The sequence below is a fragment of the Arthrobacter sp. H35-D1 genome, from assembly GCF_030063185.1.
GTDB lineage: Bacteria > Actinomycetota > Actinomycetes > Actinomycetales > Micrococcaceae > Specibacter.
The window spans coordinates 1-52,091 of record NZ_JASISP010000027.1; the positions used below are offsets into that span (position 1 = coordinate 1).

General features: G+C 63.1%; 47 protein-coding genes and 1 pseudogene. 18 read left to right on the plus strand and 30 right to left on the minus strand.

The window, feature by feature from the left end; translation table 11 throughout:
* Window positions 1–215: 215 nt before the first annotated feature.
* The gene (locus QMG25_RS18110) at window positions 216–1,082 is read right to left on the minus strand and encodes a pentapeptide repeat-containing protein (RefSeq protein WP_283462466.1); all 867 of its coding nucleotides are present in this window, start codon (window positions 1,080–1,082) and stop codon (window positions 216–218) included.
* Window positions 1,083–1,471: 389 nt separating this feature from the next.
* Between QMG25_RS18110 and QMG25_RS18115 the strand changes: the two genes are divergently transcribed.
* The gene (locus tag QMG25_RS18115; protein ID WP_283462467.1) at window positions 1,472–2,350 is read left to right on the plus strand and encodes a hypothetical protein; all 879 of its coding nucleotides are present in this window, start codon (window positions 1,472–1,474) and stop codon (window positions 2,348–2,350) included.
* A 456-nt stretch (window positions 2,351–2,806) separates the two neighbouring features.
* On the opposite strand, the gene QMG25_RS18120 is transcribed toward QMG25_RS18115, so the two are convergent.
* From QMG25_RS18120 to QMG25_RS18135, 4 genes are all read right to left on the minus strand, one after another.
* The gene (locus tag QMG25_RS18120) at window positions 2,807–3,562 is read right to left on the minus strand and encodes an iron ABC transporter ATP-binding protein (RefSeq protein WP_283462468.1); all 756 of its coding nucleotides are present in this window, start codon (window positions 3,560–3,562) and stop codon (window positions 2,807–2,809) included.
* Complete coding sequence (locus tag QMG25_RS18125; protein ID WP_283462469.1) at window positions 3,559–4,647, minus strand: iron chelate uptake ABC transporter family permease subunit; 1,089 nt, start codon at window positions 4,645–4,647, stop codon at window positions 3,559–3,561. The genes QMG25_RS18120 and QMG25_RS18125 overlap by 4 nt, the downstream gene beginning before the upstream one ends.
* On the minus strand, window positions 4,640–5,617 hold the full coding sequence (locus tag QMG25_RS18130) for an ABC transporter permease (protein ID WP_283462470.1): 978 nt from the start codon (window positions 5,615–5,617) through the stop codon (window positions 4,640–4,642). Before QMG25_RS18130 ends, QMG25_RS18125 begins: the two co-directional genes overlap by 8 nt.
* Window positions 5,618–5,720: 103 nt before the next feature.
* Window positions 5,721–6,707: a siderophore ABC transporter substrate-binding protein gene (locus QMG25_RS18135; protein ID WP_283462471.1), complete on the minus strand. Its 987-nt coding sequence runs from the start codon at window positions 6,705–6,707 to the stop codon at window positions 5,721–5,723.
* 148 nt (window positions 6,708–6,855) lie between these two features.
* Between QMG25_RS18135 and QMG25_RS18140 the strand changes: the two genes are divergently transcribed.
* A complete protein-coding gene (locus tag QMG25_RS18140; RefSeq protein WP_283462472.1) occupies window positions 6,856–8,091 on the plus strand; it encodes a THUMP-like domain-containing protein in 1,236 nt (411 codons plus the stop codon).
* A gap of 28 nt (window positions 8,092–8,119) precedes the next feature.
* On the opposite strand, the gene QMG25_RS18145 is transcribed toward QMG25_RS18140, so the two are convergent.
* On the minus strand, window positions 8,120–8,962 hold the full coding sequence (locus QMG25_RS18145; protein ID WP_283462473.1) for a shikimate 5-dehydrogenase: 843 nt from the start codon (window positions 8,960–8,962) through the stop codon (window positions 8,120–8,122).
* Window positions 8,963–9,061: 99 nt separating this feature from the next.
* Between QMG25_RS18145 and QMG25_RS18150 the strand changes: the two genes are divergently transcribed.
* The 5 genes from QMG25_RS18150 (at window position 9,062) to QMG25_RS18170 (ending at window position 13,959) form a co-directional block, all read left to right on the plus strand.
* On the plus strand, window positions 9,062–10,204 hold the full coding sequence (locus QMG25_RS18150) for a glutamate--cysteine ligase (RefSeq protein ID WP_283462474.1): 1,143 nt from the start codon (window positions 9,062–9,064) through the stop codon (window positions 10,202–10,204).
* Window positions 10,205–10,542: 338 nt separating this feature from the next.
* Window positions 10,543–11,415 (plus strand): phosphatase PAP2 family protein, encoded by an 873-nt coding sequence (locus QMG25_RS18155; RefSeq protein ID WP_283462475.1) that lies wholly within the window; start codon window positions 10,543–10,545, stop codon window positions 11,413–11,415.
* A 72-nt stretch (window positions 11,416–11,487) separates the two neighbouring features.
* Window positions 11,488–12,282: a DedA family protein gene (locus QMG25_RS18160; RefSeq protein WP_283462476.1), complete on the plus strand. Its 795-nt coding sequence runs from the start codon at window positions 11,488–11,490 to the stop codon at window positions 12,280–12,282.
* Entirely contained in the window at window positions 12,269–12,940 is a 672-nt protein-coding gene (locus QMG25_RS18165) for a response regulator transcription factor (RefSeq protein WP_283462477.1), read from the plus strand. The genes QMG25_RS18160 and QMG25_RS18165 overlap by 14 nt, the downstream gene beginning before the upstream one ends.
* Window positions 12,937–13,959 (plus strand): sensor histidine kinase, encoded by a 1,023-nt coding sequence (locus tag QMG25_RS18170; protein WP_283462478.1) that lies wholly within the window; start codon window positions 12,937–12,939, stop codon window positions 13,957–13,959. The genes QMG25_RS18165 and QMG25_RS18170 overlap by 4 nt, the downstream gene beginning before the upstream one ends.
* Before the next feature lie 63 nt (window positions 13,960–14,022).
* Here the strand turns inward: QMG25_RS18170 and tsaD are convergent, their stop codons facing one another.
* The 5 genes from tsaD to alr are packed head-to-tail and all read right to left on the minus strand — an operon-like array spanning window position 14,023 to window position 18,302.
* A complete protein-coding gene (gene tsaD, locus QMG25_RS18175; protein WP_283462479.1) occupies window positions 14,023–15,114 on the minus strand; it encodes a tRNA (adenosine(37)-N6)-threonylcarbamoyltransferase complex transferase subunit TsaD in 1,092 nt (363 codons plus the stop codon).
* The gene (gene rimI, locus QMG25_RS18180; RefSeq protein ID WP_283462510.1) at window positions 15,111–15,659 is read right to left on the minus strand and encodes a ribosomal protein S18-alanine N-acetyltransferase; all 549 of its coding nucleotides are present in this window, start codon (window positions 15,657–15,659) and stop codon (window positions 15,111–15,113) included. Before rimI ends, tsaD begins: the two co-directional genes overlap by 4 nt.
* Window positions 15,659–16,393, minus strand: a complete 735-nt coding sequence (gene tsaB / locus QMG25_RS18185) for a tRNA (adenosine(37)-N6)-threonylcarbamoyltransferase complex dimerization subunit type 1 TsaB (protein WP_283462480.1) — start codon at window positions 16,391–16,393, stop codon at window positions 15,659–15,661. Before tsaB ends, rimI begins: the two co-directional genes overlap by 1 nt.
* Window positions 16,381–17,067, minus strand: coding sequence for a tRNA (adenosine(37)-N6)-threonylcarbamoyltransferase complex ATPase subunit type 1 TsaE (gene tsaE, locus QMG25_RS18190; RefSeq protein WP_283462481.1), 687 nt, complete (start codon window positions 17,065–17,067; stop codon window positions 16,381–16,383). The genes tsaB and tsaE overlap by 13 nt, the downstream gene beginning before the upstream one ends.
* Window positions 17,067–18,302 (minus strand): alanine racemase, encoded by a 1,236-nt coding sequence (alr, locus tag QMG25_RS18195; protein WP_283462482.1) that lies wholly within the window; start codon window positions 18,300–18,302, stop codon window positions 17,067–17,069. The genes tsaE and alr overlap by 1 nt, the downstream gene beginning before the upstream one ends.
* A 223-nt stretch (window positions 18,303–18,525) precedes the next feature.
* Here alr and mshA point away from each other — a divergent pair, with 223 nt between their 5' ends.
* Both mshA and QMG25_RS18205 read left to right on the plus strand, forming a co-directional pair.
* The gene (mshA, locus tag QMG25_RS18200) at window positions 18,526–19,752 is read left to right on the plus strand and encodes a D-inositol-3-phosphate glycosyltransferase (RefSeq protein ID WP_502866446.1); all 1,227 of its coding nucleotides are present in this window, start codon (window positions 18,526–18,528) and stop codon (window positions 19,750–19,752) included.
* Window positions 19,753–19,911: 159 nt separating this feature from the next.
* On the plus strand, window positions 19,912–23,106 hold the full coding sequence (locus QMG25_RS18205) for a S8 family serine peptidase (protein ID WP_283462484.1): 3,195 nt from the start codon (window positions 19,912–19,914) through the stop codon (window positions 23,104–23,106).
* A gap of 177 nt (window positions 23,107–23,283) precedes the next feature.
* On the opposite strand, the gene QMG25_RS18210 is transcribed toward QMG25_RS18205, so the two are convergent.
* Window positions 23,284–23,757, minus strand: a complete 474-nt coding sequence (locus QMG25_RS18210) for a serine protease inhibitor (protein ID WP_349307157.1) — start codon at window positions 23,755–23,757, stop codon at window positions 23,284–23,286.
* A gap of 318 nt (window positions 23,758–24,075) precedes the next feature.
* Between QMG25_RS18210 and QMG25_RS18215 the strand changes: the two genes are divergently transcribed.
* Entirely contained in the window at window positions 24,076–25,761 is a 1,686-nt protein-coding gene (locus tag QMG25_RS18215; protein ID WP_283462485.1) for a glycoside hydrolase family 13 protein, read from the plus strand.
* Window positions 25,762–25,952: 191 nt separating this feature from the next.
* Entirely contained in the window at window positions 25,953–26,903 is a 951-nt protein-coding gene (locus QMG25_RS18220) for a PDDEXK family nuclease (protein WP_283462486.1), read from the plus strand.
* A 152-nt stretch (window positions 26,904–27,055) separates the two neighbouring features.
* Here the strand turns inward: QMG25_RS18220 and QMG25_RS18225 are convergent, their stop codons facing one another.
* The 5 genes from QMG25_RS18225 to QMG25_RS18245 all read right to left on the minus strand — a co-directional run bounded on the left by QMG25_RS18225 (window position 27,056) and on the right by QMG25_RS18245 (window position 31,046).
* The gene (locus QMG25_RS18225) at window positions 27,056–28,135 is read right to left on the minus strand and encodes an inositol-3-phosphate synthase (RefSeq protein ID WP_283462487.1); all 1,080 of its coding nucleotides are present in this window, start codon (window positions 28,133–28,135) and stop codon (window positions 27,056–27,058) included.
* A gap of 241 nt (window positions 28,136–28,376) precedes the next feature.
* Window positions 28,377–29,414: an L-glyceraldehyde 3-phosphate reductase gene (mgrA, locus tag QMG25_RS18230; RefSeq protein ID WP_283462488.1), complete on the minus strand. Its 1,038-nt coding sequence runs from the start codon at window positions 29,412–29,414 to the stop codon at window positions 28,377–28,379.
* Window positions 29,415–29,557: 143 nt separating this feature from the next.
* Window positions 29,558–30,388: a family 1 encapsulin nanocompartment shell protein gene (locus QMG25_RS18235; protein ID WP_283462489.1), complete on the minus strand. Its 831-nt coding sequence runs from the start codon at window positions 30,386–30,388 to the stop codon at window positions 29,558–29,560.
* Window positions 30,385–30,777, minus strand: a complete 393-nt coding sequence (locus tag QMG25_RS18240) for a ferritin family protein (protein ID WP_502866444.1) — start codon at window positions 30,775–30,777, stop codon at window positions 30,385–30,387. The genes QMG25_RS18235 and QMG25_RS18240 overlap by 4 nt, the downstream gene beginning before the upstream one ends.
* A gap of 95 nt (window positions 30,778–30,872) precedes the next feature.
* Window positions 30,873–31,046, minus strand: coding sequence for a hypothetical protein (locus tag QMG25_RS18245; RefSeq protein WP_283462491.1), 174 nt, complete (start codon window positions 31,044–31,046; stop codon window positions 30,873–30,875).
* A gap of 496 nt (window positions 31,047–31,542) precedes the next feature.
* Here QMG25_RS18245 and QMG25_RS18250 point away from each other — a divergent pair, with 496 nt between their 5' ends.
* The 3 genes from QMG25_RS18250 (at window position 31,543) to QMG25_RS18260 (ending at window position 36,651) form a co-directional block, all read left to right on the plus strand.
* Window positions 31,543–33,384, plus strand: coding sequence for a thiamine pyrophosphate-requiring protein (locus QMG25_RS18250; protein WP_283462492.1), 1,842 nt, complete (start codon window positions 31,543–31,545; stop codon window positions 33,382–33,384).
* A gap of 192 nt (window positions 33,385–33,576) precedes the next feature.
* Window positions 33,577–34,812, plus strand: a complete 1,236-nt coding sequence (locus QMG25_RS18255; protein WP_283462493.1) for a molybdopterin-dependent oxidoreductase — start codon at window positions 33,577–33,579, stop codon at window positions 34,810–34,812.
* A 66-nt stretch (window positions 34,813–34,878) separates the two neighbouring features.
* Window positions 34,879–36,651, plus strand: a complete 1,773-nt coding sequence (locus QMG25_RS18260; protein ID WP_283462494.1) for a glycoside hydrolase family 15 protein — start codon at window positions 34,879–34,881, stop codon at window positions 36,649–36,651.
* 59 nt (window positions 36,652–36,710) lie between these two features.
* Here the strand turns inward: QMG25_RS18260 and QMG25_RS18265 are convergent, their stop codons facing one another.
* The 9 genes and pseudogenes from QMG25_RS18265 to QMG25_RS18300 form a co-directional block, all read right to left on the minus strand.
* Window positions 36,711–36,848, minus strand: a complete 138-nt coding sequence (locus QMG25_RS18265) for a hypothetical protein (protein WP_283462495.1) — start codon at window positions 36,846–36,848, stop codon at window positions 36,711–36,713.
* A 338-nt stretch (window positions 36,849–37,186) separates the two neighbouring features.
* Complete coding sequence (locus QMG25_RS18270; protein ID WP_283462496.1) at window positions 37,187–38,536, minus strand: DUF2254 domain-containing protein; 1,350 nt, start codon at window positions 38,534–38,536, stop codon at window positions 37,187–37,189.
* On the minus strand, window positions 38,440–39,357 hold the full coding sequence (locus QMG25_RS18275) for an aldose 1-epimerase family protein (protein ID WP_283462497.1): 918 nt from the start codon (window positions 39,355–39,357) through the stop codon (window positions 38,440–38,442). Before QMG25_RS18275 ends, QMG25_RS18270 begins: the two co-directional genes overlap by 97 nt.
* Before the next feature lie 26 nt (window positions 39,358–39,383).
* Window positions 39,384–39,617 carry an enolase C-terminal domain-like protein gene (locus QMG25_RS18280; RefSeq protein WP_283462498.1) on the minus strand — a complete coding sequence of 78 codons (234 nt, stop codon included), beginning with the start codon at window positions 39,615–39,617 and terminating at the stop codon, window positions 39,384–39,386.
* 23 nt (window positions 39,618–39,640) lie between these two features.
* Window positions 39,641–39,934, minus strand: a pseudogene (locus tag QMG25_RS20645) (enolase C-terminal domain-like protein); the annotation flags it as partial.
* Window positions 39,931–41,577, minus strand: a complete 1,647-nt coding sequence (locus QMG25_RS18285) for a GMC family oxidoreductase (RefSeq protein WP_283462499.1) — start codon at window positions 41,575–41,577, stop codon at window positions 39,931–39,933. The gene QMG25_RS18285 and the pseudogene QMG25_RS20645, both read right to left, overlap by 4 nt.
* The gene (locus QMG25_RS18290) at window positions 41,574–42,215 is read right to left on the minus strand and encodes a gluconate 2-dehydrogenase subunit 3 family protein (RefSeq protein WP_283462501.1); all 642 of its coding nucleotides are present in this window, start codon (window positions 42,213–42,215) and stop codon (window positions 41,574–41,576) included. Before QMG25_RS18290 ends, QMG25_RS18285 begins: the two co-directional genes overlap by 4 nt.
* Window positions 42,212–42,688, minus strand: coding sequence for a hypothetical protein (locus QMG25_RS18295; protein WP_283462502.1), 477 nt, complete (start codon window positions 42,686–42,688; stop codon window positions 42,212–42,214). The genes QMG25_RS18290 and QMG25_RS18295 overlap by 4 nt, the downstream gene beginning before the upstream one ends.
* A gap of 548 nt (window positions 42,689–43,236) precedes the next feature.
* On the minus strand, window positions 43,237–43,755 hold the full coding sequence (locus QMG25_RS18300) for a hypothetical protein (RefSeq protein WP_283462503.1): 519 nt from the start codon (window positions 43,753–43,755) through the stop codon (window positions 43,237–43,239).
* Window positions 43,756–44,252: 497 nt separating this feature from the next.
* Between QMG25_RS18300 and QMG25_RS18305 the strand changes: the two genes are divergently transcribed.
* Window positions 44,253–44,423, plus strand: a complete 171-nt coding sequence (locus QMG25_RS18305) for a hypothetical protein (protein ID WP_283462504.1) — start codon at window positions 44,253–44,255, stop codon at window positions 44,421–44,423.
* 648 nt (window positions 44,424–45,071) lie between these two features.
* Here QMG25_RS18305 and QMG25_RS18310 read toward each other — a convergent pair.
* Complete coding sequence (locus tag QMG25_RS18310; RefSeq protein WP_283462505.1) at window positions 45,072–45,341, minus strand: hypothetical protein; 270 nt, start codon at window positions 45,339–45,341, stop codon at window positions 45,072–45,074.
* A 9-nt stretch (window positions 45,342–45,350) separates the two neighbouring features.
* On the opposite strand from QMG25_RS18310, the gene QMG25_RS20650 reads away from it, so the two are divergent.
* Complete coding sequence (locus tag QMG25_RS20650) at window positions 45,351–45,485, plus strand: hypothetical protein (RefSeq protein ID WP_502866445.1); 135 nt, start codon at window positions 45,351–45,353, stop codon at window positions 45,483–45,485.
* Between the two features lie 308 nt (window positions 45,486–45,793).
* Here QMG25_RS20650 and QMG25_RS18315 read toward each other — a convergent pair whose 3' ends face one another.
* From QMG25_RS18315 to glmS, 3 genes are all read right to left on the minus strand, one after another.
* Complete coding sequence (locus QMG25_RS18315; protein WP_283462506.1) at window positions 45,794–47,323, minus strand: NAD(P)H-hydrate dehydratase; 1,530 nt, start codon at window positions 47,321–47,323, stop codon at window positions 45,794–45,796.
* A 1-nt stretch (window position 47,324) separates the two neighbouring features.
* On the minus strand, window positions 47,325–47,672 hold the full coding sequence (locus QMG25_RS18320; RefSeq protein ID WP_283462507.1) for a holo-ACP synthase: 348 nt from the start codon (window positions 47,670–47,672) through the stop codon (window positions 47,325–47,327).
* Between the two features lie 154 nt (window positions 47,673–47,826).
* The gene (gene glmS, locus QMG25_RS18325) at window positions 47,827–49,752 is read right to left on the minus strand and encodes a glutamine--fructose-6-phosphate transaminase (isomerizing) (protein WP_283462508.1); all 1,926 of its coding nucleotides are present in this window, start codon (window positions 49,750–49,752) and stop codon (window positions 47,827–47,829) included.
* Window positions 49,753–49,885: 133 nt separating this feature from the next.
* Here glmS and coaA point away from each other — a divergent pair, with 133 nt between their 5' ends.
* Both coaA and QMG25_RS18335 read left to right on the plus strand, forming a co-directional pair.
* Complete coding sequence (gene coaA / locus QMG25_RS18330) at window positions 49,886–50,863, plus strand: type I pantothenate kinase (protein WP_283462512.1); 978 nt, start codon at window positions 49,886–49,888, stop codon at window positions 50,861–50,863.
* A complete protein-coding gene (locus QMG25_RS18335; protein ID WP_283462509.1) occupies window positions 50,863–51,936 on the plus strand; it encodes a M15 family metallopeptidase in 1,074 nt (357 codons plus the stop codon). Before coaA ends, QMG25_RS18335 begins: the two co-directional genes overlap by 1 nt.
* Window positions 51,937–52,091 lie beyond the last annotated feature (155 nt).

Sequence of the window (52,091 nt, forward strand, 5' to 3'; positions counted from 1 at the left end):
AGCCCAGAGACCAGCGGACACACCCACCCCACCCCGCCCCCCCTCCCGGCACCACCACACGGCGACGCCGTTCCGTGTTGACCTGCTCCTCTTTAATCTCACGCCCCCTTCAGGGCCAGCCCCCCCCGAGCGCAACACAACGACGTCGCGGGCGGGGCGCCTCGCCCGCCCCCCCACCCCCCCGACCCCTGTTGCCCTGTCTTGTGACAGGGTTGTTATCCGTTATGCCAGTGAGAGGGCACATCCAGATCCGCAGGAACACGTGTCGCTTGATTGCCATGAGCAGCATTGAGCTGTGGCTGAGTCAGGTAAAGCGCGCTTGATAAATCGGCTCCTTCGAGCCGTGCATCCCGCAAATCTGCACCGAGCAGATCCACACCGGACAAATCGCTTCCCCGCAAGTCCGCTGCAATGAGGTACGCGCCTCTAAGATCTGCCCCACACAGCCGACGGGAGCGGAAATTCCGGCTCATCAGATCCGCCCCTGGCTTCAACGCCGCATCCAGATGCTCACCCCCTGCCGCGAAGTAGGAAGCACGCACTTCCTCGCTGACCTCCATCAGAATGCACCTGACGTGAGAGTGAAGATCCTGTGCATCCGTTGAAAGAAGCTTCGTCAAGTCGCCCCCGAGTGCTTGTTCAATCGTGTTCCGGAGCCGTTCTGCTTGTCCTGCGATTTCAGGATCGAATGTCCGCCGTCCGGCTTCGACCAGATACCAGAGCATCTCATGTAGCTGCCGCGCGGCTTTGAATGCAGCAAACATGTCGTCTTTGGTATCGGGTTCCGCGAGCCAACTCTTTCCAGCGAAGAACTGCTGGGATACGTTTTGGCCGGCTCCGAAGCAGTCAAAGGCTGTACATCCACGAAAGCCTCTCGGACGCAGGCTGTCGTGGATGGTGCAGGAGAAGTCCTGGTCCAGGTTTTGGCATGGTGTCCCCGCTGGTTTGTCGAGGGCAAAGTCCGCCGAGCGAGAGAACCCGAATGCCGTACAGCACAGGGCAAAGCAATTGCCACAATCAGGGCGCAGGGATTGCCGGTCAAAGGCAGAGGAAATGGGGTCAGAAGTGTTCGCTGATGTCATGGTTCCGTGATCTTTCAATGGTGATTTCGGTGAGCCGGTGAGTAGGGGAACTCCAAATGGAGATCCCCTAAAGGGCGCACATCATCACCACTCCGTTAAGGAGCGCTTTGGAACCGCTGAAAGGACTCTGGGTCACAGAGAAAAATTAAGTATCACTGTCAACAGCGTACCGCGGCCAGCCTCAATCACCTGGCACAGACCCCTCGACCAGCTTCCCCATCCGCTGCTCACGAACTACAGGCCAAGCTCAGAGCTACAGAATGCCGGCAGATAGTGTCCGGGCAGCGTTCCGCTTGCGGATCGGTCATACGCCGAACTTCATGCGTACACCACCTCCGTGGACTTGACCGCTATCGGATCCACTGACAGAGTCCTTGGCATCATATTTGATGAACTCTTGGGGGTACTCCGTGGTGATCGATCTTCGTGATGTGGCCGCACCACCGTGGGAAGAGGACTTGCTGGTCACCGCCCAGCCCAAGGGAGTCGTGGACGTGTGGTCGTTGGTGCGTGGTGCGCGTTGTGCCACGTTCGAGTCGGTGTGGGGCTCCGGTGGCGTCTGGCGGGGGGCACTGGTGCCCGGTGAGCGCTCCGTGGTGGTGGCTGGCGCGTGGGAGCGCCACGGCGTGTGCGGGTACGACCTAACGGGACAGCGGCTGTGGCAGGACCGCAGCCGCACGAACGTAGAGGCCGTGACTGCCTTGGCTGGAGGTCGTGTGGTTGTCACTTACCTCCGCAGGGCCACCCGCGTGCTGGAGGCAGCGACCGGGGCGGAGGTGCGTTCCCTGCGCGGGGTGTTGAGGGTGATCGCGCTGACTTCGGACCTCTCGCTTGCAGTGGGTGGCGGTTGGTGCCGCCTGCTGGATCGTTCGCTGGATCCGCTGGGGTCCCGGATTGCGACCGGGCTGGGTCCAGTTTGGTTTGCAGCTAGCGACGGGGAGCACCTAGCGGTCACAGACAACGGGTTCTTACGAATCCTCGACTCCGACGGGCAGGAACGAGCGAGGGTGGCTGAGGACTTCATCCGTCACGTCCTCCACGACCCGGTGACGGGGACCTGGGTCGCGGTCCACGAGACTTCCGAGGGGAAGAACTCCCTGCTCCGGTTCAGCAACCACGGGGAGGTTCTAGAGCGACGTCCCTGGGACCTCCGCGTCAGCGGTACGGCGACGATGCGCGGAGGTAGGACGTTGATCCTGATCACGGCTGAAGGCGGGCAGGTCGTGAACTGCGCGGACTGGAGCGTGCGCGGGCTTCAGGCGACGTAAGCCTGGGCACCGAGTAGCCCGTGGCATTGCCACGGGCTGACGGCTGTGCCTGCCATCACCAGCGGCCAGCTCGCCACCAGCGCATCGCTCGCTTTTCGATATGACCGAGCGTTCCTGCCCGACAGCGGCAGCATCGGGTACACATCCAACTATCGTGTCTAGATCTGCGTTTTTCGCTGTCGTATGGAGATCATAGATAAAGTCTCACACAGAGCCTCAAGCGCCCGTAAAGCGTTCCCCTTATGGACACGGAGCCGCAGTGCATACGCCTTCTGGCATTCCGTGCAGTCGACTCCTGAAGATGACACCATGTTGTAGGACAGCGTGCGCAAAAGACGCACCATTGCTGGGACAGGGTCCGGCAAAAAGCAACCATCGCTGCGAGAGCGTTGGGGATTTTCGCCCCGGATCTAACCGAGCGTCCAGATAAAACGGCCCGAAGGTGAGGGAGCGTTTTTAGTAGTAAACCGCCAGCGGGCCGCGGGGGCCTTCAATGACCTGCACGGGGGTGTCAAAGACACGGCTGAGGACCTCCTCGGTCATGATGGTTTCCGCCGTGCCAAATTCAATGACTTTCCCGCCCTTGACCGCGCAAATGTGGTCGGAATAATGTCCTGCGAAGTTGATGTCATGCAGCACAATGACAATGGTGCGGCCCAGTTCCACCGCTGCCCTTTGCAACAGCTGCATCATTTGCGCCGAGTGCTTCATGTCAAGGTTGTTCAGCGGCTCGTCAAGCAGCACGTAGTCGGTGTCCTGTGCCAACACCATCGCCACGTAGGCGCGCTGACGCTGCCCGCCGGAGAGCTGGTCCAGGTAGCGGTTTTCCAGGTCGCCCAGGGACAAAAAGTCGATGGAACGGCTGACGACCTCTTCATCGGCTGCGGTTAGCCGGCCCCTGGAGTGCGGAAAGCGGCCAAAACCCACCAGCTGGCGCACGGTCAGGCGGGTGACGAAGTGGTTTTCCTGGCGCAGAATGGAAACGATCTTGGCCAGGTCCTTGGATGCCGTGCTGGAGATGTTGTAGCCGGCAATCACGATGGCGCCTTCGTCCACACCCAGCAAGCGTCCGATCATTGTCAACAGCGTGGACTTCCCGGCACCGTTGGGCCCCACGAGCGCGGTGACGCCGCCACGCGGAATTTCCAAGGTGACGGGGCCGATCGCCACTTCGCTGCTGTAGCTTTTCTTGACGTCGGTCAGTGTGATCACAGGCGACCCTTTCGCAGAATGAAGAACAAGAAGACGGAACCGCCCACAACCTCGATGATGATCGAGACAACACCTTGGGCATAAAAGACGTTCTTCATGACGAAGTACGCCCCCGCCAGGACCACGAAACCTATGAGCACGGCAACGGGGAAAACGTAGCGGTGGTCGTAGCTGTCAGCCAGCTGGTAGGCAAGAGTTGCCACGAGGAAGCCAAGGAATGTCATGGGCCCCACAAGTGCTGTTGAGGTGGCCATGAGGATGGAGACAAGGAACAGCACCCGCATCACCTCAAAGCGGTGGTTCAGGCCCAGGTTCGTGGTGGTGTCACTACCCAGGGCAATGATGTTCAGCCGCTTGGAGTTGCGCAGCAGCAGGATCCCGGCCCCCAGGCACAGCGGGATGGCGATGGGCAGGTAGCTGAGTTCGGCGTTGGAGATGGAGCCAAAGAGGCGTGCCGTGAGCACGTCGAATTCGCTGGGCGTCAACAACCGCTGCATGAAGACCGAGATGGAGCCGAGGCCGCCGCCGATGATGATGCCGATGAGCAGCATGATATGAAGGTTGCCGTATTTCCCGGAGAGCAGCCATCCGTAAAGGGCCATGGACAGCCCCACCATGAGCAGGATTTGAATGATGAACTGGGCGTTGCCTTGGATGGCGCCCACACCGGCTATGCCAAGGAAGAACACGGCCCCGGTCTGCACGGCGATGTACAGGGATTCAAAGCCCATGATCGACGGCGTGATGATGCGGTTGTTGGTGGCGGTCTGAAAGCTCACAGTGGCCATGGCCTGGCAGATGGCCACCACCATCATGACCACAATGCTTGTGCCACGCATCTGCGCGATGCGCCAGAAGCCGGCGCTTCCCACGGGCATCGGGTTGTCCCATGCCAGCAGGCCAAAGCCGAATCCAACGGCCAAGGTGATGAGCACGCCCAGCACCACCCAGTAGCGCTTGCGTGAGCGGGCCGTGGGCAGGGCCCCGGACTCGCGGCCGGAGTGGTGCAGGCCCGTGCGCGTCTTGTTCCCGAGGTTTTTGTTCGTGAGACGCGGGGTTCGCCGGAGTATGGAGGTCTCAGCCATTGCGGCGCTGCTTAAGCAACAGGGCAATGAAGACCACAGCACCCACGACGCCCAGGATCAGGGAGACGGGGACTTCAAAGGGCATGATGATGGTTCGCCCCACCAGGTCGCACACCGTCACAATGCCAATGCCCAGCAGGCACACCCACGGCAGGTTCCCGCGCAGGTCGTCGCCGCGGAACATGGAAACAATGTTCGGCACAATCAACCCCAGGAACGGCAGGTTGCCCACCACCACCGTGACAATGCCGGTGGAGATGGCGATGAGCCCCGTCCCCAGCAGCATGATCTGGTTGTAGTTCAACCCCACATTGGTGGCGATTTCCTCGCCAAGCCCGGCCACCGTGAAACGGTCGGCAACCAAGAAAACGGCAATGCCCACCAGTGCCACAATCCACAGCACCTCGTACTGCCCCCGCAACACCGACGTGAAGCTGCCGGCAAACCAGATCCCCAGGCTTTGGAGCATGTTGGTTTGCAGGGCGATGAAACTGGCGACGGCGCCCACCACGGCTCCCAGCATGATGCCAACGATCGGCACTGTCAGGGATGCCTTGAGCGAGACGCGGCGCAAGAACAGAAAAAAGACCATGGTGCCGATGAAGGCGGCAATGACTGCGCCGCTCATCTTGAGCAGGATGCTGGCGCCGGGGTTGATGATCATGACCGTCAAAAGGCCCAGCCCGGCCCATTCGGTGGTCCCCGTGGTGGTGGGTTCAACAAAACGGTTTTGTGTCAGCATCTGCATGACAAGACCGGACATGGCCATCGCTGCCCCCGACAGGACCAGGGCGATGGTGCGCGGGACTCGGGTGACGGCAAACATCTCACCGCCGTCTTCGCCGCCGAAAATGTCATAGACACCCGTGAACAGCGAGAACACCAATAGAAGCCCCACAACGGCAACGCCGATGAGCAGCTTGGGTTCAAACAGCCGGCCCTTGGACGGGACCCGCGTGGTGGTGGTCATGTTCAGCCGTCCCTTCAGACTGGCTTGGCTGCGAAACAGCTTGGATGCAACGCAGGGGCAGACCGCCGATTGGGGCCTGCCACTGCGCTAGTGCCGGGTGCTTCTACTTCTTGCTTTCGAGCGCATCCGCAAAGCTGTTCAGGAACTCGGTGTACGTCTGAATACTCTCGTTCGTGTACGTGTCCGCCGGCATGTAGACAATGTTGCCGTCCTTGGTGGCCGTCACGTTCTTCAAGGCTTCGGAGCTTTCCAGCAGGCTGCTGGCCGGCTTGTAGTCGGCCTCGTCGGCAGCGGAGATGGCGGCGTCGCGGTCCATGACAAGGATCCAGTCGGGGTTGGACTTGGCAATGGCTTCAACGGAAATGTCGTCGCCCTGGTGGTCTGTGCTGGCGTCCTTGACTTCAAGAGCCGGAGTCAGGCCCAGAATGTCAAACAGCGGGCCAAGTGTGCGGCCGTTGCCCGGTGCGGAGTAGTTGATGTTGCCGCCGGAGGTGATGACGCCCATGACGGTGGAGTCCTGGGCGTAGGACTTTTTCACGCGGGCAATTGCCGCGTCAAAGTCGTCGTTGACCTTCTTGGCTTCGGCCTGCTTGCCGAACACCTCGCCCAGGACCGAGATCTGGCGCTTCAGTTCGGCATCGAAGGGCTCGCCCTCGCGCGGGTCGAGCTCCAGCACTGTGGCATTGGGGGAAAGCTTGAGAAAATCGTCGTGGTACTGGGCGAAGCGCTGGCCATTGACAATCAAGTCCGGCTCAACGGCCACCACGGCTTCGAGATTCGGTTCGCGGTGGTTGCCCAGGTCCACGATCGAGGAGTCCGACTTGTAGTCGATGGTTTTGGGCATCAGTGCCACGGCGCCGGCGCTCAGTTCGATGTCCCAGTCCGAGAGGGTCTCGAACGTCCTGTTGTCGGTGGCCACCACCGACTGCAGTGGCAGATTCAGCTTTTGCGTGCCGTTGTTGTCCTCAACGCTCACGGACTTCGCAGCACCGTTTGCCTCCGCGTCGGTGGCGGGCGTCTGGGCACCACAGGCTGTCAAGGCAAGCACGGCGGCGGTGGCGGCGAGCGTGAGCAGGCGTGTCTTCATCATCGAAATTCTCCAAAGTCGTGGGGTTAGCTTAGGCAATCCTTATAAGCTCTGCACTTGAACCTATTACGGCACCCAATAATTGCGCAACTTATTAGTAACCTATTTACTGTGACTCTTGTCACGCTGTCCAAACGGCTAGGCTCTAGGGATGCCCACCGATGCCATTTCCCCCCTGCTCACCGTTGAAGGCTGGGAACTCCTCTCCTCCCTTGGCCCCTACAAGGAAGCCGATTCACTCAAACTGAACGAGTCGCTCCGCAAGGCCGGGCACTCCCCCGAACTGGTCGCCGCCGCACTGACCCAAGCACGGCTGCGGGCGAAGGCAGAGGCCAAATTTGGCGAGTTCGCCCACCAAATGCTCTTCACCCAGGCCGGCTTGGAACAAGCCACGCGCCTGAGTATTGCGGCAATGCACGCACAGCGATTCACCACTGCGGGAATCACCTCCGTGGCCGACCTCGGCTGTGGCCTGGGCTCGGATTCGCTGGCGCTGGCCAGCCTCGACATCACCGTCAAGGCCGTGGAAATGGATGAAGTCACCGCTGCCTGTGCCACCGTCAACCTGATGCCCTTCCCGCACGCCACCGTCGTGTGCGCCAAAGCCGAGGAGACGGACCTGACAGGCATTGACGGCGTATGGCTTGATCCCGCTCGTCGCACCACCAGCAGTTCAGGGACCACGCGGCTCTTTGACCCGGAAGCGTTTTCCCCGCCGTTGTCATTCGTGGAGGCGCTGGCCAACAAGGGACTGGCTGTTGGCGTGAAGATGGGGCCGGGAATTCCCCATGAGGCCGTCCCCCACACCGCGGAGGCGCAGTGGATTTCCGTCAACGGAGACGTCGTGGAAGCTGCACTGTACTTCAACGCACTGGCCCGCCCCGGCATCCGCCGCGCAGCGCTAGTCACAGGCGCCGAAGGCATGCACGAGCTGACAAGCTCCATCGCCTACGACCCCGCTGCCCAGAATGTTGAGCCGGGCCCGCTGGCCGGATACCTCTACGAGCCCGACGGCGCCGTGATCCGCGCCGGACTGGTGGCGGACCTTGCCCGCAGCATGGGCGCCCATCTGGTCGACGAACACATCGCCTACCTGTGCTCGGACGAGCCCGTGGACACTCCCTTCGCCCGCCGGTACAAGATTCTGGAGGTCAAGCCATTCAACGTTAAGGCGCTGAAGGCTTGGGTCAAGGCCAACCGGATCGGCGTGCTGGACATCAAGAAGCGCGGAATCTCCACCACACCGGAGGAATTGCGGCGCCAACTGCTCACAGGTTCGGGCAAGGGCCCCCACAAGGCCACGCTTGTCCTGACCCGCATTGGCGAGGAGAGGGTCGCCGTGGTGGTTGAACCCCAGGGCCCAACCCACGCACCCCTGGCCCGCTGACACCTTGACTCGCTGACACCCTGGCCCGCTAGCGGCGTGAGAACTCCGAGGCTTTGCGCACCAGCTCCGTGCTGGGGCGCACACCTGTGTAGAGCACGAATTGTTCTGCGGCCTGCAGCGCAATGACCTCGGCGCCGGTGATGACCTTCTTGCCGGCGGCGCGGGCGGCCAGGATGAGTGGGGTTTCGGCGGGAAGTGCGACGACGTCGAACACCAGCTGCGCCTGCGCCACCACGGCATCGGCAAATGACTGCGACGACGCCTCGGATCCGGCCATGCCCAGCGGCGTGGCATTGATGAGCATTCCCGCACCAGCAGCAGTAGTAGCGGCGGCAGCTGCGGGAGTCTCGGCAGCCTCGGGCGCCCACGCAAAATCATGCTGCGCGGCAAGTGCCCGGCCGCGCGCTTCGTTGCGTGCCACGATCGTCACGTTCGCGTATCCGGCGTCGTGCACGGCGGCCGCAACGGCCTTGGCCATTCCGCCCGAGCCCCGCAGCAGCACGGGGGTGTCCAAGGGCAGGGCGTGGTCGGCCAAAAGCTGGGCGATCGCCAGGTAGTCGGTGTTGTAGGCGGTGAGGACACCGTCGTCGTTCACGATGGTGTTGACCGAATCGATGGCTGCGGCGGAGGCGTCCATGACGTCAACGAGCGCAATGACATCCTCCTTGTAAGGCATGGACACGCCCGCCCCGCGGATGCCCAGGCCCCTGATGCCCGCAACGGCCTGCGCCAAGTCCGCCGGCGCAAACGCCTTGTAAATATAGTTCAGCCCGAGCTCCGCGTAGATATAGTTGTGGAAACTCGTGCCGATGTTGCTGGGCCGGGCGGCGAGGGAAATGCACAGCGTCGTGTCTTTGTTCAAAAGGGCCATAAAACCATTGTGCAGCAGAACCTGAACTAGAATTAGAGGGCAGCAGGCACCCTTGCCGGATTGCACCACCACTGAACCATTGCCAAGGGGGCGCCCGAAGTGAAAATCGATTTTGCCAAATCCAAGCAGTCCACGTTGGGCCTGGAATGGGAAATTGCGCTCGTCGACAAGGAAACAGGCGAGTTGGCGGCACGCGCAGATGACGTTTTCGCGAACATCGAGACCGCCAACCCTGAGTCCATGAAGACCGGCGAACACCCCCACATCAAGGGTGAAATGCTGCAAAACACTGTGGAGCTTGTCACAGGGGTGGCCAACACCGTCGCAGACGGCACCGCCGATCTACGCCGCAGCCTGCTCGAGCTGCGCGAGGCCGCCGCCCCCCTGGGCCTCGACCTGCTCAGCGCAGGCACCCACCCTTTCAGCAAACCGAGCGAGCAGGCAGTCACCAACAAGGAACGCTACGCCAAACTCGTCGACAGGACCCAGTGGTGGGGCAGCCAGATGCTGATCTATGGCGTCCACGTCCATGTGGGCCTGGACCACGTCGCCAAGGCCATGCCGGTGCTGGACGGGCTGGTCAACCACTTCCCGCATTTCCAGGCACTGTCAGCTTCCTCACCGTACTGGAACGGCGAAGACACCGGCTACGCCTCCCAGCGCGCCTTGATGTTCCAGCAGCTGCCCACGGCCGGTCTGCCGTTCCAGTTCCCGGACTGGGCCGCGTACGAATCCTATGTGCAGGACATGTTCACCACCGGGGTCATTGATGCACACAATGAAATCCGTTGGGACATCCGCCCCGTCGCAAACCTTGGCACCATTGAAATGCGCATCTGCGACGGCATGTCCACCCTCGAGGAAATTGGCGCCGTCGCAGCCCTGACCCAATGCCTTGTCGAAGACTTTTCCACCACCTTGAACGACGGCGGCACCATCCCCACGATGCCCCCGTGGCACATCCAGGAAAACAAGTGGCGCGCGGCACGCTACGGCATGGACGCCATCATCATCCTGGATGCAGCCGGCAAGGAACAGCTTGTCACCGAACACCTTGTTGAGCTGCTGAACAAGCTGGAGCCGGTGGCCGCGCGGCTGGGCTGCCCGGACGAGCTGGCCAGCGTGGAAAAAATCATTGCCACCGGCGCCAGCTACCAACGCCAGCGTCGCGTCGCCGCAGCCCACGGAGGCGAGCTGCGCGCCGTCGTGCGTGAACTCGTGGCGGAGATGGCAAGCAACTAGCCCCCCGGCCGGCCGGATAAATCGCTTGCGCGATTTCACCGGAACCTGGCCGGCGTGGGCCCACAACGCTCTTCGAATGGTCGCAAGCTCGCGTTGGGCCCCTCGGAGCTGTGGGCCCATAGCGATCTTCGATTACCTGCCCGCTGGCGCGTACCCCATTGGGGCCCCTCGGGATTGTGGGCCCATACGTGTTGGCTTGGCCGGACTGGGCCCATCATCGCTGGCTTGGCCGGACAGCTGTGGGGTTCTTAGTAAATTCTTAGCTGCCGTGCACAAGAGTTGAGGCAGGCCCATTGCGCCTTGCCTTGAAATTGCACGCCACACACCAGGGAGCTCCCATGGCACCACCATCCCCCCGAAGCATCGAATCCGGAATCCGGCACCGCACCCGCCTGGCGACCCTTCCACAGCCTGCACTGTGGGGGCTCTGGGTGGTGCTGTTGTCCGTTGCCGTGCTGGCGATAGGTTTTTACGCTGTGGAAACACCCGACTTCAGCACGGGCGAATTCACCATTGACCAACAACTGAGCCGCAGCCACGTGGCTGCCCTGACGGTGATCGCCATGAGCCTTGGCACGGTTTTTTCTCCATTGGCCGGGGTCCTCATCATTGCCGCGCTCTGCCTGTTCCTGCTGGCGGTATGCAAGTCGCCGGTAAACGCTGTGGCCTGTGGCGGTGTGGCGGCGGCCGGATGGTTGTCGAGCCAGTTCTTCAAGGCCATTGTCGAACGTCCCCGGCCCAACCCGGCCCTGCTCTTGGATCCGCTCTCCCCGGAGACCGGATCCAACAGCTTCCCCAGCGGCCATGTGGCGCTGGTTGTCGGCCTGGCCTGGGCGTTCTTCTTCCTGCTCAGGAACGGCCCCTGGGCCAAGCCGGCCGCAGTCCTGGGCGTACTGGTGTCCGTCGCCGTGGCGTGGTCCCGGCTCTATGAGGGCGTCCACTATCCCAGCGATGTAGTCGCCTCGTTCCTGTCTGCGAGCGCCGGGGTGCTGCTCTTTTGCGGTGTGTGGAACAGGTTCCAAGGCCAGCTGCTGCCCCGCATTCCGCTACTGTCGCGCTTCGGCCCGGTTGCTGTACCGGCCGCTGGACCGGAACCGGCCGCTGGTCCCGGATTTGGACCGGCCGCGAGCGCCATGGACGGCCCCGCACTTGCTGCAAGCCCCAGTGGCAGGTCTGGGCCACGCTCCACCCTCAACGACGAGAATTCCTGAGGCCGCGTGGTGTCTGCCGTTTTACCTGCCGTTCAGTCTGGGCTCCCCCTAGCCGGAGCCCAGCACTCCGGAGTGTTTTCCGCATTGGACCCCGTTTCACTTTTGGAGGGACTCGGTCCGGCCGTGCTCATCGTCGTGGCCTTGATGGTCTTTATTGAATCGGGCCTGCTGTTTCCCTTCCTGCCCGGGGATTCTCTGTTGTTCACAGCCGGGCTTTTGCACCACGAGCTCAACCTTTCCCTTCCTGTGCTCATCGGGGTGGTGGCGTTGGCCGCCATTGCCGGTGACCAGGCAGGGTACTTCCTGGGCCACAAGTTCGGCCGGCGCTGGTTCAAGGACGACGCCAGAATCCTCAAGAGCAAATACCTGCACGAAACCGAGGCTTTCTTTGCCAAGCGCGGCGGCTGGGCCATTGTGTTGGCCAGGTTTGTTCCGATCGTGCGCACCTATGCCCCCCTCGTGGCGGGGGTGGCCAACTACAACTACCGAAAGTTCACCCTCTGGAACATTCTCGGAGCAGTGGGCTGGGCAGGTTCGATCGTCATGCTGGGAACGTGGCTGGGTCATTTTGAGTTGATTGCCAACAATATCGATGTCCTGGCGGTGGCACTTGTGCTGACCTCTGTGCTGCCTGCAGGCATCAGCTTCGTGCGCAAGCGCCGCGCCGCCCGGACCGCCGGAGCCATCCAAACAGACCAGGCAGCGCAGGCAACTCGGGCCGCGCAGGCACCCGAGGCAGCTGGGGCAGCGCAGGCAACCGCGGTCAGCGAGGTCAGCGAGACCCGCAGTGCCGCCCATAATGTCGATGCAGGCACTCAGGCACCATGCAACGGGAGCGTGGACAATGGGGGTCATGCACATCCCTGAGCTGCCCCGGCTTCTGCTGGTTGAAGACGACTCCGTCTTGGGTCCGTTGATTGCCGAGCTGCTGGCCGACGACTACGACGTGGAGATAGCCGCCGACGGCCACAGGGGCCTGCATCTGGGCTTGACGGCACACTGGGATGCCATGGTCGTGGACCGCGGCCTTCCGGGCATGGATGGGATCGAACTGGTCTCCGCCCTTCGCCGCAAGGGCGTCACCAGCCCCGCCATCATCCTCACGGCCTTGGGTGCCACGGTGGAAAAGATTGCGGGGCTCAACGCAGGTGCCAACGACTACATGACAAAGCCATTCGACGCCGGCGAGCTCAAGGCGCGGCTGCATGCCGTCACGCGCAGTTTCACCCCCGCTGCAGCCCAGCTCAGTGTTGGCGACTGGTCGCTCGATCCGGGCAGCCGTTCGCTGCGGTCCAGCTACGGGGAACGCGTGGCGCTGACGGCCAAGGAAACCGAACTGCTGGCCGTGCTGGCACGCCAGCCCGAGCGAGTCTTCACCCGCCAGGAGCTGGTGTTGGAGCTGTTCCACCCCGAGGACTCCCCCGGAGTCATTGACACCTACGTGCACTATCTGCGCAAGAAGGTCTCCAAAACCGTGATCCGGACCGTGCACGGCCTGGGCTACCAGATCGGTGACGGCTCATGATCATCTCCCGCAAGCCGGCCCCGGCCCACGCCGACACTCCGCAGCTGCGTCGGGCCGCGCTCACAGTGGGGTTGCGCATAGCCGTCGCCATCGCCTTGATGGTGGTGGCTGTCATCATTGCCGCCGCCCTCTACATGCTCAATCTGTCCCACCATCCGGAAGTGGCCGCGTCCGACACCTCCGCACGCGTCTACGTAGAGTCCAACGACATGCTCAAGGCCATGGCCGTGGCAGGCTTTGCCGGGATTCTGGCGGCTGGCGCCATCGGCTGGTTGAGTGCCCGCAGCGCCATCCGGCCGCTGGGACGGGCGCTGGAGCTGCAGCGCCGTTTCGTCCAGGACGCCAGCCATGAGCTGCGCACGCCGCTGACCATCCTCGACGCCCGGGTCCAGCTGGCCGAACACAAGGTGGGGCCCAACACCGATGCCGCCCGCCTGCTGGACCAGATCCGCCAGGACACTGCCGTGTTGTCCGCCACCGTGGAGGAACTCCTGCTCGCGGCCACGGGCGAGTCCCACGGGACGGCCGAACCGGTGGAGGTGTCCGCCGTCGTCGATGGTGTCATGGCGGGCCTGCAGGACTTGGCTGCCACACGGGATGTCCAGCTGCAGGCCACACACAGCGGCGATGCCTGGGTACGCATCCAGGCCAACAGTTTGCGCCGGGCAGTCCTGGGGCTTGCAGACAATGCGCTCAACCACACGCCACGGGGTGGGAGCATCACTGTCACCACCGCCGTGGCCGGCGGCAAGGTGCTGATCAAGGTCACCGACACGGGCGGCGGCATCACCGGAATCCACCCGGACAGGATCTTTGACCGCTTTGCCCACACCAGCACGCCGCCTTCCGGAGGCCGGCGCAGCCACGGGCTGGGCCTGGCCCTTGTCCGCGAGATCGCCGTGGCAGCCGGCGGCGGCATCGGGTTGGGTGCCACCGGCCCCGGCGGCACCACCATGGAGCTGACGCTGCCAACCGCCGCTCCCCACCACCGCGGCCGCGGGGCTGACCCGGCCACCTGAATCGAAACGGGAGCAGTTGGCAATGTTATCGAGAAACATTGCAATCTACTGCAAACTCGGCGACTAAAGGCTGATGCTTGTCACCGGCATGGAGGAATCCGGGGCGAATGACAGCTTGCTCGGGGCGACGCCGTTCATCGCCAGCTGCGCGCCGAGGGCTGCCACCATGGCGCCGTTGTCGGTGCACAGTGACATCTTCGGCACCAGCAAGGTGATGCCTGCCGCTGCACACCGCTGCTGAGCAAGCACGCGCAAGCGAGAGTTTGCGGCCACTCCCCCGCCCATCAGCAAAGTTGTGATGCCCTGTTCCCTGCAAGCAAGCACCGCCTTGGCAGTGATGACATCCAGCACGGCTTCCTGGAACGACGCCGCAATGTCCGCCACCGGGATCTCCTCGCCCCTGGCTTCGTACCCCTCCACGCAGCGGGCCACCGCGGTCTTGAGCCCGGAGAAGGAAAAGTCGTAGCGGTGCGGGCCCGGTGCTACGGCAGTGCCCATGTATTTGGGCATTGTCAGCCCGCGCGGGAAGCGGACGGCCTTGGCGTTCCCTTCCTTCGCGAGCCTGTCGACGGCCGGCCCGCCGGGATAGTTCAAGCCCAGCAGGCGCGCCACCTTGTCAAAAGCCTCCCCTGCTGCGTCGTCAATCGTTGCCCCGAGCAGTTCCACGTCGGAGGAAATGCTGCGCACGCGCAGGATCTCGGTGTGTCCGCCCGACACCAGCAACGCGCCCAGGTTCGTCGGCAGCCCGCCGTTGTCGCCAACCCCGGGGATCGACTCGTCGAGCAGGCCGACGCCAACATGCGCCACCAGGTGGTTGATGGCGTACAACGGTTTGCCGGTGGCCAGCGCCAGTGCCTTGGCTGCGCTGACACCGACCATGAGTGCCCCGGCCAGGCCCGGACCGCTGGTGACGGCGATCGCATCGACGTCCTCGAGGCCCACCCCGGCATCGTCCAATGCCTTTTGCAGGGTGGGGACAAAGGCGTCCAGGTGGGCGCGCGAGGCAATTTCCGGGATGACCCCGCCAAAGCGGATGTGCTCTTCCATGGAGGAGGAGACGGTATTCGTCAACAGCGTAGTGCCGCGCACCAGCCCCACGCCTGTTTCATCGCAGGAGGATTCGATCCCCAAGATCAGCGGCTGCGTGTGGTTCATGGATAGTCCTTCACAGTGGTCGATGCGTCCGGCGTCGGCAGGGGAAGGTGCATGACGAGCCCGTCCGAGCCGTCCCGATAGTACTTGCGCCGGGTGTGAATGTGGGTGAAGCCGTAACGTTCGTAGAGTCGCTGGGCCCGGGGGTTGACCGCACTGACTTCGAGCATGACCTCGGTGGCCCCGCGGCTGGCAGCTTCGGCGATCAGTTCATCCAGCATGGCCCGGGCGATGCCGCGGCCCTCATGGTCCGGGAGCACGCCGATCGTTTGGATGTCGCCGGTCGGCGCCACGCACATGAGCCCCGCATAGCCGACGGCGAGGCTGCCGCCGGCGCTGTCGGGCACCTCGGCAATGACATAGCGGCGGGTTTCCGGATGCGCCAGTTCATGCACGAACATGCTCTTAGGCCAGGCGTCGGCACCGAAGAGCTTCTTGTCCAGCGCCACAATGAAGTCCAGGTCCTCCGGACCCATGTCGCGCAGCAGTGCCGCTGCGCCGCTGGGCGGTGCATGCTGGTCGGATGCAGGCAGTTCAGGATCGACCATCACAGGGCCCGCTTCCTGGGTCCGGGCACCTTTGCATCGGACTCGCGCAGGTACAGCGGAGTTGATGCCAACAGTCCGGCTGCTTGGAGCGAACCGGCCGCAGTAATCCGGCGCGCTGCCGCTCGCCCCAGTTCAAGGGCGGTGGGCTGTGCCTGGGCGAACTCGAGATGGATGCTGCAGCCGTTGTTTTCCAAGACGTCAAGGTACAGCCCGGCACCGGCGCCGAAGACCAGGACGCCTGAAATCTGGTTTGCGGGTCCCACGTGCGGACCGTCAAGCAAATGGGCGCCGGCATTGTATTTGGCCCAGTACACTTCCTTGCGGCGCGCATCGGTGGCCACCACAAAGTCCCCCATGGCCAGCGGCCCCACGGCACGGCCGTCCCGGCGGGCCGGGGTGTCGAAGACTTGTTGCGCCAGCGCGTCAAGGCTCATCATCCCGTAGAGCGGAACACCCCAGGTGAAACTGAGCGTGCGGGCCATCGCAATGCCTGAGCGCAGGCCGGTGAACGGTCCCGGGCCAGTGCCCACCACGATCGCATCCAGCGCCGGGCCTTCTGCAACAGGGTCCTTGAAGAGCGACTTCACCCCCGGGGCCAACACCTCGGCGTGGCTGCGGGTGTCGTCGGTGGCAAAGTTGGCCACCAGTTCCGTGGTCCGCACAGGGTCAAGCGGATCGAACTCAAGCACAGCGGCGCTGGCGATGGCGGAAGTGTCTATGGTCAGGATTCGCACGTGGTTTTCGTCTGTTCTGTAGTTTTTGCAAGTTGGCCGAGCACGGAAAAGTCCGTGCCTGCCCAACGCGTCCCGACCGCCCGCAAGCGCAGGGTGCGGGGTTCCCCGTCGTCCTCGTCGTCGTCAAAACTTTCGGCAAAGTCACTGTCGGGCAAGTGACTGTCGGCAAAGTCAGGGGCGCCTCCGTGGTCCCCGGCGGCGGCAGCTTTCGCGGCGTCCTGTTCGGAGGTCTGCTCGGTGGGCTGCAGCATGCCCGCCAGCCCTCCGCCGACGGCGCGCAGCAGCTCAATTTCAAGCCGGCTGGCAGCAAGGTGCTCAACCCTGTCCACGCCCCATTCCACAACAGTCACTGAGTTGTCCATGGTGTTTTCCAGGTCAATGTCGTCGATCTCACCGGCTGTGGCAAGCCTGTAGGCGTCGACGTGGACAAGGTCCGGACCGCCGGGGTTGTGGCCCTCCGGCAGGTTCGGGTGGATGCGCACCAGTACAAAGGTCGGGGAAATGATCCCTGCCCGCACCCCCAGGCGGCGGCCCAAGCCTTGGGTGAAGGTGGTTTTCCCGGCTCCCAATTCACCACTGAGGATGACGAGGTCGCCCGCTTGGAGCAGTGCTGCCAGATTCTCGGCGATGTGCTGGGTTTGCTCGGCCGTCTCCGTGATGAATTCCCACTCCATCAGCAGTCACCTTCAGCGGCAGCACCGGACATGCAGGCCTGACCCACGTAGGTGCGCGGCACGCGTTGGCTGATCCGCGTCACGATCTCATAGTTGACCGTCCCGGCGGCTTCGGCCCACTGCTCGACGAGGGGGCCGCCGTCGTTCCCGTTGCCAAAGAGCTCCGCTGTGACACCCAGTGCCGTTCCAGTCCCTGCCCCGCCAATCCCAGCCGTGCCGGGTGCGCCTCCAAAGCGGCTGCGCCCAGTAGGGCCGAAGTCGATCACCATCTGATCCATGGCGATGCGCCCCACCACCGGATACGTGATGCCGCCAACGCGCACCGGCCCTCCGGTGGCAACGCGCGGTATGCCGTCGGCATAGCCCAGCGGCACCAGCCCCAGCGTGCTGGGCTCTTCCGTGGCGTAATTGAGTCCGTAGGACACCCCCTGCCCTGCCGGCACGTCCTTGCACAAAGCGATGCGGGTTTGCAGCGTCATGGCCGGAACCAGCCCCAACTCTGCCGAGCTCAGGTCAGCAAACGGGGAGAGTCCGTACATGCCCAGCCCCACCCTGACCATGTCAAAATGGGTGTCCGGGCGGGACAAGGTCGCGGGGGTGTTGGCAAGGTGGCGCAGGTCCGGATCCAGGCCGGCGTCCTGCGCCACGGCCACGGCTTGGCGGAAGCGCTCAAGCTGGTGGTCAGTTTCGGGGCGGTCGGGTTCGTCGGCAACCGCCAAGTGGCTGAATACGCCCACCACTCGCACCAGGCCCGCTCGCTGGTAGTCCGCGGCGGCCTCGACCAGCGCCTGCCAGTCAGTCAGGGAGCAGCCGTTGCGGCCCAATCCTGTATCGATTTTCAAGTGCACGCGGGCCGGACGTTCCAGCGCCCGGGCCGCAGCCACAATGTACTCCAGTTCCCAACCGGAGCAGCCCAGATCGATGTCCGCCGCGAGGGCCGCCGTGAAATCGGTGGCGGGGGTGTGCAGCCACGCCAGCACCGGCGCCTGAAGTCCAGCAGCGCGCAGGGCCAGCGCCTCGCTGACGTGGGCGGTGCCCAGCCAAGCGGCCCCGGCGGCCACAGCTGTTTGTGCCACTTGGGCCATGCCATGCCCGTAGGCATCAGCCTTGACCACCGCCATGAATTGGGCGGGTGCGGCAACGCCCATGAGGTGGCGGACATTGTTGGCGATCGCGGACAGGTCAATGATGGCTTGCCGTTCAAGCTCGGGAACGGGTGCGACGAAAGTGCTCACCAGCCCATTTTAGGCCTCTTCCCCGACACCGCCGTCCACTGTTGCCCGCCACAGTCCCGCAGGGGGTGTTTTGGCTGCCACGTCCTGGCCGCCGTTCGGGCTAGGCCCAGTGCCTTGGCAGTGGCAAGATAAGGGTAGTAATCGGCAGATTTGCCGTGTCCGTCGGCGGCTGCGCCGAACGTTCTTCAGGAAGGAAGCTGTGCACCACGTCCGGCGCGTCGCCATGCTTTCCCTGCATACTTCCCCCCTGGAGCAGCCAGGTGGCGGTGACGCTGGCGGCATGAACGTCTACGTCCGGCATCTGGCCCTCGAACTCGCCGCAATCGGCGTGGCCGTGGACATTTACACGCGCCGCACGGCCGCCGGGCAGCCGGATCATGTGCAGCTGGCCGGAAACGTCGCCGTCCACCACATCACGGCCGGACCGTTTGCGACGGTTTCCAAGGAAGCCCTGCCCGAACTCGTCCCCGAAATGGCCGACGCCGTGGCCGCCCATGTTGCCGCGCTGCCCGGGGATCCCGTCACCGTCATCCATTCGCACTACTGGGTTTCCGGCATGGCGGGGATCCGTGTTGCCCGGCAGTTGGACCTGCCGCTGGTGCACACCATGCACACCATGGCGCGGGTCAAAAACCATCACCTGCCGCAAGGCCAAACCGCTGAACCCGGCATCCGGGAAAACGGTGAACAGCACATTGTGAGCGCCGCGACCCGCCTGATCGCCAACACCACAGCCGAAGCCGCGGAACTCGAAGGCCACTACGACGGCTGCGAGCAGCGCATCGACGTGGTGTCCCCCGGCGTCGACCTTGGGGTCTTCAAGCCCGCTTTCCGGAACCGCTCGCGGCAGCAACTGGGCATCGCCCGCCAACGCTTCCACATTGTGTTTGCCGGGCGACTGCAGCGGCTCAAGGGCCCGCACGTACTCGTCCGGGCGGCCGCACTGCTGCGCACCGAACGCCCCGACATTGACCTCCAGCTCACGTTTTTGGGCGCTCGCAGCGGCAATGACAGCTATGATCTGGAGCTCATGATCGACGACGCCGGTTTGGCCGGCGTCGCATCCGTCCTGCCTCCCGTGGTTCCCGAACAGCTGGCCGATTGGTACCGCAGCGCCGACGTGGTGGCCGTGCCTTCCTCCAGCGAGTCCTTTGGCTTGGTGGCGTTGGAGGCCCAAGCCTGCGGCACACCCGTCATCGCCACGAACGTTGGCGGGCTGCCTCGGGCCGTCAGCGACGGACGCACCGGCCTGCTGGTGGAAGGGCGCTCAGCTCGCCTGTGGGCCGATGCCCTGGCATCCCTGCACGACTTCAGCGACACCCGGGCAGACATGGGCCGGGCCGCCTCCGTTTTTGCTGAGTCGTTCGGATGGGAAAACACCGCAGCCCAAACGATTCTCAGCTACGATCTGGCGCTGACCTACCAATATGTGGTGCCGCCCGGCTGCTGAATCATTTGTGTGACCCCTTTCACATGAGCCCGCAAACCTGTACGGTGTGTCAGGTACCCGCCGAAATTGACAACGTTGTCAATTGCGGCGTTCCGCTGATCGCACCGGCAACGACGCCGGACGGTCCCCGTCGAAAGGCCCGTATCACTCGTGAAAAAAATGGGGAGATCTATATTCAGCAAACCAGGATTCAGGAAGGCCGCTGCACTATCCGCCGGCCTTCCGCTGCTCCTGACCACAGTGGGGTTGCTGCCGGCACAAGCCGACACCCTGCAGTCCACGCCTTCCACCGTCCAAACAAAGAATCAAACAAAGAACATTGACCCGATTGATTTCCAAGCCGGCCGCTACATTGTGGTGCTGGCTGAAAAGCCCGCCGCCACCTATGCCGGTGGCACGTCCGGACTGGCACCGACCAAGCCTGTCAAGGGCCGCAAACTGGATGCCAAGCGTCCGGAGGTCAAAAAATACCAGGCCCACCTGGAAAACCAGCAGGCAGTTGTGGCCAAATCCGAAAACGTCACAATCACCAACCAGTACACGGCCGCCATCAACGGCTTCTCCGCAACCTTGTCCGCCGACCAGGCACTCGCCCTGGCCAAGGACCCGGATGTGCTGATGGTTGCACCGGACACTGAAAACGCCCCCGACTACTCCTCCACGGATTTCCTGGGACTCAGCGGCAAAAAAGGTGCGTGGAAGAAGGACTTCGGCGGGGTGAAGAACGCAGGCAAGGGCGTGGTGGTCGGCGTGATCGACTCCGGCTACACGCCGTCGAACCCGTTCTTTGCAGGCAAGAAGGTCAAGCCGCTCAAGGGTGATCCCAAGGTTGGGGTCCCGTACAAGACGGCGGATGGCAAGATCGCCATGCTGAAGGCCGACGGCGAAACGTTCATCGGCGAGTGCCAAAAGGGCGTCGGCACCGGCGCAGCCTTCGACGGCACCGCGTGCAACTCCAAGGTTCTCAGCGCCCGCTACTTCGCGGACGACTTCCTGAGCTATGCGGCCCCCGAACACCGGGCCCCGCAGGAGCTCATTTCCCCGGTGGACGTTGGAAACCACGGCACCCACACGGCCAGCACCGCGGCAGGAAATGCCAACATCCACGCCAACATTGGTGCCAGGGACCTGGGCATCACCGGCGGCATTGCCCCGGCCGCCAAACTGTCCATCTACAAGATTTGCTGGGAGGACGACGACCCGAATACCGGCGGCTGCTACAGCTCGGCCTCCATCGCAGCCATCAACCAGGCCATTCTGGACGGCGTCGACGTGCTCAACTACTCCATCTCAGGCAGCACCTCCACCACCACGGACCCGGTTGCACTGGCCTTCCTCTCGGCCGCATCGGCCGGGATTTTTGTTGCCGCCTCCGCCGGCAACTCCGGGCCCACGCCCAGCACGGTCAACCACGGTGCCCCGTGGCTGACCACCGTGGCGGCCACCACTTTCAGCACAGAGCTGCAAGGGACGGCTGAATTCTCCGACGGCAGCAAGTTCCGCGGCGCCAGCATGATGGACCATGAGGTCCCGCCCAGCCCGGTGGTGTTGGCCATTGATGCGGCCGCGGCCGGAGCAGCCACCCCCGAGCTGTGCGGCCCCGACTCCCTCGACGCGGCCAAGGTCGCCGAGAAGGTGGTTGTGTGCGACCGCGGCGTTTTTGACCGCGTTGCCAAGAGCGCCGAGGTCAAGCGCGCCGGCGGCATCGGCATGATCCTGGTCAACATCATCACAGGCTCCGAGGACCTTGACCTCCACTCGGTTCCCACCGTCCACGTCAATCCTCCGGCCAGCCAGGAAATCAAGGACAAGGTCAAGGCCAATCCGGAGATACTGGTTGCCCTTGTCAACAAGGACACCACCGGGCTGCCTGCCGACCCGCAGCCGCAGATTGCCGGATTCTCCTCCCGCGGACCGCTCACTGCCACGGATTCGGACCTGCTCAAACCCGACGTCGCAGCACCCGGTGTCAACGTGCTGGCGGGGGTCTCCCCCATCGGTTCTGACGGCGCCCAGTTTGGCATGATGTCAGGAACGTCCATGGCGTCCCCGCACGTTGCCGGATTCGGTGCACTGCTCCTCTCGCAGAACCCGCTGTGGTCCCCCGCAACACTCAAGTCGGCGATGATGAGTACGGCGTCCGACGTCGTGAACGAAGATGGGACGAAGAACACCGACGTCTTTGCCACCGGTGCAGGACAGGTGGCTGTCGCCGCCGCCCTCGAACCCGGTCTTGTTTACAACGCCGGAGTCGACGACTACTTGAAGTTTATTCAAGGCACCGGCCTGGACCTGGGCATTCCGGGTCTGGGCAGCACCCAGGCGCGCGACATGAACCTGGCTTCGTTTGCCGTCGGCAGCCTGGCCGGCAAAGTCACCGTCACCCGCACCGTGACGGCGCTGACCCCGGGACTGTACCGGGCCAGTGCCAGTGTTCCCGGCGTGGATGTCAAGGTTACCCCTCCGGTGCTGAACTTCAGCCAGGCCGGGGAACAGCGCACCTTCAAGGTGACCTTTGAAAATGCGACGGCGCCGCTGGGCGAGTTTGCGACGGGCAGCCTTGTCTGGCAGGGGGCGGGCAAGAATGTGGCCTCCCCCATCGCCGTTCGGCCGCTGCCGGTGCTCGTTGAGCCGAATGTGGCGTTCTCCTCCACGGGGGGCACGGGTAGTGGGAAGATTCCCGTGGTCTCGGGTTCCAACGCCCCCATCAAGGTTCGTCTTGATGGTTTGTCCAAGGCCGATTCCACCCCGATCTCACTGGTTCCGGGCCCGTTGGAAGTGGTGGCTAACAAGTCGAACTTCCTGAAGACCGTCACCGTCCCGGAAGGGGCGAAGCTGGCGAAGTTCTCCGTCATCTCATCAGAGCCCACGGCCGACTTTGACATGATCGTCTTCAACCCCGCCGGTACGTACTCCGACGTGCGGACCGGGTCCTCAAGCGAAAGCCTGTCGCTGCCGAATCCGGAACCGGGGACGTACACCATCCTCGCCAATCTGTACTCCAGCAACGGCGGGGCCGCAGTCAAGGCGACCGTTGACGCAGCCGTGCTGGGTGCCAACACGGGCAATGCCACCGTGACGCCTAACCCGTTGAAGCTGGCGAACGGCAAGTCGGGCTTCGTTACGCTGAAGTGGAAGGGACTCGAAACCGGGTCCTATATTGGACGCGTGAGGTTCGGGGACGACGGAACCGAAACATTTGTTTCGGTCATCGTCACTCCGGGCGGCAACGCCGTGGCTCCTGACAACGGCAAAAACAAGAAGGACAAGCCAGCCAAGCCCGGCAAGCCCAAACTGAAGCCCCAGCAATTGCAGCTTCCCGACGATTCAATGCACACCGACATAAAGGACTAGGCAGACGGCAGGCATCTCCTGCCTTTCCAACCGGCCACTGTGTGTCAGATACCGCGCCAAAGCTCCCGAAATTCGGGCGCCAATGCGCACCTTCTGGCACACAGCTGCTGTGTCCGGACACGTTGCGGTACTGCTGGCTTTTGGGCAGTGGCCGGGGCATGAAAGTGGCTGTGAAGGCTAGATGGCGCCGGTTCCGCCTGCCGCGGCTCCGAAAAGTGGTGCCAGCGCCTGCCAGCGGGCGGTCTGGCAGCTGTCGGTCCGTTTGAAGGCCGCGCTGACTGCACGCCCCTTGAACGTACCGGTGACAACGGCCACTTGCGGGCCGTCGAAGACATCCATGCACTGCTGCGGCGGGCCCGGAACGGGGAAGAAGATACCTTCGCCGTATCGCTCCAACGCTGCCATGGCCGCCGCGGGCTGCGGGACCGTCGATTCCGGCCCGGGGGTGCCGTTGGCGGCCACCAAGCGGAACACCTGCGGCTGGGCGCCGGGAGACGGCGTCACGGTGATGGAAAGGTCAATTTCGTTGACGCTCGACTCCGGACCGCTGGATGGGGAACCACCCCCGGATGGAGAAACACCGTTGGACGGGGAAGCCCCGCTGGATGGGGAACCACCCCCGGATGGGAAAACGCTGTTGGGCGGTGACACGGCGGGCTCCTTCGGCTGTGTGGTGCGGGGGGAAGCTCCGGGGCCTTGTGGCACTTCGGGCGCGGGGGCGCAGGCCGCCAGCCCTGCCAGCAGGGCGGTGCAAGCCAAGGAAGCTGCACCGACTCGGAACGGGGACGTTGCGCGGGGGGTTGCTCCGGCGCGTGCGGCGGGGCTGAATACCTCCGGGGCCCAAAATCGTCCCAAATTCACCGCCTCCTCGCGTTTCTGCCATACTAACTCACGTCGTGGGGCCCTGCTTGGGACAATGTTGTACGCAAAGTTGCTAACCTCACGGATACGACGAGAGGAATCCCTTCCATGAGCATCCCCGCAAGCACCACCACCCATCCGGAGGCCACCTGGTGGCGACAAGCCGCCGTCTACCAGATCTATCCGCGCAGCTTTGCCGACTCCAACGGAGACGGCATGGGTGATTTGCCCGGCGTCACGGCCCGCATGGACTACTTGGCCGCCTTGGGCATCGACGCCCTCTGGCTCAGTCCTTTCTACCCCTCGGCGCTTGCCGATGGCGGCTACGACGTCGACGACTACCGCAACGTCGACCCGCGGCTCGGCTCGCTGAAAGACTTTGACACCATGGTGGCCGCCGCCCACGACGCCGGCATCCGGATCATCGTGGACATCGTCCCCAACCACTCCTCCAACCTGCACCCTTGGTTCCAGGCTGCACTGGCTGCAGCCCCGGGGTCCCCGGAACGCGCCCGTTACCACTTTCTTGAGGGGTTGGGCGAGGACGGCGAGCTGCCGCCGTCGGACTGGCCTTCCCACTTTGGCGGCGGCGCCTGGACGCGGGTGAAGGAAGCGGCCGGCCCCAACGCCGGCCAACTCGGCCAGTGGTACCTGCACCTGTTCGCCGCCGAGCAGCCGGACTTCAACTGGGACAACCAGGAAGTGCGCGAGGACTTTCACACCACGTTGCGTTTCTGGGCGGACCGCGGCGTCGACGGCTTCCGTGTCGACGTGGCGCACGCCCTGGACAAGGACATGTCCCTGCCGCTGCGTTCCAAGCCGGCCCTGGAGATCCTTGTCGACGACGGCAGCGACCCTTTGTTTGACCGCGACGCCGTGCATGACATCTTCGCCGGGTGGCGTTCGGTGCTCAATGAATATGACCCGCCCAAGGCCGCCGTCGCCGAGGCTTGGGTGCCGTTTACCGACCGTCGTTTGAAGTACGCCCGCCCCGCCGAGCTGGGCCAGGCCTTTAACTTTGACCTCCTGCAAGCACACTTTGACGGCACCGAATTCCGCACCATCGCCGAAAAATGCCTCTCCGAGGCCCAGGCGTCCGGGGCGTCCTCCACATGGGTGTTTTCCAACCACGACGTTGTCCGCCATGCTTCCCGCTACGCGCTGCCTGATGACAGCACGCTGGAGACCCTGGAAGCTTGGCTGCTGAGCGACGGCGTCAGCCCGGCCACGGACTTGGCGCGCGGCCTGCGTCGTGCCCGTGCCGCGACGCTCTTCATGCTGGGGTTGCCCGGTTCCGCTTACCTGTACCAAGGTGAAGAACTCGGATTGTTCGAAGTGTCCGATCTACCTGCAGCAGCTCTGCAGGACCCTACCTGGTTCCGCACAAAGCACAAGATCAAGGGCCGCGACGGCTGCCGAGTGCCGCTGCCGTGGTCGGCGACAGAACCGAACTTCGGATTTGGCGGCACGCCTTGGCTGCCCCAGCCGTCTTGGTTTGCGTTGCAGGCCGCCGACGTGCAGGACGGCGCCGTCGGCTCGACGCTTGAAATGTACCGGGGGGCGTTGGCGTTGCGACGGAAGCTGCAGACGGAGGAGTCGCTGGAATGGCTCAGCGGCGAGTCAGGGCCGCTGGTGCACTACCGCAGGCCCAACGGCTGGGAAGTGCTGACAAACTTTGCCGACGAGCCCGCACAGCTGCCAACCGGCGTCGACCTTTCCAAGGTGGTGCTCAGCAGCGGCGAGCCAGCCGGGAAGACCATTCCAGGGGAGACCACCCTCTGGTTCGCCCCCTAACCCAGCACTGCCCCCCACCCGACGCTCCTGCACGTTCGGGGGCCTCTTTCCCAACGCTCCTGCATGTTCGGGGCACACTTTCCCAACGCTCCTGCACAGTCCGTCGCCGCCCCCACGGCCGCGACGGACATCGGCGGGGCGCCTGTGGATAACTTCTGCGGGCGAGCGTCGATCGGGACCACAATGTCTTCATGGACACACCACTGGGAATCTGCCCTCCGAGCACACCCTTCACCCTTGGCGAGGCCGAGGCATTGGGCATTTCACGGGACCGGCTGCGGGGACGGGGTTTTGCGGGAGTCAGCCACGGGCTGTACAGGCCGGCGTCTTGGGACTTCGAACTGCGGGACGCGGCGCGAGCTCTCTGTGCGGCGACGCCCGGTGCCTGGATTTCCCATACGACGGCGGCGCGGCTGCACGGGCTGATTCTGCCGCCGTGGCTGTCGGATAGTCGTGAACTGCATCTGAGCAAGCCCAGAAAGCTGGCGGGTGTCCGGCGCAAGGGCATCGTTGGCCACACTGTGTTGGCCCATGCCGACGAAGTTGAGACTGCCGATGGCTTGCGAATCAGCACCCGCGCACGCACCTGGCTCGACCTTGCCCGCGCCCTGCCCGTGCCCGAACTCGCGTGCATCGGCGATCAGCTCATCCGCATCCCCCGCCCAGTGTTCGAAGGCCGCGACACGCCATACGCCACAGTGGCATCGCTCCGAAGCATGCTGGCCCGGCACCGGAACCTGCAGGGGATTGTCCGGGCGCGTGAGGCCCTGGAACTTTTGCGGGTGGGCTCTGATTCCGGCCCCGAGACCTTGCTGCGCCTTGCCATGCTCGACGCCGGACTGCCGAAGCCCGATCTGCAGCTCGCCTTGTGGGAACTGCCCGGAGCACCCTCGGCCGACCTCGGTTATCGGGTGCGGCGGATCGCCATCCAGTACGATGGCGGTGGCCATCTGGACGAGCTGCAGGCAAGGAGCGACAGGCGTCGGGACGGGGCCTTCCGAAATGCAGGCTGGACGGTCCTCGTCTTTGACCGCGAAGACCTCGCCGACGGATTTGACGGTGCGGTCCGCCGGATCAGGAAGGCGCTGCGGGATGCCTGGACGGATCCCGCCGTCGCCGCCGGTTTTGCCACCGGCAGCTGACCCGCGGCCGGAACCCCCAACACACGCTAAACGCCGGATGCCCTCTCGCAAAGTGAGGGAGCATCCGGCGTTGGCCACCCGAAAGTGCAGGATGGTCGCCCGCAACGCCCCCGAAAGTGCAGGAGCGTCGGTGGTGGGGTTGGGGCGCGAGCTTAGATGTCGCCGCGGATGAAGGCCTCAACCTTTTCGTGGGCGATGTCGTCGGCGAACTGCTCCGGCGGGGACTTCATGAAGTAGCTGGAGGCGGAGAGGATGGGGCCGCCGATGCCACGGTCCAGCGCGATCTTGGCCGCACGGATGGCGTCAATGATCACGCCGGCCGAGTTGGGTGAATCCCACACTTCCAGCTTGTATTCGAGAGAGACGGGGGCATCGCCAAAGTTGCGGCCTTCCAAGCGGACAAAGGCCCACTTGCGGTCGTCCAGCCACGCCACGTAATCGGACGGGCCGATGTGAACGTCGTCCTCTCCCAGCACGGCCGAGGTGTTGGAAGTGACGGCCTGGGTCTTGGAGATCTTCTTGGATTCAAGGCGCTCACGCTCGAGCATGTTCTTGAAGTCCATGTTGCCACCAACATTGAGCTGGTAGGTGCGGTCAAGGACCACTCCTCGGTCTTCAAACAGCTTGGCCATGACGCGGTGCGTGATAGTGGCGCCGATCTGGCTCTTGATGTCGTCGCCAATAATCGGCACACCGGCGGCGGTGAACTTGTCGGCCCATTCCTTGGTGCCGGCAATGAAGACGGGCAGTGCGTTGACGAAGGCCACGCCGGCGTCGATGGCGCACTGGGCGTAGAACTTTGCAGCCGCGTCGGAACCCACGGGCAGGTAGCACACAAGCACGTCAACCTTGGTTGCCTTCAGCTGGGCAACGATGTCGACAGGCTCGTCGTCGGATTCCACAATGGTCTCGCGGTAGTACTTGCCGAGACCGTCCAAGGTGGTGCCGCGCTGGACCTTGACGTCAAGGTTGGGCACATCGGCAATCTTGATGGTGTTGTTTTCGCTGGCGCCAATTGCGTCGGAAAGATCTAGCCCGACCTTCTTGCTGTCCACGTCAAAGGCTGCAACAAATTGCACATCATTGACGTGGTACGGACCGAACTCGACGTGCATCAGGCCCGGAACCTTGACGCTCGGATCTGCATTTTGGTAGTACTGGACACCCTGCACCAACGACGCGGCACAGTTTCCAACGCCTACGATGGCAACCCGAATAGGATGATTGGACACGGAACTCCTTCATAAAAATCACACGGGTCCGGTTCTCACTTTGCGGTGATGGTCGACGCACACCTTCACACTTGACATAAAGATACGACGCACGGCTGTTTCGACCGGACCTGACGCCCCAACGGCGCCCTTAACCATTCTAGTCAACTACCCCCGCCCCGAATTTGTTCCTTCAAGGCGGGAATATCTCATTGATTTGTCACACACGCATGCTACGGGCAGGTTCTGGCGCCCGTGGCGGTTACTTTTGGGCCCACCGGTTGATGTCGGATTCAACGGCGTACTCGTCGATGGCGCGCAGCTCCTGGTCGCTGAATGCCAGGTTGTTGATGGCTGCGATGCTGTTCTCCAGCTGTGCCACGCTCGAGGCGCCCACCAGTGCCGAGGTGACGGGTGCACCCCTGGGCTGGTCCCGCAGGATCCAGGCGATGGCCATCTGGGCCAGCGACTGGCCGCGGGTGGCGGCGATGTCGTTGAGGGCCCTGACACGTGCCATTTTCTCTTCCGTCAGGTCGTGTTCCGAGAGGAAATGTTCCTTGGCTGCGCGTGAGTCGGCAGGGACTCCGTTGAGGTATCGGTCGGTCAGCATGCCTTGGGCAAGCGGCGAGAACGCAATGGATCCGGCCCCCACGGTCTCGAGCGTTTCATGGAGATTTGGCTCCCCGTTCTCGGTCCAACGGTTGAGCATGGAGTACGAGGGCTGGTGGATGAGCAGCGGTGTGCCCATTTCCTTCAAAAGACGGGCGGCCTCAAGAGTTTGGGCCGGCGTATAGGAGGAAATGCCTGCGTAGAGGGCCTTTCCGGAGCGCACCGCGTAGTCCAGCGCCCCCATGGTTTCCTCCATGGGGGTCTCCGGGTCGGGGCGGTGGCTGTAGAAAATATCCACGTGGTCAAGGCCCATGCGGCCCAGCGAATCATCGAGGCTGCTGAGCAGGTTCTTGCGCGAGCCCCACTCACCGTAGGGGCCCGCCCACATGCGGTAGCCAGCTTTAGTGGAAATAATCAGTTCATTGCGGTGGGCAGCAAAATCACTCTTGAAGTGGCGGCCGAAGTTGATTTCCGCACTGCCGTCGGGCGGGCCGTAGTTGTTGGCCAAGTCAAAGTGTGTGACGCCCAGATCGAAGGCTCGGCGCAGAATGGCCCGTTGCACCTCGAACGGCTTGTCGTCACCAAAGTTGTGCCACAGGCCCAGTGAAATGGCAGGCAGTTTCAGCCCGCTGCGTCCGACTCGGCGATAAGGCATGGTTTCATAGCGGTTCTCCGCGGCGTGAAAGGTCATGGTTTCAATCCTGCCACTTAACTGCACTCAAACGCACCTGCTGCCGCGGGAAGTGTCAGCAACCGGCCAGGGCAGGGTGGCTCAGGCAGGGCAGAGCGCCAAGCCACCGCAGCACCCCCTGCGACTGGTTCCGCCCCGTCAGGTCACTGCGCACTGTCCTCATTGGAGCCCGTGAGCCAGACCGCCGCTTCAGGGGTGGCGACCCGAAAACTGAAGGACTGTTCCAGATAGAGGTGGACGGAATCGGCGTCGTGGTGACTGTAGCCCACGGACAGGTCCTGGCCGGATTCGAAGAGGAAGTCACCGCCTCGCAGACTGACAACAATCGCACCGCTGACCCCTGGAGCCCAGATGAGCGGGCCACCAAGTATGTTTCTCAGATGGTCCGCGAGCAGATAGCCGCCGCGTTCGGTGAACTCCATGACGGCTGTGTAATGGCCCGGGCCCATGGCCATCCCGAACGGTCCGCCGATCCCGTTCCGCAGAAGCATGGCAACAGCCTTGGCCACCCGCTTTGGGTAGTCGTTGAAGTCTTCGACCCGCGGTATTTTGGGATTTGTCGACGAGTCCGTGACTCCTGGCATGGAGGCCTGCGGCCAGCCATGCAATACGGCAGTGTTCTCCGCACTGGCCATCCGTACTGCCGCGTCATCGAGGCTCTGGAGGTCGACGTCGGCCGCACCGGCGTCGTTGGCCAGCAGTTCACTTCTGTCGACGCTGAACTCGGACCGAACCTCCACCAGGGACAGGGTGCGGCGTCGGTTCGCCGTTATGCCGCTTTCGGGAGGGGCCAAGATGGGCTCGACCCGGCCCAAGTTGGTGGCAGAGTGCTCCCATCCCAATGGCCCGACGAAGTCGACCAACTTTCTTGCGCCCAGCGCCACCGTCAGGTGTTCTCGAGCTTCCTTGTCCAAAAGCTCCCACCCTTTGTCGGAGATGGGCGCGTGCTCGCGCAGCAGGTGGTTCTGAGTCATGGTCGGTGCTCCTTCAAACTTCCGATGCCCAGTGAAACGTCGTCGGCCCCGGGCTGTGCCGGGTTCGGGCCGCCGGATGCAGCAGCAGCCTCGGCGGCCTCGCCGTTCTCGACGATGTCGCCGTCCTGGAACAAGATTCCGCGGGCAATGTTGCGCCACTGCGGTTTGGCCAACAGCAGGAATTCAAGTTCCATGCTGAAGTGTTTGTATTCCTCGCCCAAGGAGTCTTCCATGATGGCCCGTGCCTTCGCATCAGTTTCCACTGAAATGCGTTGTTCGTACCAGCCGATGGCCTCGGCCTCCTCCGTGAGGTTGGCGCACATACGGGCAAACGTTCGCGTTTGCTCCGATAGCTCAGCTGGCGGTTCATGGTACTGGTCAAAGCCCATCGGTGGCCCTCCTCAACGTCCCTGAATTTTCATCCTACGCCGCCAATGCGTTTGGCGGCAGGGGAGCTGCGGATTCGGCAATGGGAAAAGTCCGCCTATGAGGAGGGCGAGTCGTCAGGGTCCACGGGATACGTGATGTTGGTTCCATCCACGACGGCGAACGAGGTCAAGGTGTGTGGTTTGGCTGACTTCTCCGTCATGATGTCCAGCGCCTTGACTCTGCGAACCACCAACGCGTCACCGGCGTCGGCAAACTCCGGTGTCTGCATGTAGTCTGCACAGCCCTTGAACGAAGCGTTGCGCCATGCCCCCGTTCACACTGTCCTTGTGGACGTGCCGGAGTCCGCCAACCGACATCTTGATGCCGTGGGCTCTCAGCAAAGCGATGGACTCGTCGATGGGATGTGTCGAATGGCCAACGGTGAAGACGGTGATGTCCGGCTTTTCCCCACATTGGCCGTCCACGCCGCACGGAGCCACAACATTTCCTTGACCGTTTGCCACGATGTGGCTATCGTCAAAATTAGCTGCTGCAAGCGGCACATTCGCCCCGGCCCCGGCTGTGCTGCCCAAGGATTTGGCAGTGCGTAAGGGGCTTTCCATGCATCAACTGCAGTTGACTGGTGATCCGACCTGCGTCCCTGCGCACACCCTTCGTTGCCGACCGGTATCCAACCTTGCCTGTTACAGCCTTGCCTGGAACTGCGGTGGCAGGATTTTCACGACTGCCGCCCGAAATGTAATCCGAATTGAAAGTGGTGCGGGATGGAAACGGTAAGCGACTTCGTAATCCAGCGGATCCGGGAATGGGGAGTCAGCCGCGTATTCGCATTTCCAGGGGACGGGATTGGCGAGTTCGACGGCGCGCTCGGCAAGGCCCAGCGCGATGGCGACGGGTTGAAGTATGTCCGTCCCACCCATGAGGAGATCTGTTCCCTGATGGCCACCGCGCACGCCAAGTTCACCGGCGAGGTCGGTGTGTGCATTGCCACGTCGAGCCCGGGGGCCTTTCACCTGTTGAACGGGCTCTACGACGCCAAGATGGACAACCAGCCTGTCGTTGCCATCATTGGGCAGCAGGGGCTGCCATCATTGGGGACGTTCACGCAGCAGGAAAGCAACCTTGAGCGGACCTTGTCCGACGTGGCCGTGTACGTGCAGACCATCGTTTCGCCGGAACAGGCCCAGGCTGTGGTAGACACTGCTTTCCGCACTGCCCGGGTGCGACTTGGTCCGGCCGTGGTCATTCTTCCCCACGACGTCCAAGGCATGAAGATGAAGGAGCTTTCTCCTGCCAACTGGGTGTCGCGTTCGAGCGCTGTGGCTCCTTCGATTTCCATCGTTCCCCCTGAGAGCGAGATCGTGAAGGCGGCGGCCATCATCAACGCCGGCGCCAAGGTGGCGTTCTTGGTTGGACATGGCACCAACGGTGCCACCGACGAGGTCCTCGAAGCGGCACGACTCTGTGGTGCGGGCCTGATCACAACGCTTCGAGCCAAGCAGGTGGTGCCCTCGGACATTCCGCACCACAGCCAGCAACTGGGCCTGCTGGGCACCCTTCCAAGCATGCACCAAATGAAAGATTGCGACACGCTTGTGTTTCTGGGAACCAACTATCCCTACAGCCAATTCCTGCCTCCGAGCGGGCAGGCTCGGGCAATCCAGGTCGATCTGAAGCCGGAGCAAATGGGGTTGCGCTACCCCACCGAGTTGAACCTCTGGGGAGATGTGAAGGCAACATTGATTGCTGTCATCCCGCACCTGGACGCGAAGACGGATCTCTCGTGGCAGGAAAAAGTTGCGGAGGAGATGGTCGAGTGGGAGAGCGAGATGGAAGTCCAGGCGATGCTGGTCTACGACGACGGCGTCAACCCGCGGCGCGTTTACCATGAACTGAACAAGCGTCTTCCACCCCAGGCAATTGTCACCGCGGACGCCGGCAGCACAGCCGATTGGTACGGGCACCACGTTCGTTTCCGCCGTGGCATGACCGGGGATCTTTCCGGACGGCTCGCGACCATGCTGGCGGCGATGCCGTATGCAGTGGCAGCAAAGTTTGCCCATCCGGACCGGTCGGTCATCTGCACGATCGGAGACGGGGCATTCCAGATGCTGGGGATGAACGAACTCATCACCATCAAGAAGTACATGAAGGAATGGGACAATCCGCAACTGATCATCATGGTCCTGCACAACAATGACCTGGCCCAAGTGTCTTGGGAGATGCGCACCGAGGATGCGAACCCGGTGTGGGAGACCTCCCAAGATGTGGAATCCATCGACTACGCCGGGTGGGCGGAGCTGCTCGGCTTCCAAGGCATCCGTGTCAAGCACGACGACGACGTGGCGGCTGCATGGGATGCGGCCTTCGCCCACCGTGGCATCACACTCATCGATGCGTACACGAGCAGGAGCGTCCCGCCGCTGCCTCCGCACATCACTGCAGAGTTCGCCAAGAACACTGGTGAAGTCCTCTTGAAGGGGGACCCCTTTGAGCTCGGTGTTGTCCGTGATTCTGCCGAGGCTCTCGTGTCCGAGGGCATCGAACGCGTCAAGGCAAAACTCCACATCGGCAACGAAGACAAGGACGAATACAAGGACAAGTAGCGAACGGCGTGTATCCGAGGTCCCGAGCGGACCCACGGCATCCGGACCCCTCCCATTCGGCGGTTTGCGTGCCGTCCAGCGCAGAGAACAGCTGATTCGCGGTTCCAGTGCCCCAGAACTCCCGTGGAACGGGTGGAACGGGTGGAACGGGACGTCGGTCAACGGCGGCGAGAGGAAAAGATTGGAATCGGCATGGCTGAATTCTTTCCGTGGTGGGTGGGTGCCACTTATTTCCTGAACCTCTTCTTCCTGTTGCTGCTGGCACGAAGCGGACTGGAGGCGCTCTCCACCTTTCCCAAGCTGTGTTGGCATGACGACCGCCCTCCCGGGCGGGAGTGGGTGCGGTTTTCCAAGAAGATGTACAGTGTGGATTCCCTCAAGCCGTGGTCGTCATCGGATGAAGTGGAGGCCTGGTCTCCGTTCATCACCCTTCCCGGGAAGAAGAACCTTGGGCTGGGCAGGCACTGGCACTGGCACTGGCACTTCATGAGCATCCACTTCTGGGTCCTGACGGGGGTTGTCTACCTTGCGATGGTTTTCGCCACAGGATACTGGCACTATTTGGTCCCAACGCACTGGTCGATCATCCCGGATTCCACCAACTCCGTCGGCACCTATCTCCATTTCCAGATTCCGGCGATGATTCCGGGCGAACCGTTCGCGCCAGCCCCAAAGCTGGCTCATTTCACGGTGCTGGTCCTGCTCCTCGTGCTCCATGTGGTGATTACCTGGTTATCGTTGCGTTATCGGCGACGGACGCACCGTCTGCTGGGAATCATGGTCAACCCTTTTGAGCGGGCCGTGTCAAAGTCATTTCTCTCGCGTGAAAGCTTCAGGCCCAAGGACATTTCGCCCTACTTCAGGGTCAATGGCTATCCTCCAACCAGCGCGAACTATAAGCAGCTGGCTGCAGACGAATTTCGGGACTACCAATTGTCGATCGGCGGCCTTGTTGCGAACCCGATTTCCCTTTCCTTGGAAGAGTTGCGCCGGGTTGGCGAGCAGACAAAAATCACCAAGCACAATTGCATCCAGGGCTGGACAGCCGTCGCCCAATGGGGCGGGGTGCCGCTGGCTCGCATAATTGAGCTTGTCGAACCGCAGGAGACGGCCAAGCTCATCGTGTTCTATGCCTTTGATGACAAGGGCCTGACAAGAGGGGAAGGCCTGTACGGGTTCTTCTACGGCACAATCCCCGTGCATTTGGCCAAGAATCCGCAATCGATCCTAGTTCTGGAGATGAACGGGGAATCCCTGCCCATTGAACACGGCGCACCCGTGCGGGTCCGTCTTGAAACACAGCTTGGTTTCAAAATGGTCAAGTGGGTGTGCGCCATTGAATTTGTTGAGGACTACAGGGACATCGGCCTGGGCCAGGGCGGCTGGCGAGAGGACCAACAATTTTATGCCAACGCCGCGGGCATTTAGATCCTCGTCCAGGGCGCCGGTTTCGGCACTCGGGGCGGAACACAATGGAATCGAGGATGAATCACAATGGTGAACGCGAAGGAAAGCTGGCAGTTCCCACCGCATGTACTACGGGAGTATGCACTGATCGCCGACGGTGAACGTGGAATCCTCGTTGGGCCCAAGGGCGACTTTGTCTGGATGTGTTTTCCTCGCTGGGACTCGGATGCGATCTTTTCCTCCCTGATCGGCGGCCACGGCAGCTACGCCATCACGCCTCGCGACAGGTTTGTCTGGGGCGGCTATTACGAGGAGGGCTCGCTCATCTGGCACAGCAGGTGGGTCACCGAGAGCGGCATTGTCGAATGCCGCGAGGCGTTGGCGTTTCCTGCAGAACCCGGCCATGCGGTGGTCTTGCGGCGAGTCGTGGCGGTCGACGGCGACGCCCACGTCAGGGTCGTCTTGGACCCCAGGGCGGGGTTTGGCCACCATGGAGTCCGCTCGCTGGCGCGCGAGGATGGGGTCTGGACCGGACGCACCGATTCCCTGCGAGTGCGGTGGCTGGGTGCCGACGACGCCCGCCCGGCAGCCGGAAGCGGAGCCCCGGCCTTGGCGATGGATATGACGCTGCGCGCTGGTGAACATCATGACTTCGTGCTGGAACTCGGCGAAGGACCGCTGCCTGAAGAGCTCATTGTTCCGGACGCTGCCTGGGAAGCTACTGCCTCTGCGTGGCAGGCGGCGGTTCCAGAGTCCTCCGAGACGATCGCTCCCCGCGATTCCCGCCATGCCTACGCAGTTCTGCGCGGATTGACCAGCACCGGCGGCGGCATGGTCGCTGCGGCGACCATGAGTTTGCCGGAGCGGGCAAGACAGGGCCGCAACTACGACTACAGGTATGTGTGGATCCGGGACCAGTGCTTCACCGGGGAAGCCGTCGCAGCCGCCGGCCCGTACCCGCTGCTCGATGATGCTGTCCGGTTCGTGTCGGCGCGGCTGCTGGAAGACGGCCCCAACCTGAAGCCGGCCTACACCACCCTCGGCGGCCCCGTCCCAGGGCAACGGTTGCTCAAACTGCCTGGCTATCCCGGTGGATCAGATATCGCCGGCAACCATGTCAACGCCCAATTCCAGCTTGATGCGTTGGGTGAGTCTCTGCTGCTGCTTGCCGCCGCAGCCAGCCACGACCACCTTGATGCCGATGGCTGGCGCGCAGCCCTGGCTGCTGCCGACGCCATCGCTGCCCGCTGGCAGGACGCGGAGGCGGGAATTTGGGAACTCGAAGACAAGAACTGGACGGAAAGCCGGCTGATCTGTGTGGCAGGGCTGCGTGCGATCAGCAAACGTGGGGCACCCAGCGGACGCATCGGCGACTGGCTGGCATTGGCCGAGAGGATTCTTGCCGAGACTGCAGCCAGCTCAACGCATACCAGTGGACGCTGGCAGCGGGCGCCCGACGACGAGCGAAACGATTCCGCGCTGTTGTTGCCCCCGATCCGCGGAGGGGTTGCGGCGGATGACCCCCGCACCCTGGCGACACTGCACAGCGTGGAGGAGGAGCTCGGTGCCGACAGCTACCTCTACCGGTTCCGTCAGAATGCGGGCCCCCTCGAGGGCGCCGAGGGAGCCTTCCTGCTCTGCGGATTCACCATGGCGCTGGCCCAACACCAGCAAGGCCGCGAAGTCGCGGCGACGCGTTGGTTTGAACGAAACCGCGCCGCGTGCGGTCCCCCTGGCTTGTACTCGGAAGAATTCGATGTGACCCAGCGCCAGCTGCGGGGCAATCTGCCACAGGCCTTCGTCCATGCGCTCATGCTGGAGTGCTCGGCCAGGCTTGCCAAGCCTTGGGAGACGCACTAGAAAACCCGGGTATGGACACTGCCGGAGGTCCACACCGCCGTCAGTGTCTCATGCTGGACTCAGCGCGCAAGGCGGCGCTGACGGAGGGTGCTTGCCAGTCCTGCGGCAACGGCTGTGGGGCTGCCGCCGAGCATGGGTCGGTCGCGGGTGATGGCAGTGACGGTCCGCTGGTCGGCCCCCGGGCCGAACCCGCGCATCAGCCGGGCCCTGACATGCCCAATTCGTTCGTTCGGTGTCTTCGCGCCGGGCACCGGACTGTTGGCACCGCCGGGAGCTGCCCCGGCAATGGAATCCTCCGCGCACCGAGGCAGGCGACCTCAGTCAACGGTTTGAGCGCGTCCGGCCTGATCTCAAGAAATGGTGCGAAGACGGACGTGAAAGCTACGTTGATCCACACACCGATCGGACCGAACGCCCGGGAAGTCGTCCGCCCGTTGCCGGCACTGGCTCCGGTATTCACAACAGTCTGCGGGTGGTTATGGAATGCCTGCTTTCCGCCGGCCCTCTGCCGACATGTGGGAACGTTTGGGGATCTTCAAGTTCCGGAATCATCGCGTTGGCCGCCGTGACCCTCAACTGCACGGCCAATCCGTTCAGCCCATCCTTGGAGATCCTCCTGGTATTCAGGCACGGCCGCGTCGATGAGGTCTGCCAGCATGCCTGCCAGGCGGCCGGGCACTTGGGCGGCGCCGGAACCGTACTGCCAGATCTCTCCGACGGCCAAGTCCAGAAAATCTGCGTAGCTGTATTGGGGGATCGTCAGCCGAACCACTGCGTCCGCGTCGGCCCATCGGCCGCCGGGAAGCTGGCAGATGGCCAGTCGCCGCAAGAGGTCGTGCAGGACATCAAGGCACTGGCACGCCGTTGTGGGGTCGTCGATTGCCGGTGACAACGCCCGCTCGGCAATGTCGACAAGCTGGCGAAAGCTAAAAGCAAGGTCCTGTTCAGACGTTCGTTCAGTGTCCTGGGCAACGTGTGCCAGGATCTCCACATCGAGTGAACTTTCGTGCCGGGCTGCGTCCGTTCCCGTGTCCCCTTGGTACTGCTGGACACTGAACAATGGCGCAGCGGCCGGCACAAAATCGTCCACTCGCACCGTCAGCGCCAACAGGCACCCCGATTCCGCTGCGACTTGCACAAGGCGTGCTTCGTTGACGGCAACAACCACACTGGCGCCAGGGGCAACCATGCCCCCGCGAAACTGCTTGGCCCCCGTTGAGGGAGGCGCCGTCCCCGGCGTCCCCTCGCCGTAGCGTCGTTCCACAGTGTGCCGCGCTTCAATTCCTAGATCTGTCGCAATCGTTGCCACCCGGATCAGATGGGATATCCGTGCCAAGCAGCCGATGAAAAAGGCAACGCTGGCAAGCACGAAGACAAAGGCCACACTCACCGCAATCCGCGGCACGAAAGGAGGCTCGGTGTCAGCACCCGGCACTGACCGTTGCACCATCATCGAAAAGACGAGTCCGGTGAAGGAGATCATGGCAGTCACGATGGAGGAAAGCAGGCTGCGAGCGCCAGCGGGCTCGCCTGGGTAAAAGAACTCGGCGCCTTCGTTCGTGTCCAAGGCCCGATCCACCGTGATCAGTACCAGCGCCAAACGATCGATGCGAGGACACAGAGCGCCGGCACCAACCAAAATGTGGAACGGATTTTGCCCCGCACGCGTTCCACGGAGGCGAAAGGCCCCGACTGCCTGCTGCCCATGGCTAGTTCCGCTCCAGCCTGGGTGGGTCGGGGCCAGCCGCCACCGCCTGGAAATGGCCGTTTCCGGGGTGGGTGGTGTTCCTAGGCATAGGGTTCGATCCCCCAGCGTGCACTGTGTCCCTGGCCCGGATCGAGCGTGAGCAAGCCGTCCCCGGAGTTGAAGGCGTTCGGCGCACACGTCATGGGTTCGACGCCGAGGCCGGTGCGTCGGCGTTCGGGCTGCGGCAAGGAATCGCCGGTAAAGACTTCAAGGTAGGGGTATCCCTCATCGGCCCACAGCGCCACCGCGGGCCCACTGGGCAGGTGCAACCTGACCCGCGCACGTCCATCTGGGCCGCGGTCCAGATCCGTGTAGGCCACATCGATTTTTCGGGCTCCGAGCAGTTCTTCGGTGCGCAAGTCATAGTGGGTGCCTTGGACCGGTTCCCGCCCGGTGGGAATGCCCACGGCATCGACGGGAAGGTAGAGCGAACCGGGAACCCGTGCATGTGCCGTGTCAATCGTCGGAGTTCCAACGCTGAGGTAGGGGTGTGCGCCGGTGCCGTAGGGACAAGGACCCTCGCCGAGATTCGTTGCGGTGGTGTGGACGCTCAATCCAGTGTCGTCCAGGCTGTAGTCGATCCGGCATTCGAGCACCCATGGCCAGCCCGGGCACGGGTACAGGATGTGCCCTAAGGAGACGTGGGCGCCGTCGTGCTCAAGCAGCTGCCAGGATGCCCATCGGGTGAGACCGTGGATGGCGCCGCTGAACGCCGGTTCGGTGAGATCGAGTTGGTGTTCAATGCCGTCCCAACCATATTTTCCATCCTTGACGCGGTTGGGCCACGGAATCAGCGAGTGCCCGCGCGCGCCGGTGCAGCTTTGGGTCTCGGGGTAACCGTCGATGACGGGGCGTGCACCTGCCATGTACGACCTCAGCCCTGCGCCCACTTCTGTGACGACTACAACCTGCTCGCCGTGGCGTAGCTCGATCTGGCGTCCTGATGGTGCCGTGTACATTGCTGCTCCTCGCTGATTGTGGGCTCCTACCGCACCCGGAATTGTTCGACGTCACTGCTGCGCAAGTCCAGTCCGTTGCCCGGGGCCGAGCTGTCAGGGGTGATCGTGCCTCCCTGCGGGTCCAAGGTGCCGTCAAAGAACAGCGTTTCGATCCGCACCTGGTCGTGGAACCACTCAAGGTGGCGCAAGTTGGGGGTTGCTGCAGCGACATGGGCGTGGAGGCGGGGCCTCCGCAGCGGGAGTCGTCGATCTGAAGACAATTCACGGCCTGCGCATCGCACATGCGTCGGAAATGGACCAGATCGAACCCGTATTCTCCGGCCGCGACGTCGGCGGAGACGGAATTGCGAATATCCCGCAACCCGTCCAAGTCGTTCGAGGACACCGGCTCCTCGAACCAACGCACGTCCTGGGCGGCGGCTCCATAGGTCCAGCCCATGCCGATGGTGACGCCAGAGACGATGCGCACCAAGACCATGGTGGTTGAATCCCACGCGGTGGTGCCAGCTGATTCAGGAGCGTCCGTGGGAACAGTGAACACGCTAACATCGACAGTGTCGATGGCCGGATCTTTCATGACTGCCGCACTTGCCCTGCACGGCTGCCGGTGGTCATCCTGTCTGCAGCGCGGGCTGCGATGGCCATGATGGTCAGCGCAGGGTTCGCGCTGCCCTCGGTGGGCAACACGCTTCCGTCGGCGATGTAAAGGTTCGGCACGGCGAAGCTGCGGCAGTCGCCGTCGACCACGCCGCTGTGTTCGTCGGATCCCATCCGCGCCCCGCCCACCAGGTGGGCGTAGCGGTTGATGGTGATCACCTCATCCGCCCCCGCCGCTTGCAGGATATTCTCCATCACGGATTGGGCGGCACTCATCAGCTGCCGGTCGTTCTCGCACCGGGAATAGTTGAAATGTGCTACCGGCAGGCCATGGCGGTCCTTCTCGTCGGATAAGAAGACTCGGTTCTCCGGCAGGGGAAGGAACTCACACAGTGCTCCCAGACAGGACCAGTGTACGTAGTCGCTCATGTACTGGCGCAACCCGGCACCCCAGTGGCCTTGCGCGGCCACATGCTCGGCCCAAGTGATCGGCAGCGGCGACACCGTTTGAATCGAAAAGCCTCGTTTGTAGCTCTTCGTCGGGTCCGTCTCGTAAAAATCTTCGGTGCTGACCTCCGGAGGCGGCCCCTTCCACATGCGAACCTCGGCGTCGAATCGTCCGGCGGTCTGCGGTGCTCCCTGGACCATCAGGTAGCGGCCCACCAGGTCGAAGTCGTTGCACAGGCCTTCAGGGAACCGGGTGGATGTCGAGTTGAGGAGCAGCCGCGGCGTCTCGATGGAGTATCCGGCAACCACAACCATCCTGGCCCGCTGGATGCGCTCGCGCCCACGCAGGTTGTAGTGCACACCGGTGGCTTTGCCGGTGTGCCCGTCCACTTCGATTCGGGTCACCATCGAGTCTGCGCGGACCTCGGCCCCGTGCGCCAACGCATCCGGGATGTGGGTGATCAGCGGAGATGCCTTCGCGTTCACTTTGCAGCCCTGCAAACAAAAACCTCGGTAGATGCAGTGCGGCCGGTTGCCGAAGCGTCCGTTGCTGATGGCCACAGGCCCCACTTTGGCGGTGACGCCGCAGGCAAGGGCGCCGCGCAGGAACATGTCCCCGTTGCCGGACACGGGATGGGGACGCTGCGGGTATGAGTGGGGGTCCCCCCACGGCCAGTTGTCACCTGCCACCGGAAGTTCTTCTTCGATGTCGACGTAATAGTTTTTGAGATCCTTATATTCCAGCGGCCAGTCGGCGCCGACTCCGTCGGTGCTGTGGATGCGAAAGTCGCTCGGGTGGAACCGAGGCACGTAGCCGGCGTAGTGGATCATTGAGCCGCCCACTCCCCTGCCGGAGTTGTTGGATCCCAGCGGAACCGGGTCCTGGCCACCTATCACCCGCGGCTCCGTCCAGTACAAGTGGTGGGAACCTGCTTCATCGGAAACCCAATCTTTTTCCGGATCCCAGAACGGGCCGGCATCCATCGCCACAACGCTCCAGCCGGCCCTGGCCAGCCGCTGCGCCATCGTTGAGCCACCCGCGCCGCACCCCACAATGACGACATCCACTTCCTCGTTGTCGCCGAAGCGGCGCATGTCATCGCGGAGACCATGGTTGATGCCCGGTCCGGCCGGAAGCAGCCACGCTGATTCGTTGCGATCGCGGACGCGGTTCATGAGGTTCCCTTGCCGAGCGGGTCCTGTCCGGGATGGGCGTCGGTGACCTCGAACGACTCCAGTCTGTTGACGCCCATGTTCTTGTAGCCGCGCGGATAGGCGGGGCCGGCGAACCCTATCTCCTCCCACGCCAAGGGGTGGGAGTAGAAGGCCGTGCAGGCGTAGCGGGTCCACAGGCTCCATATCCGGGCGGCCGGGATGCCATGCCAATCCTCGGATCCCTTGTCCTGCACCGCCTGCAGAATGGCTGTCTGCTGTTCCCACGCAGCGTCGGCGAAGCTGCAACCGCTGTGTGCCATGGCATCTTCGTCGAGGGCGGCCAGGGAGTCCCGCCATGATTGGCCGTCGGGGGCCATACCCTCGTAGTGCCAACCGTCCGTCTGATCCTCAGCCAGACGAGCATCCACCATGTTCACCACGGGCACCTTTGTCGGTTCCCGTTGGTCAAGCAACTGGTCGCAGACGGCAGTGGCGGTCGCCTCCTCTGCAGCGTCAAAAAAGCGAATATCCGGCGGCATGCCCAGACGCGAGACGACGACGGCTTTTGTAGTCTCATCCCAATGCTTTGACTGGGCCATCACATCGAAACCGGGGAATCGGCCGCCACCGGCATTTGAGCCCAGTGGAAGGCTGCTCATTTTTCCCGCCGCAGTATTGCAGCCAAGAGACCCATGCCGCCCACCATGGTCACCAGCAGCGGAGCCATCAGTGGCGGGCCCATTTCCATGTTGTAGCGAAAATTTCTGAAGCCGCCGGGCTTTTGGTGGATTCCGCGTGCGTGCAGGTAAGTTCCCTGAACGCCGTTGGCAACGATAATCCCGGAGACCAATGGCAGGACGGTCTTCGCCAGCTTGTGGCTGAACACCCCGGAGATGCCCGCGGCTGCCCCGACGGGACCGAGTGCCACGGGAACCCACATCCACTTGTTGCTGAAGCTTGCGCTGTCGTGTTCGAAGTAGATCTCGGCCGCGGTGACGAGGGCGCCAATGCCGCTCAGGCCTGCCAGACTGCGTTCGAAGCGCCCGGTCCTGACGTTTTTCACCATTCGGTCGATGCCGTAAGCCGCAATTGCAACTTCCTTGGCAGCAACATGTGGTGGGCGCTTAAACATGTCTCCTCTTTCCTCCGGCACTGGCAAAACGACAAGCTGGCCGCGTTCGTCGTCGAATCGCGCTGCAAGTCGCTGGGATCTGGCCGGTCCACCATAAAAAAGAACAGTGACCGGTCCGTTCGATCCTGCTTCCAAATGGAGCTCGGATTTCCGCGCAGGCTCTGCTGCAAATGGCGTGCACTGGGAGGTCCGCCGAACGGATCAACTGCAGGCAATCGCTGATGCATGGAAGACCCCTTTCCACAGTGCCGAAGCCGTGGGCAACACCGCCGGGGCTGGGGCAAATGCACCGCTTGCAAGACCTAATTTTGACCTTAGTCACATCCCGGCAAACGGTCAAGGGATCGCTTTGAGCCACGAAGTTGATCCATGACATAGGCTCGTGGAATGGGTGTCTGTCTCATTGTTGCCCTCTCGAAGAGGGCTAACGTTGAAGTACGACGGCGGCTGCAACGCCACCACCGGCACCAGGGCAAGCGGCACTCCGGCAAGTGCCTGGCACGATGCCGTGTTTGAGGTTTGCGGGTGGGACTACCGGGTTGCACGGATCAATGCGTGCCGCGGCCTTCCGCCTTGCCTCTCGCCTTGCCCCGGACCCAACCAATGCAAACGGATGCTGCGACCAGGCCTGCCCCAATGCCGGCAAACCAGGGCCATGGCACTGCGTTCCCCGGCCCCCGGTAGGTGGTGCGCCCTGTTTGACGTGCCCACGCAACCGGGTCCGGTGGGGCCGTGGATTGTTTCTCCGGGACTTCCAAGTACGTCTCGCCGTCGTCTTCCGTGTACATGATGAGGCCGGGCCTGTCTCCGTCTGGAACAAGCCTGCCCGAAGCGTCGCGGCCGGTCATCGTATGCATGACGGTGCCTCGGCGATTCCAGCTGACATGAATTCTGACGGACCCGTCCTCCTGTTTGTCGACCTCGGTGACAATGTCCTTTGCAGGCGCTCCCATGCCACGGAGCCTGTCCTGGTACGAGCCCACCAACATGGCCAGCCTCGTTTCGGTCCAATCGTCCGGGCCGAAGTGGACGGAGATTTCCACTGGATCGTTGCTGGAACCCATCATCACCGTCTCCGGATCTATTCAGTGGGCGTCATTGCCCAAGGGCTGGGGGATTCCAACACCGTTCAGGCCGCCTCTTCCTCGCGCCCGTCATGCTGGAATGGCCTTTCCTGCAAGCCGTCCACCGTCTTTTCTTCAACGGTACGATGCGCTTGTGGCTGTGGCAATGAGGCTGCTCCGACCGGCCGAATTTTCCTTGACAAAGTGGCGTGTATCACTCTATAACTGGCATATAGCAGTTGCTGCCCCGGACCCGGTAGCGCCTTGAGCGAGCTACATCTGAGGGGTCCACATGCATCTATGGCCAGACGAGCATAGGGCCCGTGGCACCGTGGACATCAGTTCCACCCATCGCTTCATGAGCACTCCATCGAATGCGGATTCAGCTGTCTTTGTCGTGACACCGCGTGAACGTGCGATCCGCTACTCCTTCACCTCCAACGCCACGCCGCAAGCACGGCTGGCTTCGCAGCACCACAACCGAATGGAATGTGATCCAAATGAACGTACTAGTCATCGCCATAGCAGTGATTGCAATCATCCTGCTCTTCGTTGGAGGCTTCTCCACCGCCGTTCATTGGCTTTTGTGGGTGGGGATCGTCCTGTTGATCATCGCTGCCATTGTGTGGCTGCTCCGTTTCATTGGCGGGCGCAAGAGTTCCTCGGTCTAACAAGCCGCCATTCAAGGCTGTCCCCAAGCCGAAGAAGCCCGGTGGTTGCGTTTGCCGGAACCCTATGCAGCTTGGCAGTGCAGCCGTGAACTCCAGCCCGCATTTTGGTTTCAGCTCACTGCTGGCCACCACAGGCGTTGATGGCCCGTGGTGCAGCGAATGCGGAACGGACGAATACATTTTGATTGAATCGCTTGAGGCGGTCCGGCCTTACCGCAGCTGTCGTTTGGAAATAAGCTACACATGCATGAATTGTGATGGTTTTTACGGTCATTCGGTCGGCAGAGACACTCTCCCACCGGCAATTCTCAACCAGTTTCGCATCGCGTCAAGAGCTGCCTGTGCAGCTCTGCGCTGACGTCGGCTCCTGCCGCAGGCTACGCTGCTGACTTCCGACTGGTGCCCGGCACCGTCATGGACGCGGAACTTCCTGCCCTGTTGGTGCGCGATTGCGCACAGTCGCTGTCAGTGACAAGTGCTGGGATCGTTTCGATGGTTGAAGGCAGACCCATCGGGACGCTCGCCGCCACCGACGGGCCTGCCAGGGTCCTTGAGGAGCTTCAATTTACGCTCGGGGAGGGGCCATGCATTGACTCCGCGGAACTGGGACGGCCGGTATTGCAGCCCCAGTTGGAACTTACCGCGCCCTCACGCTGGCCAGGATTCGCGGTCGGTGCCCTTGCAGCTGGTGTCAAAGCGGTATTCGCGTTTCCATTGCAGATCGGCGAAATTCTGCTGGGCGTGATGGATTTGTACCGCGATGCATAGGGAGACCTCGACAGCGGCGACCTGGAAGCGGCATTGGCTTTTGGCGATGCTGCCGTGGCCGTTCTGCTCTACTTGCAGGCCGGCGCGGGCCCCGGCGCCGTTCATCCGGCAGTAGCCGCCAGCGTGGCTGAGAAAACCGAGGTACATCAAGCCACGGGCATGATCGCGGGACAGCTGAGGATATCGCCGGCACAGGCGTTGGCCGTGCTGCGCGCCCGCTCCCTTGCCTCTGAGCGACCGATTCTGGCCGTGTCTCGCGACGTCCTTGCACGCATTCTTGATCTTAGCGATTGACGAAGTGTGCGGACAATATCGCGGTTGGGGAAATGTCGGCGGTCGTTGAAAGGAGTTGCGCCACCGGGCGAGCGGCAGTGAACAGCAATCAGGAGCGTGACCAAGACAGGTGTCCACGGTTCGACTGTTGCAGGAACGTTCCCAGAGGGAACAATCGGTCTTGGCCGAGCACCTACCAAGGGCACTCAACAACAGAGCAGTGATCGAACAGGCCAAAGGGATGTTGGCCGGAAATAGCAGTCTGTACGTCTGCGTTGGGTTCACCTTGATGAAGCCATACATCCGTGCTTTCTGCTCGTCCTTTCTACTTAGTTTGGCGAGCTCGCTGCGAGACGCCCCCACACGTCGGGGATCCGGCTGGCAAGCATTCCGGCATTGAACGGCTCCCGTACAGGTGTGCTGCTGGCCAGTTCGCCGTGCAATGCCACCGCGAGCGCGGCGAACGCAGCATAGTCGGGCGGTGACGGTGCCATGGCCAGCAAGGCAACGAGAATCCCAGCCAGGGTGTCCCCGCTTCCGGCGGTGGCAAGACGCGCAGTTCCATTGGCTTGGGTGAAGGCAGTGCCGTCTGGTGCTGCCACGACAGTTGTAGGCCCCTTAAGTAGCACGTTTGCACCAAATACTTGTGCGGCCTTGCGAGCCGCGGCCAGCGGCGCGGCCTCGATGCCGTCTCGGTCCAGCTCAATGCCGCAGCGCGAAAAAAGCGTGCCAAGCTCCCCGGCATGCGGGGTCAGCACAAGCAGGGCGTTTTTTCCTCCGACGTCCGGACACACGAGCGCCAGGGCAGCTGCATCAAGCACCGTGGGCACGCCCGACTCCATGGCTTCACGCGCCCGCCCCAGCTGCCGGTCATCCCCGTCGATCCCCGGTCCGGCCAGCCAGGCCTGGACCCTGACATCCGGCGGAGCATCTTGCGAACACACGACTTCCGGGTTTCGCACATGAATGGCTGCAGCCACTGGGGCCGGCCCCAGATACCGCACCATGCCGGGCCCACAGGCGGACGCCGCAGCAGCTGCCAGCAGCCCCGCACCCGGGTACTGCCCGGAGCCAGCAATGATCCCAGCCACGCCGCGCGTGTATTTCTGGTCGGTTGCGTCCGGCGCTGGCAGCAGTGCGGCAATATCCGCCGATTCAAGCCGGAGCACGTCGGCCTCTCCAAGATGGGGCCCGAGCCCCAAGTCAACAAGGCTGACTTCGCCACAGAACTGCTCACCCGGGGCGGCAACGAGCCCCGTCTTGTAAGCGCCAAAGGTGACAGTCAGGTCTGCCCGCAACACGGGGCCGCGAACTTCGCCCGTGGTGGCGTCAACGCCGCTGGGCAGGTCGCAGGCCACGACGACCGGCCGCGCGCCTGCGGACAGCTGCTCCAGCTTGGCCACGATCCCCGCCGCCGGCTCCCGAAGTCCTCCCCTGCCCCCCGTGCCCAGCAACCCATCAACCACGATGTAGGACGTTCCGGCTTCTGCTAGAAAGTCGGCCGCCGCGCGGGCAGGATCGGCCGCGTCGGCAAGAAGGGAAATACACCGTCCGCCCTCGCCCTGGAAAGCAGCCAGTGCGTCGGGATGGGTTCGGCCGCCGGTGAGCAGCGCCGTCGTGCGTGCACCGCGGGCAGCAAGCCAGGCGCCGGCAAAGAGAGCATCGCCCCCGTTGTTGCCCGGACCAACCAGCAGCACCACCTTGGCCCCGTACACCCCGCGTCCCCGGGTGCGCAGCATCGCGGCGACGCCCCTGGCCAAACCGTGCGCTGCCGTGCGCATGAGCTCCGGGCCGCGCCCGGCGGCCAGCAGGGGTGCTTCGGCGGCGCGGACGGCGGCGGCCGAGTAGGCGCTGATCATGTCAGCTTTCGGCGATGACCATGGCGGTGGAAATACCGCCGTCGTGGCTTATGGAAAGGTGCCAGTGCTTGATGCCCTTGGACTTGGCCACTGCCGCCACAGTGTCCTTGACGTTGATGGTGGGGCCGTGCTCGTCCAGGCCGATCCAACAGTCCTGCCAGTTCATGCCGGCCGGGGCACCCAGCGCCTTGGCCACCGACTCCTTGGCGGCAAATCGCGCCGCCAGGGACTGCGTGTTCAGGCCGCGTTCGGCCGGCACAAAGAGCCTGTCGAGCAGCCCCGGCGTCCTTTCCAACTGGCGCCCGAACCGTTCAATGTCAACCACGTCCACACCAATGCCAATAATCATGACCCCAGCCTATCCCCACCCGCTCCCACGCAGTGAAGCGGCAGCCGGCGAGACCGGTGTTCCCGCAGGCCGCGTCAGGGAGACCGTAAGTCCGCTTGCGGCCGGCGGTCGGAAAGCGGCCGAGGGTATGCCGGTCCCGACGCAGGATCCGCAGCTATTCCACGGTGACGGATTTGGCTAGGTTGCGCGGCTGGTCCACATCGTAGCCCTTGGCCGTGGCAAGCTCGCAGGCAAAGATCTGCAAGGGCACGGTGGTCAGCAGCGGGGCCAGCAGCGTGCTGGTTTCCGGAATGTAAAATACGTGCTCGGCGTGGGCGCGCACAGATTCGTCGCCTTCCTCGGCAATCACAATGGTTTTGGCACCGCGTGCCCTGACTTCCTGAATATTGGAGACCACCTTGGCATGCAGCGAATCACGCCCGCGCGGGGACGGCACCACCACGATCACCGGCTGGCCTTCCTCGATCAAGGCAATGGGTCCGTGCTTGAGCTCTCCTGCAGCAAAGCCCTCGGCATGGATATATGCCAGCTCCTTGAGCTTCAAGGCCCCCTCCATGGCCACCGGGTAGCCCACGTGGCGGCCAAGGAACAGGACCGTGCGGGTGTCTGCCATGCTGCGGGCCAGTTCCTTGATCTGCCCCGCATGGTCCAGAACACTGGCGATCTTGGCCGGCGTCTTGGCCAGCTCGGCCAGAATATCCTTGATCTGCCCCTGAAAAAGATTCCCGCGCAATTGTGCCAAATAAAGGCCCAAGAGATACGCCGCCGTGATTTGGGCAAGAAACGCCTTCGTTGAAGCGACAGCAATTTCCGGACCCGCGTGCGTGTACAACACGGCGTCGGACTCGCGGGGAATCGTGGAACCATTGGTGTTGCAAATGGAAACCGTTGTGGCTCCTTGCTCCTTGGCATAGCGAACGGCCATCAGCGTGTCCATGGTCTCCCCCGACTGGGAGATGGACACGATCAGCGTGCGGTCATCAACAATGGGATCCCGGTACCTAAACTCGTGCGACAGCTCCACTTCCGTCGGAATCCTGCACCAATGCTCAATGGCATACTTCGCCACCTGGCCTGCGTAGGCGGAGGTGCCGCAGGCCAGCACTATGATCTTGTTGATGGTCTTGAGCACCTCCGGGGCAACACGGAGCTCATCGAGAACAAGGTTGCCTTCGACATCGCTGCGGCCCAAAAGGGTCTGGGCCACCGCGTCGGGCTGGTCGTTGATTTCCTTTTCCATAAAGGAGGGGTAGCCGTCTTTCTCGGCAGCCGCGGCGTCCCAGTCGACTTTGTATTCCTTGCCCACGCCCGGCGCTCCGTAAAAGTCCGTAATTTCCACGCTGTCGGCAGTGATCGTGACCACCTGGTCCTGGCCCAGCTCAACAGCCCTGCGCGTGTAGTCGATGAATCCGGAGACGTCGGAACCCAGAAAGTTCTCGCCGTCCCCCAACCCCACCACGAGGGGCGAGTTCCGGCGGGCCGCCACCACGACGCCGGGCTCCTCTGCGTGGGTGGCCACGAGCGTGAAGGCACCTTCCAATTGCTGTGCTGTCAATTGCATCGCATGGGCGAGGCGACTGCCCGACGCCCGCCCCTGCGCACCGAGGTCGCCAGTCTCCCCGCCCATGCCCCGGAAGATATCCCCAAGCAGCGTGGCCGCAACTTCGCTGTCGGTCTCGGAAGCGAAGGAGTACCCGCTGTCCAGAAGTTCGGCCTTGAGCACCGAGTAGTTTTCAATGATGCCATTGTGCACCACGGCCAGCGCGCCGCCGTCCACCACGTGGGGATGGGCGTTGGCGTCCGTGGGGCCGCCGTGCGTGGCCCAACGCGTGTGGCCGATGCCTGTCATGCCGGTCGGCAGCGGGTTCTGCTCCAACTCTTCAAGCAATCTGGCGAGCTTGCCGCTGCGCTTGCGGACCTCCATGCCACCGGCACCTGCAACGGCAACACCTGCTGAGTCGTAACCCCGATATTCCAAGCGGCGCAGCCCCTCAACCAACACGTCGAGGGCGCTGTGGCCTGTTGCTGAAGCAGTTCCTTGAGCCGGGGCGGTACCGGCGTATCCCACAATTCCACACATGAAAATCAATCATAAACCCCGGGCGCTTCACAGGACGTTCTACGTCCTATCGTGGAACTTCTGCTGAAAATGAGTCACCCGTCAAGCGGCCCCCCAGTTCCGTCGTTTCCCACCCCGCCCCAAACAAGGCAGAATTGAAAGTGTGACAGCGCAAAGAACTGAGTCCGGCAGCAGCATCAGCGCCTCCCCTTTTGTGGAGCTGGACCGCCAGACCTGGTCCCGTCTGGCAAATAAGATTGAGCAGCCCTTGGACGAGGCCGACGTCCAACGCCTCCGTGGTTTGGGCGACCAACTGGACATGCGCGAGATCCATGACGTTTATCTTCCGCTTTCACGGCTCCTGAATTTGTACGTGGGCGCTGCCGGACACCTGCACAGCGCGACCACCACCTTTTTGGGCGAACGCGGCTCCCGCACCCCCTTTGTCATTGGCGTGGCCGGGTCGGTGGCTGTCGGCAAGTCCACCACGGCCCGCGTGCTGCGCGAGATGCTCCGCCGCTGGCCCGACACCCCCAATGTGGAACTTGTCACCACCGACGGCTTTCTCTACCCCAATGCCGAGCTGGAGCGCCGGGGGCTCATGGGCCGCAAGGGTTTCCCGGAATCCTACGACCGCCGCGCTCTCCTGCGATTTGTCAGCACTGTCAAGAGCGGCGCCGATGAAGTCCGCGCCCCCATGTACTCGCACCTGACCTACGACATCCTGACGGACAAGGAGGTTGTTGTCCGGCGCCCCGACGTGCTCATTGTGGAGGGCTTGAATGTGCTGGCCGCCGCCCGCCCCCGCAGCGACGGCCGCTCAGGTTTGGCCGTCAGCGACTTCTTCGACTTTTCCATCTACGTCGATGCGAAAACCAGCTACATCGAGCAGTGGTACATCGAGCGTTTCCGGTCCCTGCGCACCAGCGCCTTCGCTAATCCGGACTCCTACTTTCGCCGCTACGCCGACCTCTCCGACTCCGAGGCAACAGCCACCGCATCCAGGATCTGGAAGAACATCAACGAACCCAACCTGGTCCAAAACGTGCTGCCCACCCGCGGCCGCGCACAGCTGGTGCTGACCAAGGAGGCCGACCACTCCATTCGGCGCATGCTGTTGAGGAAGGTCTAGTGCCGGTTGTCGGCTTTCACCAGGCCCGCCGTCCCCGCCAAACGCACCGCGCCCGGATCAAGCGCGAACTTTCCTGGCCCCGGCCAGGCGGCATAGCCCTCTCGCTGGCCGGAGCAGCGATCATTTTCTCCGGCGCCCAGGCACTTGCCCCGGGCGTGGACCCCGGACTGCCCTCCCCCGCCGCTGCACCCGCCCACTCACTGACGACGCCGGACACCTCCGCAGGGCCTGCCCGGTCTTTCGCTTCAACCCAGTCAAGCGCGTCACCTGCCGAAACGCAGTCAGGGGCAACTCCATCACGGCCCGCACAACAGCCTTCCAAGGGACCGTCAACGCTCTCGGGCGCGGGCAGCTCCCCGTCACCCATCACCGGCACGGCCGCTGCCCCGCTGGTGGCTGGGGCCGCAGCCGATTCACCCCTGCAAAAGTTGTTTGAGTCGGGAAACGCCACCCCCAAGGACCGGGCCCTGTGGGACATCAACGATCCGGGCAGCCCGCTGGCGCTTGTCAACAAGCGCCGCCCGCTCCATCCGGAAGCTTATGTGCCAGCGAACTTGGTGGTGCCCGCCGTCGAGGCAGGCTCGGCAGAACCTCCCCTGCTGCGCGCCGATGCCGCCGCCGCCGCTGAACGCATGTTTGCCGCCGCAGCGGCCGACGGCGTCCGCATCACCATCAAGAGCAGCTACCGATCCTTCGACACCCAGGTCTCGGTCTACAACGGCTATGTAGCCAACAAGGGCACAGCTGCCACAGATACCACCTCTGCCCGTCCCGGCTTCTCGGAGCATCAAACCGGGCTGGCAATGGACATTGGCGATGCCAATGCCGGAACGGCCTGCGACTTTTCTTCCTGCTTTGCCTCCACGGCTGCCGCCCGGTGGGTGGCAGCCCACGGGGCCGACTACGGTTTTGTGGTGCGCTACGCCCCGGGCGAGGAGTCCGTCACCGGATACCTGGCCGAGCCGTGGCACCTGCGCTATTTGGGCATCACTGTGGCCAGGGACATGGACGTGCGCGGCATCCACAGCTACGAAGAGTATGCCGGTCTTCCCGGAGCTCCCGATTACAAATAAAAAGATGTCAAAGAATATATTAATGAGTTTGTGATCTCTCGGGACATCGGTGACAGTTCTGCCTCAGGACTTTGGTGACACTTGATGTCTCAGGACATCGGTACCGCTTCGCGTCCTTAGCTTGAGCTGCGGAAGCGGGCACGGGCTTGGCTGAT

What these genes read in the sequence shown, in the direction of transcription:
- QMG25_RS18275 (WP_283462497.1), bottom strand. Translation starts at nt 39,357, where the DNA reads ATGTACACGGCACCATCAGGACGCCAGATCGAGCTACGCCACGGCGAG.
- QMG25_RS18135 (WP_283462471.1), bottom strand. Translation starts at nt 6,707, where the DNA reads ATGATGAAGACACGCCTGCTCACGCTCGCCGCCACCGCCGCCGTGCTT.
- QMG25_RS18205 (WP_283462484.1), top strand. Translation starts at nt 19,912, where the DNA reads ATGGGGAGATCTATATTCAGCAAACCAGGATTCAGGAAGGCCGCTGCA.
- QMG25_RS20650 (WP_502866445.1), top strand. Translation starts at nt 45,351, where the DNA reads ATGATCGCGGGACAGCTGAGGATATCGCCGGCACAGGCGTTGGCCGTG.
- glmS (WP_283462508.1), bottom strand. Translation starts at nt 49,752, where the DNA reads ATGTGTGGAATTGTGGGATACGCCGGTACCGCCCCGGCTCAAGGAACT.
- QMG25_RS18245 (WP_283462491.1), bottom strand. Translation starts at nt 31,046, where the DNA reads ATGCAGACACCGGAGTTTGCCGACGCCGGTGACGCGTTGGTGGTTCGC.
- QMG25_RS18235 (WP_283462489.1), bottom strand. Translation starts at nt 30,388, where the DNA reads ATGACTCAGAACCACCTGCTGCGCGAGCACGCGCCCATCTCCGACAAA.
- QMG25_RS18240 (WP_502866444.1), bottom strand. Translation starts at nt 30,777, where the DNA reads ATGGGCTTTGACCAGTACCATGAACCGCCAGCTGAGCTATCGGAGCAA.
- QMG25_RS18265 (WP_283462495.1), bottom strand. Translation starts at nt 36,848, where the DNA reads ATGCGCGGGTTCGGCCCGGGGGCCGACCAGCGGACCGTCACTGCCATC.
- QMG25_RS18170 (WP_283462478.1), top strand. Translation starts at nt 12,937, where the DNA reads ATGATCATCTCCCGCAAGCCGGCCCCGGCCCACGCCGACACTCCGCAG.
- QMG25_RS18220 (WP_283462486.1), top strand. Translation starts at nt 25,953, where the DNA reads ATGGACACACCACTGGGAATCTGCCCTCCGAGCACACCCTTCACCCTT.
- QMG25_RS18130 (WP_283462470.1), bottom strand. Translation starts at nt 5,617, where the DNA reads ATGACCACCACCACGCGGGTCCCGTCCAAGGGCCGGCTGTTTGAACCC.
- QMG25_RS18125 (WP_283462469.1), bottom strand. Translation starts at nt 4,647, where the DNA reads ATGGCTGAGACCTCCATACTCCGGCGAACCCCGCGTCTCACGAACAAA.
- tsaD (WP_283462479.1), bottom strand. Translation starts at nt 15,114, where the DNA reads ATGAACCACACGCAGCCGCTGATCTTGGGGATCGAATCCTCCTGCGAT.
- QMG25_RS18305 (WP_283462504.1), top strand. Translation starts at nt 44,253, where the DNA reads ATGAACGTACTAGTCATCGCCATAGCAGTGATTGCAATCATCCTGCTC.
- QMG25_RS18165 (WP_283462477.1), top strand. Translation starts at nt 12,269, where the DNA reads ATGCACATCCCTGAGCTGCCCCGGCTTCTGCTGGTTGAAGACGACTCC.
- mgrA (WP_283462488.1), bottom strand. Translation starts at nt 29,414, where the DNA reads ATGACCTTTCACGCCGCGGAGAACCGCTATGAAACCATGCCTTATCGC.
- QMG25_RS18260 (WP_283462494.1), top strand. Translation starts at nt 34,879, where the DNA reads ATGGTGAACGCGAAGGAAAGCTGGCAGTTCCCACCGCATGTACTACGG.
- QMG25_RS18285 (WP_283462499.1), bottom strand. Translation starts at nt 41,577, where the DNA reads ATGAACCGCGTCCGCGATCGCAACGAATCAGCGTGGCTGCTTCCGGCC.
- QMG25_RS18315 (WP_283462506.1), bottom strand. Translation starts at nt 47,323, where the DNA reads ATGATCAGCGCCTACTCGGCCGCCGCCGTCCGCGCCGCCGAAGCACCC.
- QMG25_RS18300 (WP_283462503.1), bottom strand. Translation starts at nt 43,755, where the DNA reads ATGATGGGTTCCAGCAACGATCCAGTGGAAATCTCCGTCCACTTCGGC.
- mshA (WP_502866446.1), top strand. Translation starts at nt 18,526, where the DNA reads ATGCTTTCCCTGCATACTTCCCCCCTGGAGCAGCCAGGTGGCGGTGAC.
- QMG25_RS18110 (WP_283462466.1), bottom strand. Translation starts at nt 1,082, where the DNA reads ATGACATCAGCGAACACTTCTGACCCCATTTCCTCTGCCTTTGACCGG.
- QMG25_RS18250 (WP_283462492.1), top strand. Translation starts at nt 31,543, where the DNA reads ATGGAAACGGTAAGCGACTTCGTAATCCAGCGGATCCGGGAATGGGGA.
- QMG25_RS18255 (WP_283462493.1), top strand. Translation starts at nt 33,577, where the DNA reads ATGGCTGAATTCTTTCCGTGGTGGGTGGGTGCCACTTATTTCCTGAAC.
- QMG25_RS18155 (WP_283462475.1), top strand. Translation starts at nt 10,543, where the DNA reads ATGGCACCACCATCCCCCCGAAGCATCGAATCCGGAATCCGGCACCGC.
- QMG25_RS18145 (WP_283462473.1), bottom strand. Translation starts at nt 8,962, where the DNA reads ATGGCCCTTTTGAACAAAGACACGACGCTGTGCATTTCCCTCGCCGCC.
- rimI (WP_283462510.1), bottom strand. Translation starts at nt 15,659, where the DNA reads ATGGTCGATCCTGAACTGCCTGCATCCGACCAGCATGCACCGCCCAGC.
- QMG25_RS18215 (WP_283462485.1), top strand. Translation starts at nt 24,076, where the DNA reads ATGAGCATCCCCGCAAGCACCACCACCCATCCGGAGGCCACCTGGTGG.
- tsaE (WP_283462481.1), bottom strand. Translation starts at nt 17,067, where the DNA reads ATGGAGTGGGAATTCATCACGGAGACGGCCGAGCAAACCCAGCACATC.
- QMG25_RS18290 (WP_283462501.1), bottom strand. Translation starts at nt 42,215, where the DNA reads ATGAGCAGCCTTCCACTGGGCTCAAATGCCGGTGGCGGCCGATTCCCC.
- QMG25_RS18295 (WP_283462502.1), bottom strand. Translation starts at nt 42,688, where the DNA reads ATGTTTAAGCGCCCACCACATGTTGCTGCCAAGGAAGTTGCAATTGCG.
- QMG25_RS18115 (WP_283462467.1), top strand. Translation starts at nt 1,472, where the DNA reads ATGAACTCTTGGGGGTACTCCGTGGTGATCGATCTTCGTGATGTGGCC.
- QMG25_RS18320 (WP_283462507.1), bottom strand. Translation starts at nt 47,672, where the DNA reads ATGATTATTGGCATTGGTGTGGACGTGGTTGACATTGAACGGTTCGGG.
- QMG25_RS18140 (WP_283462472.1), top strand. Translation starts at nt 6,856, where the DNA reads ATGCCCACCGATGCCATTTCCCCCCTGCTCACCGTTGAAGGCTGGGAA.